We start from the raw sequence: 57671 nt of genomic DNA on the forward strand, positions 1-57671 counted from the left end.
GTTCGCTGTTTTTATTATGATGCGGTGACGGGGGAGTATACCGGCTGGTCAGATGAATATATCCATATCGGCGTGAGTATGCCTGGCAACGCCACCGATATTGCCCCAGGTGATGAAGTAGTGGGCGAGGTTGCTGTATTTAGCGATAATAACTGGAAATGGCTGACTGACCACCGTAATGAGATCGTTTATTCAACAATGGATGGTACTTTCAGCGCTGTTGATTATATCGGTGAAGTTAAAGAAGGCTTTACTACGTCAGCCCCCGCTACGCCACATGATGTGTGGGACGGGGAAAAATGGGTAACGGATAGCGAGGCTCAACATGTCGCTGAAGTTGCTGCTGCTGAAACTGAAAAACAGACTCACATTTACCAAACCAATACATACATCAACAGTAAGCAATGGCCCGGAAAGGCTGCAATGGGGCGACTCAAAGACACAGAGAAAGAGCAGTACAACCTCTGGCTGGATTATCTCGATGCGCTGGAAGCCGTGGACATCCTCAACGCACCGGATATTAACTGGCCTGTCACCCCGGAGGTGTAATATGTCGCACGAACATCTTGCTCCATTCGCAGGTTGGGTTAGGGCAGAAAACGGTCGCGAAAATTTTGCTCACACCTGTCTGGCCATGAAGCTATCAGGATTCCGCGGTGGATTTTTAATATCCCGCAAATCTCTGACAGAACCTCTGCGCTCGATTGCAGAGAAAGTGGATAGCGTTACTCAAAAACCTGAATTATGGTATCAGCTAATTCAAGAGCTTTTGGCATCGTGCGACTGGCTGCACTACGAAGCCGTACTCGTGTCTCCGGTCTTGAGGGACACAATAATCCTTGAACTAAGTAAGCTGCTCGCAAAGGAATAATTTCAGCCGGGAAAGCGTCTAACAGAAGACGAGATTCTTGAACTTGCAAAATCAAGTCTTCCTGCTTAGGAGCGTAGTCTGGAATCTCATTGAACCCTATTATTTCAACTATTCTTCAGACATTCATATGTAAAACTAAATTGGTAAGCATAGAAGCTGTCTGTATTAAATAGTCACTGGTCGGTAGTTGTGAATCAACAATGAATGCCGGCCAGCCTTCGATTAATAGAATCAGGTGGACAAGCTCACGACATAGAGTTGCCTAGCTGGTTTCCTTTTCTGGGATATGAAGTAAAGTCCAGCCTTTCTCAGTGGTAAACGACATGGAGCATCTTGCTAAAATGCGGTGCTCATGAGGCATGATTTCCAGCGAAATTGGTCCCAAGCGTTTTTCCACTTCTTCAAGTAAATATAACAATTGAACATCTGTAACAAGCTCTCTCATTCTTACTATCCATGTGAGTTGTGATTATATGCAGTAAAAATACTGCATTCCATTAAGGTGTACATCGATGAGTCCTCCGAGATAGAAAGGGAATTGATTTCCACTCCCTCCCAAAAAAATTGCACTAAGCGCTTCTCTCAATTGAACCTGTGATGGAATGGGCCGCGTACAGTCATATTGGTTGTATTAGCACAGCCCCTGATTTTTCACGCTCCCAACGGCACGAGTCACGACGTGCCATATAAATTCTTCAGCCAATATAATTTGGTTAGAGAGACAAAAGCGGGACACACAAAGCGTTGCATCGGTTTGTGGGGCTTTGTACTGCTCTCACTTAGTAGTTCGCATCCTTTGTTGCAAGACAATGTGAATCAATTTGAAACAGAGTGGTGCAATCACCACTTTTTTAGTGTTACCATCATTTTACCGGGTGAAGGACTGAGAATGTCAGTTTTTCATTTGTGTACCAGATTGTGTACCAATTTAGCGATTGTTGGTTAGATGGTTACATAACTTACTGTAAACAAACAAATTTTTTCTTTGTATGTGATCTTTCGTGTGGGTCACCACTGCAAATAAGGATATAACATGCCTGTTATTACTCTTCCTGATGGCAGCCAACGCCATTACGACCACGCTGTAAGCCCCATGGATGTTGCGCTGGACATTGGTCCAGGTCTGGCGAAAGCCTGTATCGCAGGGCGCGTTAATGGCGAACTGGTAGATGCGTGCGATTTGATTGAAAACGACGCTAAACTGGCGATCATTACCGCTAAAGACGAAGAAGGTCTGGAGATCATTCGTCACTCCTGCGCGCACCTGTTAGGGCACGCAATTAAACAACTTTGGCCGCATACCAAAATGGCAATCGGCCCGGTTATTGACAACGGTTTCTATTACGACGTTGATCTTGACCGCACGTTAACCCAGGAAGATGTCGAAGCACTCGAGAAGCGGATGCATGAGCTTGCTGAGAAAAACTACGACGTCATTAAGAAGAAAGTCAGCTGGCATGAAGCGCGTGAAACTTTCGTTAAACGCGGCGAGAGCTATAAAGTCTCCATCCTGGACGAAAACATCGCCCATGATGACCAGCCTGGCCTCTATTTCCACGAAGAATATGTCGATATGTGCCGCGGTCCGCACGTACCGAATATGCGTTTCTGCCACCATTTCAAACTGATGAAAACGGCAGGGGCCTACTGGCGCGGCGACAGCAACAATAAAATGTTGCAACGTATTTATGGTACTGCGTGGGCAGATAAAAAAGCTCTTAACGCGTACTTGCAGCGTCTGGAAGAAGCCGCTAAACGCGACCACCGTAAAATCGGTAAACAGCTCGACCTGTACCATATGCAGGAAGAAGCGCCGGGTATGGTGTTTTGGCACAATGACGGCTGGACCATCTTCCGTGAACTGGAAGTGTTCGTTCGTTCTAAACTGAAAGAGTACCAGTATCAGGAAGTTAAAGGTCCGTTCATGATGGACCGCGTCCTGTGGGAAAAAACCGGTCACTGGGAAAACTATAAAGATGCAATGTTCACCACCTCTTCTGAGAACCGTGAATACTGCATTAAGCCGATGAACTGTCCGGGCCACGTACAAATCTTTAACCAGGGGCTGAAGTCGTATCGCGATCTGCCGCTGCGTATGGCCGAGTTCGGCAGCTGCCATCGCAATGAGCCGTCTGGTTCTCTGCATGGCCTGATGCGTGTGCGTGGTTTTACCCAGGATGACGCACATATCTTCTGTACTGAAGAACAAATTCGCGATGAAGTTAACGGATGTATCCGTTTAGTCTATGATATGTACAGCACTTTTGGCTTCGAGAAGATCGTGGTCAAACTTTCCACTCGTCCTGAAAAACGTATTGGCAGTGACGAAATGTGGGATCGTGCTGAGGCGGACCTGGCAGTTGCGTTAGAAGAAAACAACATCCCGTTTGAGTATCAACTGGGTGAAGGCGCGTTCTACGGTCCGAAAATTGAATTTACCCTGTATGACTGCCTCGATCGTGCATGGCAGTGCGGTACAGTACAGCTGGACTTCTCCTTACCGTCTCGTCTGAGCGCCTCCTATGTAGGCGAAGACAACGAGCGTAAGGTTCCGGTAATGATTCACCGTGCAATTCTGGGGTCGATGGAACGTTTCATCGGTATCCTGACCGAAGAGTTCGCTGGTTTCTTCCCGACCTGGCTTGCGCCGGTTCAGGTTGTTATCATGAACATTACGGATTCACAGTCTGAATACGTTAACGAATTGACGCAAAAACTATCAAATGCGGGTATTCGTGTTAAAGCAGACTTGAGAAATGAGAAGATTGGCTTTAAAATCCGCGAGCACACTTTGCGTCGCGTCCCATATATGCTGGTCTGTGGTGATAAAGAGGTGGAATCTGGCAAAGTTGCCGTTCGCACCCGCCGTGGTAAAGACCTGGGAAGCATGGACGTAAATGAAGTGATCGAGAAGCTGCAACAAGAGATTCGCAGCCGCAGTCTTAAACAATTGGAGGAATAAGGTATTAAAGGCGGAAAACGAGTTCAAACGGCGCGTCCTAACCGTATCAATGGCGAAATTCGCGCCCAGGAAGTTCGCTTAACAGGTTTGGAAGGCGAGCAGCTTGGTATTGTGAGTCTGAGAGAAGCTCTGGAGAAAGCTGAAGAAGCCGGAGTAGACTTAGTCGAGATCAGCCCTAACGCCGAGCCGCCGGTTTGTCGTATAATGGATTACGGCAAATTCCTCTATGAAAAGAGCAAGTCTTCTAAGGAACAGAAGAAAAAGCAAAAAGTTATCCAGGTTAAGGAAATTAAATTCCGTCCTGGTACAGATGAAGGCGACTATCAGGTAAAACTCCGCAGCCTGATTCGCTTTCTCGAAGAGGGTGATAAAGCCAAAATCACGCTGCGTTTCCGCGGTCGTGAGATGGCGCACCAGCAAATCGGTATGGAAGTGCTTAATCGCGTGAAAGACGATTTGCAAGAACTGGCAGTGGTCGAATCCTTCCCAACGAAGATCGAAGGCCGCCAGATGATCATGGTGCTCGCTCCTAAGAAGAAACAGTAAGGCCTTCAAGTAGCACTGTCTGTGGAGCCTTCGGGCTTCGCAGGCTTTGTTCGCCTTTGTTTCTGTTTATTAACAATGCGAAGTGGAAGTTATTAAAATGCCAAAAATTAAGACCGTACGCGGTGCTGCTAAGCGCTTCAAAAAAACCGGTAAAGGTGGTTTTAAGCACAAGCACGCTAACCTGCGTCACATTCTGACCAAAAAAGCGACCAAACGTAAACGTCACCTGCGTCCGAAAGCCATGGTTTCCAAAGGCGATCTGGGCCTGGTAATCGCGTGCCTGCCGTACGCATAAGCCGTTAACGTTTTTTAACTTTTTAATTAGAATATAGATACAGGAGAGCACATATGGCTCGCGTAAAACGTGGTGTTATTGCACGCGCACGTCACAAGAAAATTTTGAAACAAGCTAAAGGCTACTACGGTGCGCGTTCTCGCGTATACCGCGTTGCCTTCCAGGCTGTTATCAAAGCTGGTCAGTATGCTTACCGTGACCGTCGTCAACGTAAGCGTCAGTTCCGTCAACTGTGGATTGCGCGTATCAACGCAGCAGCACGTCAGAACGGTATTTCTTACAGCAAATTCATCAATGGCCTGAAAAAAGCCTCTGTTGAAATCGACCGTAAGATCCTGGCTGATATCGCAGTATTCGACAAAGTAGCGTTCACCGCTCTGGTTGAAAAAGCGAAAGCAGCTCTGGCATAAGCCAGTTGAAAGAGGGAGCTAGTCTCCCTCTTTTCGTTTCAACACCATCAGAACATTGACTTTTATCGCTGTAGCCTTTTCAATAAAGGTCTTTTGAAAAGTACCAAAAGGTAACGCAAGCAATGAATGCTGCTATTTTCCGCTTCTTTTTTTACTTTAGCACCTGACTCCAGGAGGCTAGCGCGTGAGAAGAGAAACGGAAAACAGCGCCTGAAAGCCTCCCAGTGGAGGCTTTTTTTGTATGCGCGTTTTGAAAAATAAAAAGCCTGTCTCATCAGGCGTAATTGTCGCAGCCAGTCTGGACACGGCCAGCGCGGAGAAACCGGAGCGTACTTAAATACGTGAGGATTTCGAGCACTGCCCGGGACCAAAATGGCAAGTAAAATAGCCTGATGGGATAGGCTCTAAGTCCAACGAACCAGTGTCACCACTGACACAATGAGGAAAACCATGTCACATCTCGCAGAACTGGTTGCCAGTGCGAAGGCGGCCATTAGCCAGGCGTCAGATGTTGCCGCGTTAGACAATGTGCGCGTCGAATATTTGGGTAAAAAAGGGCACTTAACCCTTCAGATGACGACCCTGCGTGAGCTGCCGCCAGAAGAACGTCCTGCAGCTGGTGCGGTTATCAACGAAGCGAAAGAGCAAGTTCAGCAGGCGCTGAATGCGCGCAAAGCTGAACTGGAAAGCGCGGCGCTGAATGCGCGTCTGGCTGCGGAAACTATCGATGTTTCCCTGCCTGGTCGTCGTATCGAAAACGGTGGCCTGCATCCGGTTACCCGCACTATCGACCGTATCGAAAGTTTCTTCGGTGAGCTTGGCTTTACCGTGGCAACCGGGCCTGAAATCGAAGATGATTATCATAACTTCGATGCTCTGAATATTCCTGGCCACCACCCGGCGCGCGCTGATCACGACACTTTCTGGTTTGATGCTACTCGTCTGCTGCGTACCCAGACCTCTGGCGTACAGATCCGCACCATGAAAGCCCAGCAGCCGCCGATTCGTATCATCGCGCCTGGCCGCGTTTATCGTAACGACTACGACCAGACTCACACGCCGATGTTCCATCAGATGGAAGGTCTGATTGTTGATACCAACATCAGCTTTACCAATCTGAAAGGCACGCTGCACGATTTCCTGCGTAACTTCTTTGAAGAAGATTTGCAGATCCGCTTCCGTCCTTCCTACTTCCCGTTCACCGAGCCGTCTGCGGAAGTGGACGTCATGGGCAAAAACGGTAAATGGCTGGAAGTACTGGGCTGCGGGATGGTGCATCCGAACGTGCTGCGTAATGTTGGCATCGATCCGGAAGTTTACTCCGGTTTCGCCTTCGGAATGGGGATGGAGCGTCTGACCATGTTGCGTTATGGCGTTACCGACCTGCGTTCATTCTTCGAAAACGATCTGCGTTTCCTCAAACAGTTTAAATAAGGCAGGAATAGATTATGAAATTCAGTGAACTGTGGTTACGCGAATGGGTGAACCCGGCGATTGACAGCGATGCGCTGGCGAATCAAATCACGATGGCGGGCCTGGAAGTTGACGGTGTAGAACCGGTTGCCGGTAGCTTCCACGGCGTGGTCGTTGGTGAAGTGGTTGAATGTGCGCAGCATCCGAATGCCGACAAACTGCGAGTGACCAAAGTCAACGTCGGTGGCGATCGCCTGCTGGACATCGTCTGCGGCGCGCCAAACTGCCGTCAGGGCCTGCGTGTGGCGGTTGCAACTATTGGTGCTGTTCTGCCGGGCGATTTCAAAATTAAAGCGGCGAAACTGCGCGGTGAACCGTCCGAAGGGATGCTGTGCTCCTTCTCTGAACTGGGTATTTCTGACGATCATAACGGTATTATCGAACTGCCTGCGGATGCGCCAATTGGCACCGACATCCGTGAATACCTGAAACTTGATGACAACACCATCGAAATCAGTGTGACGCCAAACCGTGCAGACTGCTTAGGCATTATCGGCGTAGCGCGTGATGTTGCCGTGCTGAACCAGCTTCCGCTGGTTGAACCGGAAATTGTCCCGGTTGGTGCAACCATCGATGACACGCTGCCGATTGCGGTAGAAGCGCCGGAAGCCTGCCCGCGTTATCTTGGCCGTGTAGTAAAAGGCATTAATGTTAAAGCGCCAACCCCGCTGTGGATGAAAGAAAAACTGCGTCGTTGCGGGATTCGTTCTATCGATGCAGTGGTTGACGTAACCAACTATGTGCTGCTCGAACTGGGTCAGCCGATGCACGCTTTCGACAAAGATCGTATTGAAGGCGGCATTGTAGTGCGGATGGCGAAAGAGGGCGAAACGCTGGTACTGCTCGACGGTACTGAAGCGAAGCTGAATGCTGACACTCTGGTCATTGCCGACCACAACAAGGCGCTGGCGATGGGCGGTATCTTCGGTGGTGAACACTCTGGCGTGAATGAAGAAACGCAAAACGTCCTGCTGGAGTGTGCTTTCTTCAGCCCGCTTTCTATCACCGGTCGTGCTCGTCGTCATGGCCTGCATACCGATGCGTCTCACCGCTACGAGCGCGGCGTTGATCCGGCATTGCAGCACAAAGCGATGGAACGTGCGACCCGTCTGCTGATCGACATCTGCGGTGGTGAGGCTGGTCCGGTAATTGATATCACCAACGAAGCAACGCTGCCGAAGCGTGCAACCATCACTTTACGTCGTAGCAAACTGGATCGTCTGATCGGCCATCATATTGCTGATGCGCAGGTGACTGACATTCTGCGTCGTCTCGGCTGCGAAGTGACCGAAGGCAAGGACGAATGGCAGGCTGTTGCGCCGAGCTGGCGTTTCGACATGGAAATTGAAGAGGATCTGGTCGAAGAAGTTGCGCGTGTCTACGGCTATAACAATATTCCGGATGAGCCGGTACAGGCGAGCCTGATTATGGGGACTCACCGTGAAGCCGATTTGTCGCTCAAGCGTGTGAAAACGCTGCTTAACGATAAAGGCTATCAAGAAGTGATCACCTACAGTTTCGTTGATCCGAAAGTGCAGCAGATGATCCACCCGGGCGTAGAAGCCTTACTGCTGCCAAGCCCGATTTCCGTTGAAATGTCGGCAATGCGTCTTTCTCTGTGGACAGGTCTGCTGGCAACTGTAGTGTACAACCAGAACCGTCAGCAAAACCGTGTGCGCATTTTTGAAAGCGGTCTGCGTTTCGTGCCAGATACCCAGGCGCCATTGGGCATTCGTCAGGACCTGATGTTATCTGGTGTGATTTGCGGTAATCGTTACGAAGAGCACTGGAACCTGGCAAAAGAGACTGTTGATTTCTATGATTTGAAAGGCGATCTTGAATCCGTTCTCGACCTGACCGGTAAACTGGCTGAGGTTGAATTCCGTGCAGAAGCGAATCCGGCACTGCATCCGGGGCAATCCGCAGCGATTTATCTGAAAGGGGAACGTATTGGTTTTGTTGGGGTTGTTCATCCTGAACTGGAACGTAAACTGGATCTTAACGGTCGCACTCTGGTGTTTGAACTGGAGTGGAACAAGCTCGCAGACCGCGTGGTGCCTCAGGCGCGCGAGATTTCTCGCTTCCCGGCGAACCGTCGTGACATCGCGGTTGTGGTTGCAGAAAACGTTCCCGCAGCGGATATTTTATCCGAATGTAAGAAAGTTGGCGTAAATCAGGTAGTTGGCGTAAACTTATTTGACGTGTACCGCGGTAAGGGTGTTGCGGAGGGGTATAAAAGCCTCGCCATTAGCCTGATCCTGCAAGATACCAGCCGTACACTCGAAGAAGAGGAGATTGCCGCTACCGTCGCCAAATGTGTAGAGGCATTAAAAGAGCGATTCCAGGCATCATTGAGGGATTGAACCTATGGCGCTTACAAAAGCTGAAATGTCAGAATATCTGTTTGATAAGCTTGGGCTTAGCAAGCGGGATGCCAAAGAACTGGTTGAACTGTTTTTCGAAGAGATCCGTCGCGCTCTGGAAAACGGCGAGCAGGTAAAACTCTCTGGTTTTGGTAACTTCGATCTGCGTGATAAGAATCAACGCCCGGGACGTAACCCGAAAACGGGCGAAGATATTCCCATTACAGCACGGCGCGTGGTGACCTTCAGACCTGGGCAGAAGTTAAAAAGCCGGGTCGAAAACGCCACACCCAAAGACGAGTAATCTGATCTAACTAAAAAGGCCGCTCTGCGGCCTTTTTTCTTTTCACTGTAGAAGAGTCGCCGTAAAATCAGCGGAATGACACTTCAGCAGAACGGATACCATGCTGACACTTGCCCGCCAACAACAGCGACAGAATATTCGCTGGTTATTATGCCTGTCAGTTTTGATGCTGCTGGCGCTTCTCTTAAGCCTTTGCGCTGGTGAACAATGGATTTCTCCCGCCGACTGGTTTACTCCTCGTGGTGAACTGTTCGTCTGGCAAATTCGCCTACCACGTACCCTGGCTGTATTGCTGGTTGGCGCGGCGCTGGCGTTATCAGGCGCGGTCATGCAGGCGCTATTTGAAAACCCTCTTGCGGAGCCGGGGCTGCTTGGTGTCTCTAACGGCGCTGGAGTGGGGCTTATCGCCGCTGTATTGCTCGGGCAAGGGCAGTTACCTAACTGGGCTCTGGGGCTGTGTGCGATTGCTGGCGCGCTTATTATCACCTTAATTCTCTTGCGTTTTTCCCGCCGTCATCTTTCAACCAGCCGATTACTGCTGGCTGGTGTTGCGTTGGGTATCATCTGTAGCGCGTTAATGACGTGGGCCATCTACTTTTCCACGTCTGTTGATTTACGCCAACTGATGTACTGGATGATGGGCGGCTTTGGTGGTGTAGACTGGCGGCAAAGTTGGCTGATGGTGGCCTTGATTCCGGTGTTGTTGTGGATTTGCTGCCAGTCCAGTGCCATGAATATGTTAGCATTGGGTGAAATTTCGGCGCGGCAACTGGGGTTACCGCTGTGGTTCTGGCGCAATGTGCTGGTGGCGGCTACCGGTTGGATGGTCGGTGTCAGCGTGGCGTTGGCTGGCGCTATTGGGTTTATTGGCCTGGTTATCCCACATATTCTGCGGCTGTGCGGATTAACCGATCACCGGGTATTACTTCCCGGCTGCGCGCTGGCAGGTGCTACTGCGTTGCTGCTTGCCGATATTGTTGCTCGACTGGCGCTGGCTTCCGCAGAGTTACCGATTGGTGTGGTCACCGCCACCTTGGGCGCGCCGGTGTTTATCTGGTTATTGTTAAAAGCAGGACGTTAGCCGCATAAAGACGGTCTATGATTAAAAGCTAAGATTTTTACTGACCTTATCCAGGAGACACGATGCAAGATCCCATTCTGACCACCGTAGTGAAGACGATTGACGGGGAAGTGACCACGCTGGAGAAATATGCCGGTAATGTGCTGCTGATTGTCAATGTCGCTTCAAAGTGTGGCTTAACGCCGCAATATGAACAGTTGGAGAATATCCAGAAAGCCTGGGCCGATCGTGGTTTTGTCGTGCTGGGATTTCCGTGCAACCAGTTCCTTGAACAAGAACCTGGTAGTGATGAAGAAATTAAAACTTATTGCACCACCACCTGGGGCGTGACGTTCCCAATGTTCAGTAAGATTGAGGTCAATGGCGAAGGGCGTCATCCGCTATATCAAAAATTGATTGCCGCAGCGCCCACGGCGGTGGCACCGGAAGAGAGCGGTTTCTACGCGCGAATGGCCAGTAAAGGCCGCGCACCGCTGTATCCTGATGATATTTTGTGGAATTTTGAAAAGTTTCTGGTGGGTAGAGACGGAAAGGTCATCCAGCGCTTTTCCCCGGATATGACGCCGGAAGATCCTATCGTAATGGAAAGCATTAAACTGGCGTTGGCAAAATAATGTCTATTGTGATGCAGTTACAGGATGTAGCGGAATCAGCCCGCCTGGAGCCGCTTTCTGGCGAGATCCGGGCAGGGGAGATCCTGCATCTGGTGGGGCCGAACGGCGCGGGCAAGAGCACCTTGCTGGCGCGAATGGCGGGGATGACCAGTGGTCAAGGAAGCATTCAGTTTGCTGGTCAACCACTGGATACCTGGCCCGCAACAAAACTCGCCCTGCATCGCGCCTATCTTGCACAACAGCAGACGCCGCCGTTTGCTATGCCGGTCTGGCATTACCTGACCATGCATCAGCACGATAAAACGCGAACTGACCTGCTAAATGATGTCGCAGGGGCGTTGGCCCTTGATGACAAACTCGGCCGTAGCACCAATCAACTTTCCGGTGGTGAATGGCAACGTGTCCGTCTTGCTGCTGTGGTGCTACAAATCACGCCGCAAGCGAATCCGGCAGGTCAATTGCTTCTCCTTGATGAACCCATGAACAGCCTTGATGTTGCCCAGCAAAGCGCGTTAGATAAAATTTTGAGCGCGCTTTGTCAGCAAGGCGTGGCGATTGTGATGAGCAGTCACGATCTTAACCACACATTGCGTCACGCGCATCGGGCGTGGTTACTTAAACAAGGAAAACTGCTTGCCAGTGGGCGGAGAGATGAAGTACTAACGCCGCCGAATCTGGCCCAGGCTTATGGTATGAGCTTCCGTCGTCTGGACATTGAAGGTCACCGAATGCTGATTTCGACCACCTGATTTCATTAGCATCTTGAAAAACGGGTAATTTCGACGCTAAATTAATGCAAGAATAAAAAACAGAGGATTCGTACGGAATGCGTTTCTGCCTAATTTTAATTACAGCACTGTTTCTGGCTGGGTGTAGCCATCATAAAGCGCCGCCGCCAAACGCCAGGCTTTCTGACTCTATTACTGTCATTGCTGGTTTGAACGATCAACTGCAGAGCTGGCATGGTACGCCGTACCGTTATGGCGGTATGACTCGACGTGGTGTGGACTGTTCGGGGTTCGTGGTTGTGACGATGCGCGACCGTTTCGACTTGCAATTACCACGCGAAACAAAACAACAGGCCGCTATCGGTACCCAAATTGATAAAGAAGAATTGCTGCCAGGCGATCTGGTCTTTTTCAAAACAGGTTCCGGGCAAAATGGTTTACATGTGGGTATTTACGATACCAACAATCAATTCATTCACGCCTCTACCAGCAAGGGGGTGATGCGTTCTTCCCTCGATAATGTCTACTGGCAGAAAAATTTCTGGCAGGCGAGACGAATCTAGTATCTCAATAAATGGACGGTGATGATACCGCACCGTCTGTTAACTCCTGAATACAGTAGTATTTTGCAGACAAAAATACCGCAAATGGAATATTCGTTTATACTCAGGATAATCTAAAAAAAGGACCCCTGAAAAAGTGGTTAACATGGAACAAATGAAAGTTATTCCTTCTGTATTTGTTATGACTTATGGCCTCAAGCTTTTTATCTGGATGTTGAAAAAAATCCGTAGAGAGGGGCTGTTACCATGAAGGTCTTACTGGAGAATCTTTATCATTCTGATTACTATTTTCTGCCGATAAGAGACAGCCAACAAAATCTTGTTGGGGTTGAGTTAATAACCCATTTCTCCAGTGACGACGGTACTGTTCGCATCCCGACGACACGAGTTATTGCACAACTTTCAGAGGAGCAGCATTGGCAATTATTTGCTGAAAAGTTGGAATTACTAAAATCATGCCAACATTTTTTTATTCAACACAAACTCTTTGCCTGGATTAATTTAACGCCACAAGTAGCAAAGTTATTATTAGATGGGGATAATTACGCAAGCAAACTATTAAGAGTTCCCTTTGTTGAATTGATGATTAATGAAAATTATCCGCATCTTAATGAGGGAAAAGATAATTGCGAACTTTTGCACTTATCGCAAATTTTCCCTCTGGTTTTGGGAAATTTGGGCGCGGGCAACAGTACAATGAAGGCCGTTTTTGATGGGCTTTTTACTCGCGTTATGCTGGATAAAGGTTTTATTCAGCAACAAATAGTCCATAAATCTTTCGCTCCTTTTATTCGTGCTCTCCATGCGCAAATTTCACCTTGTTGCAATTGTATTATTGCCGCTGGTATTAATACACCGGAGATGTTGGCAAAGATGGCGCCGTTTGGTTTCCATTCTTTTCAGGGATGCTTGTGGCCCGCAGTTCCCGTAAGCCAGATAACAACGCTGGTTCAGCGATAACCCTCTTGTTTGCTGGTGTTTAAGACGAGAGTAACCGTCTACACTATCAAACAGGAGGATCTATGACCCTGTCTTTTATTACCCGCTGGCGTGATGAATTGCCGGCAACTTATACATCACTTTTCCCTACGCCTTTAAATAATGCCCGGTTGATTTGGTATAACGCCGAACTGGCTAATACGCTGGGTGTTCCATCGTCGCTGTTTGAAAGAGGCGCGGGTGTCTGGGGCGGCGAAACTTTACTGCCAGGCATGTCGCCACTGGCCCAGGTCTACAGTGGGCACCAGTTTGGTGTCTGGGCGGGGCAGCTTGGCGACGGGCGCGGCATTTTACTCGGCGAGCAACAGCTTGCCGACGGCACCACCATGGACTGGCATCTGAAAGGTGCGGGGCTGACGCCTTATTCGCGGATGGGAGATGGACGTGCAGTTTTACGTTCAACGATTCGCGAAAGTCTTGCCAGTGAGGCAATGCATCATCTGGGCATTCCGACGACGCGCGCCTTGAGCATAGTTACCAGCGATACGCCGGTTTACCGGGAGACGGTCGAATCAGGCGCGATGCTGATGCGCGTAGCGCAGAGTCATTTGCGATTTGGCCACTTTGAACACTTTTACTATCGTCGGGAACCGGAAAAAGTTCGCCAGCTGGCTGACTTCGCCATTCGCTATTACTGGCCGCATCTTCAGGATGAAGAGGATAAATACCGCCTCTGGTTTACCGATATCGTCGCACGTACGGCTTCGTTAATCGCCAGCTGGCAGACGGTCGGTTTTGCTCATGGGGTGATGAACACAGATAACATGTCGATTCTCGGGCTGACGCTGGATTATGGTCCATTTGCTTTCCTCGATGATTATGAACCGGGCTTTATTTGTAATCACTCTGATCACCAGGGACGTTACAGCTTTGATAATCAACCTGCCGTTGCGTTGTGGAATTTACAGCGTCTGGCGCAGACATTGTCGCCGTTTATCACAGTCGACGCGTTAAACGAGGCGCTGGAAAGCTATCAACAGGTTTTGTTGACGCAATATGGAAAACGTATGCGGCAGAAGTTGGGCTTTATGACGGAGCAAAAAGAGGATAACGCGTTACTGAATGAATTGTTCAGTCTGATGGCGCAAGAGCGCAGCGATTATACTCGCACATTTCGCATGATGAGTCTGACCGAGCAGCACAGTGCGGCTTCACCACTGCGCGATGAGTTTATTGACCGCGCGGCGTTTGATGATTGGTTTACGCGTTATCGGGCGCGTTTGCAGCAAGACGGAGTTGCCGATAGTGAACGTCAGCAACTGATGCAGAGTGTTAACCCTGCGCTGGTATTGCGAAACTGGCTGGCACAACGCGCCATTGAGGCGGCAGAAAAGGGCGATATGACAGAATTACAACGTCTGCATGAAGCGTTGCGAAATCCTTTCAGCGACAGGGGTGATGACTATGTCAGCCGACCGCCGGACTGGGGAAAACGGCTGGAAGTGAGCTGTTCAAGCTAAAACGTGGTTAAGTTGCCCATTCCTGGCAGAATGGGCAATGACTTAGAAGCGGGTATCTACCGCCGAGGCGAGTTTCTCCACCAGACATTCAGTATCTTCCCAACCTAAACAAGGATCGGTAATCGACTGACCGTAGGTGAGCGGCTGACCGCTGGCGATTTTTTGTGTACCTTCGCGCAGGAAGCTTTCTGCCATAATTCCGGCGATCGCCGTGGAACCATTGCGGATTTGCTGACAAATATCCTCACAAACTTCTAACTGGCGACGGTGCTGCTTCTGGCAGTTACCGTGGCTGAAATCCACCACCAGATGTTCAGGTAAATCAAACTCACGCAGCGTATCGCAGGCTGCGGCGATATCATCGGCATGGTAGTTCGGTTTTTTGCCGCCACGCATAATAATGTGGCCATACGGGTTGCCGCTGGTCTGATAGATGGTCATCTGACCGTTTTTGTCTGGCGAGAGGAACATATGGCTGGCACGGGCTGCGCGGATAGCATCCACGGCAATCCGCGTGTTGCCATCGGTACCATTTTTAAAACCTACCGGACAGGAGAGTGCTGACGCCATTTCACGGTGGATCTGGCTCTCGGTAGTCCGTGCGCCAATTGCGCCCCAGCTAATTAAGTCAGCAATAAACTGACCGGTCACCATATCGAGAAACTCGGTCGCGGTGGGAACGCCCAGTTCATTTACCTGCAACAGCAACTTACGTGCCATTTCAAGGCCGTGATTAACGCGATAGCTGCCGTTTAAATCCGGATCGGAGATGAGTCCTTTCCAGCCGACAACGGTACGCGGTTTTTCAAAATAGGTGCGCATTACAATTTCCAGCCGTGACTGGTACTGGTTGCGCAACGCCTGCAGACGGGTAGCATACTCCATGGCAGCGGTCAGATCGTGGATCGAGCAGGGTCCAATAATGACCAATAGCCGCTTGTCTTCACCGTTCAGTATTTTTTCAATTCTGCGGCGGGAATCAATGACATGGTTGGCGACGCCAGGCGTTACGGGATACCGTAGCGCGAGTTCGGCGGGCGTTACCAGGCTCTCAATACGCGCAGTACGGAGTTCGTCAGTTCTGTTCATTACAAGTCTCAGAAATTTGTTGCTTCAACGGCAGGGACGCCAAGAAGTGATGCGCATCACGATAAACCAATCGCTGCTGATTTCAAGTGCGAGATGTGTCACACCTCGCCGGGTGGTTAGCATGATAACAAAAAAATAAGCTAATGCACTAGTTCTCTAGTACATTCGACGACTAAGGCCCATGATATCGAGGATCTTGGTGGCAATCTCTTCTACCGAATAATTGGTACTGTTAATCCACGGGATCTGATTTTTACGGTACAACGCCTCCACTTCCGCGACTTCCATTCGGCACTGGCGAAGCGAGGCATAGCGGCTGTTCTCCCGCCGCTCTTCGCGAATCGCCGCCAGACGCTCCGGGTCGATAGTCAGGCCGAACAATTTATGCTGAAGCGGTTTAAGCGACGCGGGTAGCACCAGATTATCCATGTCATCGGCAATAAAGGGGTAGTTTGCCGCGCGGATACCAAACTGCATCGCCAGATACAGGCTGGTGGGGGTTTTACCGCAACGAGAGACTCCGAGCAGGATCACCTGAGCCTGATCCAGATTGCGCAACGAAATACCGTCATCATGGGCAAGGGTGTAATCAATTGCTGCAATACGCGCATCATATTTATTGAGATTATTAGGGTTCAGGCCGTGGGTTCGGTGAGCAATCGGCGTCGGGTCCAGTTTCATCTCTTGCTGGAGAGGGGCAACCAGCGCCTGCACAATATCCTGGCAAAAGCCTTCGCTTTGCAAAATGATGGCGCGGATTTCTGGTAGCACAATGGAGTAAAAAACCAGCGGACGCACACCCGTCTGGTGATAAATTGCGTCAATCTGATCCTTCACCGCCCGAGCACGGCTCTCATTTTCGACAAACGGCAGCGTGATGCTGCTGATAGTGACGGGAAATTGTGACATTACTGCGTGTCCTAATACCTCCGCAGTTATTGCCGTACCATCAGAAATATAAAAAACGTGGCGATCAACAGCATTATCCATTTTGTTCTTCCCGTGATGCAGACATAATTCTATGAAAGCATAAATTAAAAACGCACAGAAGCGTAGAACGTTATGTCTGGTTTATAAAATGAACCTTCAATTTTATTTTTTATGAAAACAGCATTTCATTTTTATGGTTTCTTTTATACCGATGGTTTATGTGGAAATTGTCGAAGAGAGCAGATTTGCGCAACGCTGGGATCTGTCTTAAAAAGTAAAAAAATATATTTGCTTGAACGATTCACCGTTTTTTTCATCCGGTTAAATATGCAAAGATAAATACGCAGAAATGTGTTTCTCAAACCGTTCATTTATCACAAAAGGATTGTTCGATGTCCAACAATGGCTCGTCACCGCTGGTGCTTTGGTATAACCAACTCGGCATGAATGATGTAGACAGGGTTGGGGGCAAAAATGCCTCCCTGGGTGAAATGATTACTAACCTTTCCGGAATGGGCGTTTCCGTTCCGAATGGTTTCGCCACAACCGCCGACGCGTTTAACCAGTTTCTGGACCAAAGCGGCGTAAACCAGCGCATTTATGAACTGCTGGATAAAACGGATATTGACGATGTTACCCAGCTTGCGAAAGCGGGCGCGCAAATCCGCCAGTGGATTATCGACACTCCCTTCCAGCCTGAACTGGAAAACGCCATCCGCGAAGCCTATGCACAGCTTTCCGCCGATGACGAAAACGCCTCTTTTGCGGTGCGCTCCTCCGCCACCGCAGAAGATATGCCGGACGCTTCCTTTGCCGGTCAGCAGGAAACCTTCCTCAACGTTCAGGGCTTTGACGCCGTTCTCGTGGCAGTGAAACATGTATTTGCTTCTCTGTTTAACGATCGCGCCATCTCTTATCGTGTGCACCAGGGTTACGATCACCGTGGCGTGGCGCTCTCCGCCGGTGTTCAGCGGATGGTGCGTTCCGACCTCGCATCTTCTGGCGTGATGTTCTCCATTGATACCGAATCCGGCTTTGACCAGGTGGTGTTTATCACTTCCGCTTGGGGCCTTGGTGAAATGGTGGTGCAGGGCGCGGTTAACCCGGATGAGTTTTACGTGCATAAACCGACACTGGCGGCGAATCGCCCGTCAATCGTGCGCCGCACTATGGGATCGAAAAAAATCCGCATGGTCTACGCACCGACCCAGGAACACGGCAAGCAGGTTAAAATTGAAGATGTACCTCAGGAACAGCGTGACATCTTCTCGCTGACCAACGAAGAAGTGCAGGAACTGGCAAAACAGGCCGTACAAATTGAGAAACACTACGGTCGCCCGATGGATATTGAGTGGGCGAAAGATGGCCACACCGGCAAACTGTTCATTGTGCAGGCGCGTCCGGAAACCGTGCGCTCACGCGGCCAGGTCATGGAGCGTTATACGCTGCATTCACAGGGTAAGATTATCGCCGAAGGCCGTGCTATCGGTCATCGCATCGGCGCGGGCCCGGTGAAAGTCATCCATGACATCAGCGAAATGAACCGCATCGAACCTGGCGACGTGCTGGTTACTGACATGACCGACCCGGACTGGGAACCGATCATGAAGAAAGCATCTGCCATCGTCACCAACCGTGGCGGTCGTACCTGTCACGCGGCAATTATCGCTCGTGAACTGGGTATTCCGGCGGTAGTGGGCTGTGGTGATGCGACCGAACGGATGAAAGACGGTGAGAACGTCACCGTTTCTTGTGCCGAAGGTGATACCGGTTATGTCTATGCGGAGTTGCTGGAATTTAGCGTGAAAAGCTCCAGCGTGGAAACGATGCCGGATCTGCCGTTGAAAGTGATGATGAACGTCGGTAACCCTGACCGTGCGTTTGACTTTGCCTGCCTGCCGAACGAAGGCGTAGGTCTGGCGCGTCTGGAATTTATCATCAACCGCATGATTGGCGTTCACCCCCGCGCACTGCTTGAGTTTGACGACCAGGAACCACAATTACAAAATGAAATTCGCGAGATGATGAAAGGCTTTGATTCTCCGCGTGAATTTTACGTTGGCCGCCTGACCGAAGGGATCGCGACGCTGGGTGCCGCGTTTTATCCGAAACGCGTGATTGTCCGTCTCTCTGACTTTAAATCGAACGAATACGCCAATCTGGTGGGTGGCGAGCGTTACGAGCCCCATGAAGAGAACCCGATGCTGGGCTTCCGTGGTGCGGGCCGCTACGTTTCTGACAGCTTCCGCGACTGTTTCGCGCTGGAGTGTGAAGCAGTAAAACGTGTGCGCAACGACATGGGGCTGACCAACGTTGAGATCATGATCCCGTTCGTGCGTACCGTAGATCAGGCGAAAGCGGTGGTTGAGGAACTGGCGCGTCAGGGGCTGAAGCGTGGTGAGAACGGGCTGAAAATCATCATGATGTGTGAAATCCCGTCCAACGCCTTGCTGGCCGAGCAGTTCCTCGAATATTTCGACGGCTTCTCAATTGGCTCAAACGATATGACGCAGCTGGCGCTCGGTCTGGACCGTGACTCCGGCGTGGTGTCTGAATTGTTCGATGAGCGCAACGACGCCGTGAAAGCATTGCTGTCGATGGCTATCCGTGCCGCGAAGAAACAGGGCAAATATGTCGGGATTTGCGGTCAGGGTCCGTCCGACCACGAAGACTTTGCCGCCTGGCTGATGGAAGAGGGGATCGATAGCTTGTCCCTGAACCCGGACACCGTGGTACAAACCTGGTTAAGTCTGGCTGAACTGAAGAAATAAAATAAATACCCGGCGGCGTTCAGTCGCCGGGTTTACGTGATTCCTGAAGATGAAACTTATTCAATTACTTCGCAGACATCCTGAGTTAATCGCCGCATAATATCTTTCCTTAACAAAAACTTTTGTATTTTACCTGATGCAGTGCGCGGTAGTTTTTCGATCACTACGATATGTTCAGGGTATTTATATTTCGCGACCCGTTTACGGCTAAAAAATGCCACTACATCTTCCAGCGATAATGAATGATGTGGCGCTTTCAGCACGACATAAGCGCATGAGCGTTCACCTAAACGATCATCGGGCATCGCAACCACACAGGCATCGTGAATTTTAGGATGCTGCAATAAAATATCTTCCACTTCACGGCTGCTAATATTTTCGCCGCCGCGGACAATAATATCTTTCTTGCGTCCGGTTATTTTTATATAGCCAGCCTCATCCATGCGACAGAGGTCGCCGCTGTAATACCAGCCTTCTCCATCCAGCGCACGGGCGGTTAATTCAGGTTCATCAAAATACCCCATAAACACATTGGGGCCACGCGAGGCTTCTTCACCTTCGCAACCCGGTGGTAATGTCTTGCGTTCGTCATCGACCACTTTAATCTCTACGCCCGCGGCAGCGTAACCATCTGTGTGCATAAAGCGCGACAAAGGGTCGTCGAGATTCACCACCGCATGCGGCGAGCTTTCTGTGGAACCATAAACGCTTAATAATTTAATGCTGCGCTGCTGGCATTCACGCGCCACTTTTTTGGGGATTGTGGTGCCACCGCAAAGAAAGAAGCGCAGCGCTGAAAGGTCTGCGGGCTGTTTCTCTAGCAAATTCAAAAGATCATAGACAAACGGCGTTGCGCCGAGCATACAGGTGCAACCTTGTTGCTCAAGTAACGAGAGACAGGCTTCAGGAGTGAAAATATCTAACAACACGCTGCGAGCGCCAATCAAAAACGGCGCCGTTACGCCATGCAGAAAACCCGTCGCGTGACCGAGTGGTGCAGGCATCATAAAGACATCCAGCCAGGTCAGGTTCAGCCGCGCGCAATAGGCCCGCTCACTGGCGAGAATATTGTTATGCGTTAGCATCACGCCCTTTGGCAGGCCCTCGGTTCCGGAGGTAAACAGCACCGCGGCTAATTCATCGCCGTGGGCTGATATTGCGGCGGCCAGTGGGGAATTGTCGGCAATAATCTGACTTAATGAGAGGGAAGAGGTGGCGGGAGCCAGTTTGTCAACGCCGACAATTTTTTGTAGTTGTGGAAGCTGATTTTGCAGCGGCAGGATTAAATCTACCGGACGCGTTTGTTTAAACAATGTCGGTGCAAAAAACATTTTTGCCTGACACTTATTGAGCACCCAGACCAGTTCAGCTTCTCGCCAGGAAGGCAACAACGGCACGGAAACCGCACCGGTTTTCAGGCAGGCAAGATAGATAACAGTAAATTCACACCAGCCAGGCAGCTGAAAAGCGATGCGATCGCCCGATTCAATACCGTTAGCCAGTAACCAGCTTGCCAGACAGTTCGCGGCGTGATCGAGTGCGCTATAGGTGTACGATGCACCATGATTATCGACCACGGCAATTTTGTCAGGCATCGCACGAGCGGTCTGCTGCCAGTAATCAGCCAGCGAAGCATCGCCCCATAACCCTTGCTGACGATACGCCGCACGACGTTGTTCGTTAAACGTTAATGTCACTTTCATTTTGGACTCTCGAAACAGAACGTCAGGCCCGATGTGCGGGCCTGTGGGATGCGTGATTAGCCGTAACGGAAATCAATACCGAAGGTGCCTGCGGGGTATTGCCATTGTTCGAGAATAGTGTTGCCACACAGCACCCGACAGGTGCCGCACTCCAGACAACCGGCGGAATCAAAATGAATGTTTCCTGCATCATCCTGCTTATACAGTCCGGCAGGGCAGGCTTTCATTAATTTTTGAAATTCTTTGATGTCGGGATTTGCCGCCAGAATGATATGCGGATGGCCCTCATCAACATGGAATTTATTGACGCCTAATTTGACGTCAACGTTGACCGTAGCGTTCTGGCTCATAGCGCGGTTGCTCCCTTAATGCCATCTTTCAGCAGATTGATCAGCCCGATTTTCTTCGCATGTCCAAGAATCATTTTTCGTACCGGCTGGTTTGGTTTGCCGTCAATGGTGAACATATCGTTCATGATGTCGGCGACCATGCGCGGATACTGACTAAACAGGCGCGGGTTTTCCATCAGCGCCGGGATCTTGCGAAAATGCTGCATATCGCGCATAACACAACTTTGTTCCAGCTCGTGTTTGTATTGCGCCAGACTGCTGGCGGAGAAATCCTCGCGTTCTTTGGCGGCGATCACCGTTGTGGCGGCAGCCTGAGCCGATGCAATGGCTAAATCCATGCCACGAACTGTAAAACCCAAATTCAGGCAGAAGCCTGCGGCGTCACCAACGATCATCACGCCATCGTTAACCAGCTGCGGCACCATTGCCAGACCGCCTTCTGGCACCATATGCGCGGAATATTCAAGCAACTTGCCGCCGCTAATCAGCGGGCGAATGGCGGGGTGTTGTTTAAAATCTTCCAGCATTTGCGGCACGCTTTTTTGCGCATGGGCGATATCACCCAATCCACAAACCAGCCCCAACGATACGGAATCCTTGTTGGTATAGAGAAATCCCCCGCCCATCAGGCCGTCAGAAGGGGAACCGGCAAACAGCCAGGCGGCACCTTCCTCGCCCGTAATATTAAAGCGATCGTTGATCTGTTCTGCTGTGAGGCCAATAACCTCTTTAACACCAACAGCGTAATGATGCGGATCGGAAGCGGGAACCATTCCCAGCGAGCGGCCAAGCATCGAGTTAACGCCATCAGCCAGAATCACCACATTCGCTTCGAGAATATCATCCCCAGCCTGCACGCCAGTGACCTTGTTTCCTTCACGAACCAGCGCATCGACGCGAACGCCTGGGATAAACTGCGCGCCCGCCTGCTCGGCTTGTTCCATCAACCACGGGTCCAGACGATTACGCAATACGGTATAAGATGCGTGTTGCGGAACATCTGGTTGCTCGCGGTGAAAATCGAGGGTAACGGCGCTCTCTTCGGTTAAGAAGGAGATTTTCTCGCGTGTGACCTTGCGTTCTACCGGCGCTGATACTGCAAAACCTGGAATGATTGCTTCAAGTGTGTGGGCATAAAGACGCCCGCCGGTCATGTTTTTACATCCGGCACTGTCGCCGCGTTCTATCACCAGGACATCCAGCCCGGCTCGCGCCATGACCAGTGCGGCAACGCTACCAGCAACGCCCGCACCGACCACAATGGCATCAAATTTGTCATCCGACATGCGTTATGCTCCCTTCCCGCTGCGTTTACAGCGGGAGATGTGGTTGAAAGGGAATTAGCGACTCAACTGGCTAATCAGGGCTGGGACGACTTTATAGATATCGCCCACCAGACCGTAGTCGGCATAGTTGAAGATTGGCGCATTTTTATCTTTATTGATGGCGACAATCACTTTTGCGCCGTTGCCGCCAACCATATGTTGGAGCTGCCCGGAGATCCCCAGCGTCAGGTAGAGATCGGATTTCAGCAATACGCCGGAGACGCCGATATAACGTTCACGCTCCATCCAGTTCTCGCCTTCAGCAATCGGGCGTGAACAACCGACCTCGGCATTGAGTGCCGCCGCCAGTTCGTGAACCATTTTCAGGTCATCCTGTGCCGCCAGACCACGACCGACGCCGACTACGCGTTTTGCTTTGCTCAGGTCCACGCTGCTTGCCGCTTTCGCACGGCGCTCACGACTAAGAATTTCATGACGCGGAGCAACGTAAGGCACAGTTTCAATCGGACACTGATGAGAGGCGTCACTGGTGCTCGGTTCCTGGACACCGGGTGCAAGGGTGATTATCGCCAGCGGGCTATTGATCTTTTCCTGGGCGAACGCTAGCCCGCCATACATACGGTGCTCGGCGCAAACGTGACCATCGACTACATCAACCGCAGTGGCATCGTTCACCAGCGCCGCATTCAGTTGCACACTTAACCGTGCTGCCAGAGCTTTACCGCGTTTTGTCGCGGCCAGCAGCAACATAGATGTGTGTTTATCTTTCAGCAGGGCAGCAATGCTTTCAGCATAATTTTCAGTGCGTTGCAGCGCATTGTTTTGCTCAAGCACATAAATACATTTTGGACCATAAGGCATAATTGCCTGTGCCTGGTCGGTATTTTGAACAATCGCAAATACCTGTTGGCCCCATTGCTGCGCGCCGCCAAATAGTTCAGCATAACGTTCAGGGTTATCGCTAAAGACCCAGACGTTGTTTAATTGACTCATCGTTTCTTCTCCGTTGGCTTTAGTTCAGGGCTTTCTTCAGATGTTCCGCAAGCTCGGCAATGGCTTCCGGCGAATCGTTATCGAGAATGATGTGTTTGCGTTCTGTTTGCGGCGGTACGCGAACACCGATCAGTTCGGCAAGAGGTGCGCCCTGACTCCAGCCGATATCACTCGCCTGCCACTGGTTTACCGTTTTTTTGCCCGCGCCGAGAATGGCTTTCATGGAAGGAATACGTGGCACGTTAATATCGGACGTGACGCACAGCACTGCTGGCAATGAAAGCTCAACGACTTCAACTTCCTCTTCCAGAGCGCGTTCGATAATCAGGCTGTTGCCCTGACGTTGAATGGCGCTGACAGCGTTAATTACCGGAAGCTGCAGAATTTCTCCTACCAGTAAACCAACCTGTTGGGCATAGAGATCGCCAGATCCTTCACCGAAGATCAGTAAATCGAAGCCGATCTTTTCTGCCGCGGCGGTCAGTGCCTTAGCCGTATCAAGGGGGAGTGCATGCTCAAGCTGGGCATCCTGCACCATATACAGACAATGCGGTCCGCGGGATAACACGTCTTTACGCACTTTTGAGTTCTGCAACAATGAACCACCAACGGTCAGCGCGGCTATCTCATCATCATCCGTTGCAAGCTGGCTTGCGGCTTCAATGGCATTGAGATCGAACTGGCTAATTTTGGCGTCGGCATTGTCGAAATTGAGGGTGTACTCGGGAGTGACAACAATGTCCTGTTCTTCAGGCACCAGCTTAAAGCAGGTTATTATTTTCATGATTTCTCCTGTGGGTCGCATACGGAACCATCTCCGATGGAAGGTAAAATTGCCTGAAAATAGTGTGCGATAGCAGGAAGGGGTTTTCGACGGAGCAATCTGTTTTCCTTGCAAACAATCTTGCAAAAAAAATGCGATCGTTAAAACAAAAGCACAATAAGCGGCAATATTATGTCGTCGTGGACGTACTATCTTGCATTCAGTGTAAATAATCTTGTTTAGCTCTCGCTAAACGCAGTTGTATAACCGTAGTACACACCGTATTTTATCCTGCATATATTGCTTTTGCTTGTTTATGGAATAGGGAGGTTGTCATGTATCAACGCTGTTTTGATAATGCCAGCGAAACGATGTTTGTCGCCGGTAAAACGCCACGACTTTCGCGCTTTGCCTTTAGTGACGATCCTAAATGGGAGTCGGGACATCACGTTCATGATAATGAAACCGAGCTGATTTATGTTAAGAAAGGTGTGGCAAGATTTACCATTGATTCTTCGTTATATGTGGCACATGCCGATGACATTGTGGTGATAGAACGTGGCAGACTGCACGCGGTGGCCTCAGATGCTAACGACCCGGCAACGACCTGTACCTGTGCGCTTTACGGTTTTCAGTTTCAGGGCGCAGAAGAAAATCAGTTACTGCAACCGCATTCCTGTCCGGTTATTGCTGCAGGGCAGGGAAAAGAGGTCATCAAAACGCTTTTTAATGAATTAAGTGTGATTTTACCGCAAAGTAAAAATGGCCACGCATCTTCAGTGTGGGATGCATTTTCCTATACGCTAGCGATTCTCTATTACGAAAACTTTAAAAATGCCTATCGTTCGGAGCAGGGATATATTAAAAAAGATGTGCTGATAAAAGATATCCTTTTTTATCTGAATAATAATTACCGCGAAAAAATCACTTTAGAACAGTTATCGAAAAAGTTTCGCGCCAGCGTCAGTTATATTTGCCACGAATTTACTAAAGAGTATCGTATTTCCCCCATCAACTATGTGATTCAACGGCGTATGACCGAAGCAAAATGGCTGCTGACCAATACCGATTTGTCGCAGGCTGAAATCTCATGGCGTGTGGGTTATGAAAATGTCGACCACTTTGCCAAACTGTTTTTGCGCCATGTCGGCTGTTCGCCAAGCGATTATCGCAGGCAATTTAAAAACTGTTTTGCGGAACAAGAAATCTTGTCTGAATTTTCTGAACCTGTAAGTCTTGCCGGGTAAATATGGCGGCGCAGTTTTTATTTGAAGCTGCGCCGCCTGAAGATTATTTATTCTGGTAATCTTTCAGGATCTGCCGACCTGCAACGTAAATCATAATTTCGTCAGTACCACCGCCAATCCGTTCACAGCGGACATCACGCCAGAAGCGGGAGACGCGCGCCTCATCGGTATAGCCCAGACCGCCCATAATTTGAATCGCATCGTCAATGACTTCCATCGCAGTACGCGCGCAGTACAGTTTTGCCAGCGCCGCGCTGGTGCGCAGTGACTGATGCTGGTCAGCTTGCCACGCCACTTTCAGCACCATATTGCGCATGTTGTCGATCTTAATCGCCATCAGCGCCAGTTTTTCCTGGATCATCTGGTTATGACCAATGGGCTTACCAAAAGCAATACGCTGGTTGGCATAACGGGCGGCATCTTCAAAGGCGCATTCGGCAAAGCCGGTGCTGCGTGCGGCGTTGATCAGGCGTTCCATCTCAAAGTTGTACATCACATTGAGGAACCCCATTCCTTCTTCACCCACCATGTCGCTCTCTTCAACTTCCACGTTGTCGAGATAAACTTCGCAGGTGCTAAGCATATGCCAGCCGATTTTATGCAGCGGATTGATCTTAATGCCGGGCTTACTGGACTCTACCCACCACAGGGTGAAGGCTTTTTTCGGATCTTTCGGTTCCGGATCGCGCGCCAGCACCAGCATATACGGGTACTCTTTCGCACCGGTAATGAAGGTTTTCTGGCCGTTGATGTAAACCTTGCTATTTTTACGTGTGTAAGTGGTGGTGGCGCTGTTGTTATCTGAGCCAGCGCCTGGTTCCGTCAACGCCAGGGCATAGGCCGGATCGCCAGTTTCCAGGGTGCTTTCTGCCGTTTTACGTAGCTGCTCTTCAGAACCGAAACGGCGCATGCTGTGAATACACTGACCGTTGGTAATCAAAAAAGCCGGAGCACCGCATTTTGACACTTCCATCAGCGCCAGCATCTGGGTGACGTAATCCGCGGGGATGCCGCCGAACTCTTCCGGCACCCCAAGCATGGAAATGCCGTTATCCGCCAGCGCCCGCATAAACTCACGCGGATATGTACCGTTTTGATCGCAGGTGCGGAAATACTCTTCCGGAAAGTTAGTCGTAATCAACTCGCGAATACTGGCCAGCAGCAGTTCTTGTTCTTCAGTTAAAGAAAAATCCATCGTGATACTCCTGTTAATGAGCCGCTTCAGGCAGGACAAAACCCATCGCCGCATCGATAAATAATCTTTCGTCCATCAGTTTCAGTTCTGGCGAAATAACTGGTGTGAAATCCATTTTGTCGAGAATATCTTTTTGCAAATCAACGCCAGGGGCAATTTCGATTAAATGCAGACCGTCTTCTTTCAGGGTGAATACTGCGCGTTCAGTGATGTAACGAACATCCAGCCCCCGTTCGAGCGCTATTTTTCCGCTAAAAGTAATTTCCGGTAGTTCACGGATGAATTTATTTACCCGTCCTTCCTGGACGATGTTTAATTTACCATCGGCAATTTCTGTTTTTAAACTGCCCGCAGTTAACGTGCCGCAGAAAATGATTTTCTTCGATGTAGCGCTGATATCAATAAATCCACCGGTGCCCATGATCTTGCCATTGAATTTATGCACGCCGACGTTACCGTGCTGGTCGACTTCGGCAAAGCTCAAATAACAGACATCCAGACCACCGCCGTGGTAAAAATCGAACTGGGAAGTCATATCCAGAACGGCGCGGGTATTCACGTTCGCGCCAAAGGCGATACCTTGCGAAGTAATACCACCAATTGGGCCAGTTTCTACCGTCAGAATAAAGTCATCAGCACAACCTTCTTCCCGGGCGACCAGGCCAATACCGTCGGCAATACCGACACCGACATTCCCCACTGCACCTTTGCGCATTTCAAACAATGCGCGCCGCGCAACTAATTTACGCTGATTAAGAGGCAAGCTAAGTTTGGTGCTGTCATCCAGTGTGAAGTCACCAGAAATAAAACGATTAACTGGCGCACCGCCATACAGTTGGGTTTGGTCCGGATCGACCACCACAATATCGATAAGATAACCAGGAATACGGACAGCTTTAGGATGCAGCGTGGCTTTCTTAACCATCTTCTGCACCTGCATCATCACGATACCGCCGTTATTGTGCACCGCCTGGGCAATAACCAATGCATCGAGATACATCACTTCATCTTCAAAGGTAGCGTAGCCTTCGCTGTCGCAGGTGGTGGCGCGAATAAAGGCAATATCTGGCGCGATCGCTTTGTAATAGAGATATTCTTTATTATCAAACTCGACAAGTTTAATCAGATCTTCTTTGGTCACTTCATTCAGTTTGCCGCCTTGTTGGCGAGGGTCGACAAACGTTCCGATACCAATATCACTAATAATTCCTGGCTGGTGGGCAGCGGCGGCACGCAATGTTTGAGTGAGCACACCTTGTGGATAGTTATAGGCAACAATTTTATTTTGTTCTGCAAGCTCGGAAATACGCGGTGATTGTCCCCAATGGCCGCATAATGCCCATTTCACCAGACCTTCTTGCGCCAGCGGGCTAATACCACGATCGGCGCGATCGCCAAGCCCTGTAGGGCTAATAATCGATAAATTACGTGGTGTCTGAGTTTGTTTATATTTATCAGCAAGAGCGGTAATTAATGTGGTGGCTTCCAGAATACCGCCACCTGCACCTAAAACACAAAGTGTTGCTTCGTCGGGAATATAACTTACCGCTTCCTGTGCCGACAGGACCGGCACTCGTCCATTAATACGAGGTGGTTTTACAGGTTTCATTATTTTTTCCTGATTCAGGTGTGAATTTTTCTGCGCAAGAATTAAAAATAGCGCACAGATATCCACAGAATATTTTTAGCAAATACTCTTAAAAAATGTTTTTAATACGGCGGGAAAGGTTATTCCCGCCGGTACGTTATTTATTACGCCTGGTGCAAAATAGTTAATACTGTGCGCAAATCATTCACCGATATTTGCCCAGGCGCAGAGGCTTTTTTTACTGCGCCAAACGTTGCGGCCGAACCAAATACTTCACCAGCCAGACGGGAAATTACGCCAGTTTTTGCCATCGACATCGTGATGATTGGACGATCGGCATACTGCTCCTGCATCTCCAGGGTAGCGGCAAGCAACGTCAGGACATCGCTGGTGCTTTGCGGCATCAACGCAATTTTAGGAATATCGGCGTCGAAGGATTGCATTTTGCGCAGACGGGCAATGATTTCTTCGGCTTCCGGCGTTTTATGGAAGTCATGGTTGGACATGACAACTTTCACTTCATGCGCGTGGGCGTAGGCGACGGTTTCTTTAACCTGATCATCGCCGGTAAATAACTCCAGATCGATCATATCAACCAGGCCGCTGTCGATGGCTGCACGATTGAGTGCAATATAAGCCTCGGTGGAAATCGCCTGCTCGCCGCCTTCTTTGGCACTGCGGAAGGTAAACAGCAGCGGTTTTTCTGGCATGGTTTCACGGAGAATTTTTGCTGCCGCCATGACAGACTCCACATTGGAGAGGTCGGCAAAGTGGTCCACACGCCATTCCAGAATATCAAAGTCCGCTTCACGATAGGCGAGAGCTTCGGATTTCACGCTGGCGATATCTTTCGCCATCAGCGAGACGATGATTTTAGGTGCGCCCGCACCAATGACGAGATCTTTTACAGTTACGGTTTTCATTTTTTACCCTTTCTGCACGCGGTCAGCCTGTCAGGCACCGAACCCCATGACCTGTTTAACATATTCCAGAGGGAAATCTTTGCCAGTCCATAATGTGAACTGTTCAGCCCCTTGCCACAACAACATGCCGTATCCATCAATCGTTTTGCAACCAGCTTGTTGCGCCTGCTGCAATAACTTCGTCATATGCGGGTTATACACACATTCAGTGACCAGCAGTCCTGGATGTAACAAACTGATATCATTAACTAATGATTCATTTTCAAGAGGCTTCATACCTACTTTGGTGCCATTGGTCAAAATGTCGGCAGAAGCCAGTGCGTCGGCAAAAGCCTGCTTATCGGCGAGATCCGTGACCGTGACGATGCAATCGGTGTTTTCGTTGACCCGTTGTGCGAAGGCGAGGGCTTTATCGAAAAACTCGTCCCGACGGTTGAAGAGTTTAATTTCTTTTAAACCTTCAATTGCCCCCTGTGCGCCAATCGCCGTTGATGCGCCACCAGCACCTAGCAGCACCATCGTTTTGCCTTTGATATCAAAACCACTCTCTTTAATGGCGCGAATATGGCCCGTGCCGTCGGTGTTATAGCCGCGCAGGTAACCGTCATCATTAACGATGGTATTGATAGCGCCAACCAGTTTGGCTGCTGGCGTTAATTCATCGACATATTCACACGCCAGTTGTTTGTTGGGCATCGAAACACCGGTTCCGCGCATTTTTAAAGCTTTTAATCCTTCAATTGCTCCGGGAAAGCTATCGTTATCCACTTCAAAGGCCATATAGGTAAATGGCAATCCCGCTTTTTCTAAGGCTTTATTCTGCATTTCAGGCGATAAACTGTGGCGGATAGGATAGGCCATTAGCCCAATCAATTCATATTTAGCTGTAACATCCATAATTAACTCCTTTAACCTCTATGCTTAATTGTGCTTAACTGGGGTGCTAAAATTGCGTTCTCCAAACCGCACATCATTCTCAGGAATAATGAAGACGCGGTAATAGCGGATGAAAACAATAATTGCGGTAATCAGGGCCAGAAGCGCGAATGTAAAATCGAGAACGATGATGTATTGCAGGCCGATATTCGACAGATAACCGGTAATCAACGGAATAACAAAGTTGGCCAGACCACCCATCATCATATAAATACTGGTGACTTTGGCTTTGCTTTTGGGGAAAAACTCAGACATGACTGAAACGCCAAGCTGTAAAATACCGCCAGCAGCAGAGAAACCGATAACAAAAGCCCCGGCATTACAGACCAGTGGAGAAGGGTACAGATAAATGATCGCGGCGGTTACCGTTGCCAGTGCAGAGTTAAAAACGTTAGCCCAGATGGGACGTACCATTTTTTTCAGTAGTGCGGCAAAAATAAAGACACAAACCAGCGACCCCATACTGTAATAAGAGATAGTTTTTAATGCCTCGGATTCCGACATACCGGCAAATGCCATTGCGTATTTAGGCATCCACACCACTATCACATAAAAGGTCGAGAACGCGGCAACACCGAACAGTACCGATGAAACACCTTCCAGCCAGACTAACGGTTTGCTGTTCATTTGCGGCAATTCACTGGCTACGCTGGCGTCTACCAACTGGCTGGGGAATTTGCTTCTCAACAGCATTAACGTAATGAGTACAAACAGAATTCCCGGGATAATCAGTCCATAGCCGTACCAGATATTATTCAGCAGCATATAGCTCACCAGCATTGGATAGAGCATTTGCCCGAATGACACCATCGCTTTAACCAATATTACTGCCGAACCAGACGCTTTCGGGAAGCATTCCATTAACGCAGGGTATCCGCCAGTATCCAGCGCTGAGTTAGCGATACCAACGCATACGGCAAGGCAGTAGGCGATAGCTAAACTCGGACAGGCGGGAATACCAAAGAAGAACAGCAGATACATCACAGCAGCCATGAGTATCACTGCCCGACGACCAAATTTATCGGAGATCACGCCAAAGAATAAAATACTGATCAGACGGCCCAGACCGATCCCAGAAATTAAATAGGCGATACCGGCGTTATCGGTCGAAAATTTTTCTGCCAGAGATGACATATTTTGAGCAAGCGTAATAACACTAATGCCGTGTAGAAAATAACTGAAGTAAATACAAAGAACAGCCAGGATAAATGGCGTGCTGAAAGCCTTATTTTGAGACATTTTCACAGCTCCTTGCTGAAAGATAATTTTGTTACCGTACGTGTTGTTCTCCGCCGGTTTTCATAATCACTATACTGAAGATGATATTCTATGGGTACATGACATAAAGTTTATATTTCCAGGAATATTGCATATGATAGTTTGTTTTTGATCGCGATTTTCCGTAATTAGTGCAGAAAGAATAATTTATCCGTAAGATCTTGCATGAGCTGAAAAGAATATTGCATTACGCACCAGTAGCGACATTTTCCCTTAATGATGGGTGTTGTGCTTCTTTACGGCTGCGTAAGCCAATAAATAGTGCCAGTAAAAAACCGACGGCGGCGATGGCGGTATCGAACCACATAATATCGGCAATACTTCTTTGGGAAAGATGTGCAGTAATCAACGGGATGGTAAAGGTCGCAATACTGCCCGCGCTGTAATAGATCCCCGTAGCTTTGCCTTTGGCGTGGGGAAAACGAGCGGCCATTAACGTCAGGCCAATTTGTACAACACCGCCTGCGGAGGTAAAACCGATGACGAAAGCAAATATTATCACCACATAAAATGTGGGATGCAGGCTAACGGTGAGCAGGGCAATAAATGAGATAAAAGTGTACAGCATCAACAATGTTGTTGAACGAACCGCTTTGCTAATGAGTGGCGCGGTGATAAATACACAAAGTAGCGACCCTACGGTGTAGATACTAAGTAATTTGATCGACATTGTGTAAGACATACCTGCGACAAATTGTCCGTACTGTGCCAGCCACTGACTCACCAGATAAAAGGTTGCCATTGAGATATAACCATATAAGGTATAGCTGGCTAAATCGATAATTGAGCAGCGATGCTTCGTGGCGGTGGTGGGTTTCTTTATGTCAGGTAAGCGACGACCCGGATGTGGTGGGAAGGTACAGCGGTACAAAAAAAGACTGTTAATAATCATAATACCTGCGGCAATGATAAAGGACCATCCAAACCACAGTTCAGCCCATACCAGTAGACTAATAACTAACGGTAATAAGAATTGCCCGCAGGAGACAAATGCTTTAATCAAAATATTGGCTGTACCAGGCGAACGAGGAAATGCTTCCATCAGGCTGGGGTAGGTACCAGCATCAAGAAAACTATTCGCCATACCGGCGAGAAAGCCAAATACATACGCGATGATAATGTTATTTGCATGCAGAATGCCAAAAAAGAACATCAGATAGCAGCATATTCCCAGGATGATAAAAGGGCGTCGGCCAAAACGATCGGATAGTAATCCTGCAAAAAATAAGACACTTAACCGACCAATGCCTAATGATGAGATGACAATTGAGACGCCGGCAGCATTGGTCTGCCAGAGCGTCTCCAGCGAGGCCATATTCAAAGTCATCAAAATGACACCCATACCATGCACCAGGTAATTGAGATACAGCCCAAGCGCGGTAGGGAGGTAGGGATTTTTCATGAGATCTACTTAGCAATATTGCTTAAAAAAATTAATGTTGTTTTGTCAGCATCCGTTCATTCTTTTTGTAATGACGACTGTTATATCCCGTTAAAATATCAACACAGACGCTCCAGATCGTGAGCATATAATTCAGCTGCGACCGACTGGTAAATCTTCCAGTCAATAAAATTACCTTCTGGGTAGATACGTTGAAATGCGGTTAAATTAGGGAAAAAACGCATGGTGTTATTGCCGATGCGGTTGTTTATTTTTTCTATGATGGCGTGAAGATGCCTTTTTCTTTGCTGGCGCATTGCCAGCATTTTTTCAACTATCTCGACAGGAATATCTGTTTTTCCTTTCTCCCATTGTTGCCAGCTTTCACTGTCGCCCGTCAGGGCAATCCAGGTCGCACATTCATCAATGGTCATAGCAAAAATATGGCGTAGTGCCTGGAGTTCATAAGCGTTCATCGGGTCATGGCTGCATGAAAAATAGAATAAAGTATAAATAACATTATCAGCCTGCTTACGGCTTGAAGAGAGTCACAGTATCTTGTGCAACATTATTGGAAAGAACGAGAGGCGGGGTAATTAAGCAAAAAATGTTAAAAAAAAGCCCATCGTGGGAGATGGGCAAAGACTACACACAGCAATTCGTTGTTTCACTCAGGGGATTTCCATGCTTATAAATCAATATGTTGATTTATAACCGTGAGCTAATAGTAGGCATACGGCCTTTTTGCGTCGATCAGATTCGTCTCATTAGTTTAAAAACTGTAAAGAATTTGCGACAGGTACTACCAGCTGAATGGCGGTAAGCAGGAAAATATGGGGAAGAGCAAGCAAATATCAATTAGCGGTGGTTAACAATCAGGCGGCAGAGCCGCCTGATGAGAAATTACTTATTCGGTTTCTCGATTTCGCCAAGTTCTTCGAGAATTTCTTCCGGTTGGTCCGTCGGCGGCGGGACTTCTTCCACCCACGCGGCAAACAGACGCCAGGAAACGGCTAACAGAACCGGACCAATAAACAGACCGATCATCCCGAAAGCAATCAAACCACCAATAACGCCAGAGAGGATCAGGATCAGCGGTAAATCGGCACCCATGCGAATTAACATTGGGCGGATGACGTTATCCAGCGTGCCAACCACACCGCTCCACACTAACAATACCGTTCCCCAGGTGGTATCGCCGGTCCAGTAGAGCCAGATAATCGCCGGAATGAGTACCGGCAACGGGCCAAGCTGGACAAGGCAGGAAAGGATCATTAACACCGTTAGCAAAGTTGCATAAGGTACGCCGGATACGGCGAGGCCGATACCGCCAAGCACTGCCTGTACTAACGCCGTCACCACCACACCCAGCGCCACCGCGCGGATAGCCTGTGCCGCCAGCAGTACGGCGGCATCTCCGCGAACGCCTGCCAAACGGGTCGCAAAATGGCGAATGCCTTGTGCCACCTGTTCACCGCGCCAGTACAGCAGGGCGCTGAAGAGCAGCATCAGGGTACAATGCACCATAAAGCGCCCGATATGCGCGGCTTGCCCGACGAACCATGTGGTAGTGGTGCCAATATAAGGACGGACTTTCGCCATGATCGCCGTGCCCCCCATATCCAGCAAATTGTGCCAGCCTGCATACAGCTTCGCGCCAATCACCGGAATGGTATTCAGCCACGCTAAATCCGGTAATGTCATGTCACCGCTGGAAATGGCTTTAATTAGCGGACCGCTGCCATCGACGATACTGTTAACCAATAAGGCAATAGGGATGATAAACACCATCACTAATAACAGCGTCATCACCAGAACGGCGAGAGAGCGACGGCCAAACATGATCTTTTGCAAACGTAGCAATACCGGCCAGGTGGCGATAACCACCGTACCGGCCCATGTAAAGCCGAGAATAAAGGGTTGAACAATCCACAGACATGCCACAATCATGATGGCTAAAAACAGCACCGAAAGCAGAATTTGTGCGACATCCCTGGGCTGACGAACATTTACCATAACTACTTTTCACCTTTTTTGTGCGTCAAATCGTCGACGCGACGTGAACACGCGAAACTCACCTGCATAATGATGAGCAATTTCAGCGGTTTTTAACAGGCCGATTCTGCCCTTAATTCTGATGGGCGTGTTAGAAAAAAATGTGGTACAACAACTCATGCAACACGCAAACGATTTACTCGTCGTATTTCAAGTTGCATATGCTGCGGCTACGTTCGTTCACCCCAGTCACTTACTTTTGTAAGCTCCTGGAGTTCACTCGCTTGCCGCCTTCCTGCAACTCGAAATCCATAGAGTAAATAAACATCACCTTTCTGTGCGCTATTGCAGCCGCCTGAAAGAACAGTGTATCGACCTACATCACAGACCGCAGGAAAGGGTCAATATAATGATTCCACAGATTTCCCAGGCACCCGGCGTCGTTCAACTGGTGCTTAATTTTTTGCAAGAGCTGGAGCAACAAGGTTTTACCGGCGATACGGCGACAAGTTATGCCGATCGTCTGACAATGTCGACCGACAACAGTATTTACCAACTTCTCCCCGATGCGGTGGTATTTCCGCGTTCAACCGCAGATGTGGCGCTGATCGCCCGTCTTGCCGCGCAGGAACGCTATTCATCGCTGATCTTTACCCCCCGCGGCGGCGGCACCGGCACTAACGGTCAGGCGCTCAACCAGGGCATTATTGTTGATATGTCCCGCCATATGAACCGCATCATCGAAATTAACCCTGAAGAGGGCTGGGTGCGCGTTGAGGCCGGGGTGATAAAAGACCAACTCAATCAGTACCTGAAACCGTTCGGCTACTTTTTTGCGCCGGAACTTTCGACCAGCAACCGGGCAACGCTCGGTGGGATGATCAATACCGATGCATCCGGTCAGGGGTCGCTGGTCTATGGGAAAACGTCAGATCACGTGCTTGGCGTGCGGGCAGTGTTGTTGGGGGGAGATATTCTCGATACGCAACCTTTACCCGTCGAATTGGCTGAAACGTTGGGTAAAACCAATACCGCTATCGGGCGGATCTACAACACGGTTTATCAACGCTGCCGCCAGCAACGCCAGTTAATCATCGACAAATTCCCCAAACTTAACCGCTTTCTTACCGGTTATGACCTACGCCATGTCTTTAACGATGAAATGACCGAGTTCGATTTGACTCGCATTCTTACCGGATCAGAAGGGACGCTGGCCTTTATTACCGAAGCGCGACTGGATATTACTCGTCTGCCTAAAGTGCGCCGTCTGGTGAACGTCAAATATGACTCTTTTGACTCCGCGCTACGTAATGCGCCGTTTATGGTTGAGGCGCGAGCGCTTTCGGTAGAGACGGTGGACTCAAAAGTGCTGAATCTGGCGCGGGAAGATATTGTCTGGCATTCCGTCAGCGAGTTGATTACCGATGTGCCTGACAAAGAGATGCTCGGGCTGAACATTGTGGAATTTGCTGGTGATGATGAGGCGCTGATTGATGAGCGGGTAAATGCACTCTGTGCGCGGTTGGATGAGCTGATCGCCAGTCATCAAGCAGGTGTCATCGGCTGGCAGGTGTGCAGTGAGCTGGCAGGTGTTGAGCGTATTTATGCAATGCGCAAAAAAGCCGTCGGCCTGCTCGGTAATGCCAAAGGTGCCGCTAAGCCAATTCCGTTTGCTGAGGATACCTGCGTACCGCCGGAACATCTGGCCGATTATATTGCTGAATTTCGCGCGCTGCTCGACAGCCACGGCTTAAGCTACGGTATGTTCGGTCACGTCGACGCAGGTGTCTTGCACGTCCGTCCAGCGCTGGATATGTGCGATCCGCAACAAGAGATTTTGATGAAGCAAATCTCTGATGACGTGGTGGCGCTGACTGCGAAATACGGTGGTTTGTTGTGGGGCGAGCACGGCAAAGGTTTTCGCGCTGAATACAGCCCGGCGTTTTTCGGTGAGGAACTTTTTGCAGAACTGCGCAAAGTGAAAGCGGCATTTGACCCGCATAACCGACTCAACCCAGGGAAGATTTGCCCGCCAGAAGGTCTCGATGCGCCGATGATGAAAGTGGACGCGGTGAAGCGCGGTACATTCGATCGGCAGATCCCCATTGCGGTACGCCAGCAGTGGCGCGGTGCGATGGAGTGTAACGGCAACGGTTTATGCTTCAACTTTGATGCCCGTAGTCCGATGTGTCCGTCGATGAAGATCACCCAGAACCGGATTCATTCACCGAAAGGGCGCGCAACGCTGGTGCGTGAATGGCTGCGTTTGTTGGCGGATCGCGGCGTTGATCCACTCAAACTGGAACAAGAACTACCTGAATCCGGCGTCAGCTTGCGCACGTTAATTGCCCGCACGCGCAATAGCTGGCATGCAAATAAAGGCGAATATGACTTCTCGCACGAAGTGAAAGAGGCGATGTCGGGCTGCCTGGCATGTAAAGCGTGTTCGACTCAGTGCCCGATCAAAATTGATGTGCCGGAGTTTCGCTCTCGTTTCCTGCAACTCTATCACACGCGTTATCTACGCCCATTGCGCGACCATCTGGTGGCAACGGTCGAAAGTTACGCGCCGCTGATGGCGCGTGCGCCAAAGACTTTTAACTTCTTCATTAACCAGCCGCTGGTGCGCAAACTCTCGGAAAAACACATCGGTATGGTCGACTTGCCGCTGCTTTCAGTGCCGTCGTTGCAACAACAAATGGTGGGGCATCGCTCGGCAAACATGACGCTGGAACAGCTTGAAGCGCTCAGTACAGAACAGAAAGCACGCACGGTGTTGGTGGTGCAGGATCCTTTCACCAGTTATTACGATGCGCAGGTAGTGGCGGATTTTGTCCGTCTGGTCGAAAAATTAGGTTTCCAGCCTGTGTTACTGCCATTTTCGCCAAATGGAAAAGCCCAGCATATCAAAGGTTTTCTCAATCGATTTGCGAAGACGGCGAAAAAGACGGCGGATTTCCTTAACCGCATGGCGAAACTGGGTATGCCAATGGTGGGTGTCGATCCGGCACTGGTGCTCTGTTATCGCGATGAATATAAACTGGTTCTGGGCGAGGAGCGTGGCGAGTTTAACGTCTTACTGGCGAATGAGTGGCTGGCAAGCGCACTTGAGCCACAGCCGATGGCTACAGTCAGCGGTGAATCATGGTATTTCTTTGGTCACTGTACCGAAGTTACCGCCTTGCCGGGTGCGCCAGCACAATGGGCCGCGATATTTGCCCGTTTTGGCGCGAAACTGGAAAATGTCAGCGTGGGTTGCTGCGGCATGGCAGGGACTTACGGACATGAAGCGAAAAACCATAAGAACTCGCTCGGGATCTATGAGTTATCCTGGCATCAGGCTATGCAGCGACTGCCGCGTAATCGCTGTCTGGCGACCGGGTATTCTTGCCGTAGTCAGGTAAAACGGGTTGAAGGCACAGGGGTACGCCATCCTGTGCAGGCTTTACTGGAGATTATTAAATGATATGGAAACGTAAAATCACTCTGGAAGCACTGAATGCCATGGGTGAAGGAAACATGGTGGGATTGCTGGATATTCGTTTTGAACATATTGGTGATGAAACGCTTGAAGCAACAATGCCGGTAGACTCGCGGACAAAGCAGCCTTTTGGGCTGCTACATGGCGGGGCGTCTGTGGTGCTGGCTGAAAGTATTGGTTCCGTTGCCGGGTATTTATGTACCGAAGGCGAGCAAAAAGTCGTTGGCCTGGAAATCAATGCTAACCATGTTCGCTCGGCACGAGAAGGGCGGGTACGCGGCGTTTGTAAACCGCTGCATCTCGGTTCACGTCATCAGGTATGGCAGATCGAAATCTTCGATGAGAAAGGGCGTTTGTGTTGTTCATCACGATTGACGACCGCCATTTTGTGACGTTGTCACCAGAAAAGTGTGATGCATATTGCTTTTGGTTATTATCTGCGCAGTAAACGGTGGTATACTGTGCAGGTCTTGTCTAAAGCGAGGATGCTATGTCTACTCAACTTAATCCCACCCAGCTGGCTATCGAATTTTTACGCCGTGACCAAAGCAATCTTTCACCCGCTCAATATCTCAAGCGTCTGAAACAACTCGAACTTGAATTTACTGACCTGCTTACCCTCTCTTCTACGGAACTGAAAGAAGAAATCTACTTCGCCTGGCGTCTGGGCGTGCATTAATCGCTACTGAACATAGTCTGAACGCCCATCGACCTGGATTAACATCTGTCCAGGTCTGACGATTGCTCTCTGACCGTCCTCCCGTTGTTACCTGCCTGATATTGCTCAAAAATAACACAAATCGCAGTTTGTGTTAAAACGGCGCCGCAGTCTTATGAGATTATTCTTATCGCCCCTTCAAGAGCTAAGCCACTTTGAGTGCCGGAGATAAGCGCCGGATGGGGTAGAAACCCTTAAGCCTGTGATGCACAGACTTAAGGGTTTTCTTATTTCAGAACTCGCCACTTTTTTACCTATCTCTTAAATAGTCATTTTCGATACAACTTTTTCTTTTCCATCACAGCCTTAACGCCACTTTGATAATAACCATTATCTAACAACGAGATACCTAATTCTTAGCATCCCTGTTAACCCTCTTATCAGGGTCTATGCTTATTAAATACAGGCAAAAAGCATGTTTTACGCTAAAGCCCCTGCGTTTGCTGGGTTGAACTGATAATCATTATCACTAACATGCTGTTATCCGCTGAAAGCGATGAAGTGAGGTAAATCGATGGACATGCATTCAGGAACGTTTAATCCAGAGGATTTCGCCTGGCAAGGCTTAACGTTAACACCCGCAGCCGCGGCGCATATCCGTGAGTTGGTCGAGAAGCAGTCGGGCATGGTCGGCGTGCGTTTAGGTGTCAAACAAACAGGCTGCGCGGGCTTTGGCTATGTGCTCGACAGCGTCAGCGAGCCAGAGAAAGACGATCTGCTGTTTGAACGTGACGGCGCGAAACTGTTCGTCCCGCTGCAAGCGATGCCATTTATTGATGGCACGGAAGTCGATTTCGTTCGCGAAGGACTTAATCAGATATTCAAATTTCACAACCCGAAAGCCCAGAATGAATGTGGCTGTGGCGAAAGCTTTGGGGTATAGGCGGTACTATGTCTCGTAATACTGAAGCAACTGACGATGTCAAAACCTGGACCGGCGGCCCGCTGAATTATAAAGAAGGATTCTTCACCCAGTTAGCCACTGATGAGCTGGCAAAGGGGATAAACGAAGAGGTGGTGCGCGCAATTTCGGCGAAGCGTAATGAGCCGGAGTGGATGCTGGAGTTTCGTCTCAACGCCTATCGCGCATGGCTGGAAATGGAAGAGCCGCACTGGCTGAAAGCGCACTACGACAAGCTGAATTATCAGGATTACAGCTATTACTCGGCGCCGTCGTGCGGTAATTGTGACGACACCTGTGCGTCGGAACCTGGCGCGGTACAGCAAACTGGCGCGAACGCGTATTTAAGTAAAGAGGTGGAGGCTGCGTTTGAGCAGCTAGGTGTTCCCGTGCGGGAAGGCAAAGAGGTGGCTGTAGATGCCATTTTCGACTCTGTTTCGGTTGCCACCACTTATCGCGAAAAACTGGCGGAGCAGGGAATTATTTTTTGTTCCTTTGGCGAGGCGATCCACGATCACCCGGAACTGGTGCGTAAATATCTCGGCACCGTGGTGCCGGGGAATGACAACTTCTTTGCCGCACTTAATGCGGCGGTCGCCTCTGACGGTACGTTTATTTATGTGCCTAAAGGCGTGCGCTGCCCGATGGAGCTTTCCACCTATTTCCGCATTAACGCGGAAAAAACCGGGCAGTTTGAGCGCACCATTCTGGTGGCCGACGAAAACAGCTACGTCAGCTACATTGAAGGCTGTTCCGCTCCGGTGCGTGACAGCTATCAACTACACGCTGCGGTGGTGGAAGTCATCATCCATAAAAACGCCGAGGTGAAATATTCCACGGTACAAAACTGGTTCCCTGGTGATAACAACACCGGCGGTATTCTCAACTTCGTCACCAAGCGAGCTTTGTGCGAAGGGGAAAACAGCAAAATGTCATGGACGCAATCGGAAACCGGTTCAGCCATTACGTGGAAATACCCCAGCTGCATTCTGCGCGGCGATAACTCCATTGGTGAGTTTTACTCAGTGGCACTGACCAGCGGTCATCAGCAGGCTGATACCGGCACCAAGATGATCCACATCGGCAAAAACACCAAATCAACCATTATCTCGAAAGGGATCTCCGCCGGACACAGCCAGAACAGCTATCGCGGATTAGTGAAAATCATGCCGACGGCGACCAACGCGCGCAACTTCACTCAGTGCGACTCAATGCTGATTGGCGCTAATTGTGGGGCGCATACCTTCCCGTATGTTGAGTGTCGTAACAACAGTGCGCAACTGGAGCACGAGGCAACGACATCACGTATTGGTGAAGATCAACTGTTTTACTGCCTGCAACGCGGGATTAGTGAAGAAGACGCCATCTCGATGATTGTTAACGGTTTCTGCAAAGACGTGTTCTCGGAGCTGCCGCTGGAATTTGCCGTTGAAGCACAAAAACTCCTCGCCATCAGTCTTGAACACAGCGTCGGATAAGGAATAAACATGTTAAGTATTAAAGATTTACACGTCAGCGTGGAAGATAAAACTATTCTGCGTGGATTAAGCCTCGATGTTCGTCCCGGCGAAGTTCACGCCATTATGGGGCCAAACGGTTCGGGCAAAAGTACCTTATCGGCAACGCTTGCCGGGCGAGAAGATTATGAAGTGACGGGCGGCACGGTTGAGTTTAAAGGCAAAGATTTGCTTGAGCTGTCGCCGGAAGATCGCGCGGGCGAAGGCATCTTTATGGCTTTCCAGTATCCGGTGGAAATCCCTGGCGTCAGCAACCAGTTTTTCCTGCAAACGGCACTTAATGCGGTGCGCAGCTATCGCGGTCAGGAATCTCTCGACCGCTTCGATTTTCAGGATTTGATGGAAGAGAAAATCGCGCTGTTGAAGATGCCGGAAGATTTATTGACCCGTTCGGTAAACGTTGGTTTTTCCGGTGGCGAGAAAAAGCGCAACGATATTTTGCAAATGGCGGTGCTGGAACCGGAGTTATGCATTCTTGATGAGTCGGACTCCGGGCTGGATATCGACGCATTAAAAGTGGTTGCTGATGGCGTGAACTCGCTGCGTGACGGCAAGCGTTCATTCATCATTGTTACGCACTACCAACGCATTCTTGACTACATCAAGCCTGATTACGTCCATGTGTTGTATCAGGGGCGAATCGTGAAATCCGGCGATTTCACGTTGGTCAAACAACTGGAGGAGCAGGGTTATGGCTGGCTTACCGAACAGCAGTAACGCGCTGCAACAGTGGCACCACTTGTTTGAAGCCGAAGGGGCGAAACGCTCCCCCGAAGCTCAGCAGCATTTACAACAATTGCTGCGTACCGGACTGCCGACACGTAAACACGAACACTGGAAATATACGCCACTGGAAGGGCTGACTAATAGCCAGTTTGTCAGCATTACCGGGGAGATATCTCCAGATCAGCGTGATGCCTTAGCGTTAACGTTAGACGCCGTGCGCCTGGTGTTCGTCGATGGACGTTACGTGTCAGCACTTAGCGATGCAACTGAAGGCAGCGGATATGAAGTGAGCATTAACGACGACCGTCAGGGATTGCCCGACGCTATTCAGGCGGAAGTGTTTCTCCATCTGACGGAAAGCCTGGCGCAAAGCGTTACGCATATTGCCGTGAAGCGCGGTCAACGACCTGCAAAGCCATTGCTGTTAATGCATATTACCCAGGGCGTGGCAGGTGAAGAGGTGAATACAGCCCATTACCGCCATCATCTGGAACTGGCGGAGGGTGCCGAAGCGACAGTGATTGAACATTTCGTCAGCCTGAATGACGCTCGTCATTTCACCGGCGCACGGTTTACTATCAACGTCGCAGCAAACGCCCACTTGCAGCATATCAAACTGGCGTTTGAAAACCCGGTCAGTCACCACTTTGCCCATAACGATTTGTTGCTGGCAGACGATGCCACCGCATTTAGCCACAGTTTCCTGCTTGGTGGCGCAGTGTTACGACACAACACCAGTTCGCAACTCAATGGCGAAAACAGCACGCTGCGGATCAATAGCCTGGCGATGCCGGTGAAAAATGAAGTGTGCGATACCCGCACCTGGCTGGAACACAATAAAGGTTTTTGTAATAGCCGCCAGTTGCACAAAACTATCGTCAGCGACAAAGGTCGCGCGGTGTTTAACGGTTTGATCAACGTGGCGCAGCACGCCATCAAAACTGACGGTCAGATGACCAACAATAATCTGCTGATGGGCAAACTGGCCGAAGTGGATACCAAACCACAGCTGGAAATCTATGCTGATGATGTGAAATGCAGCCACGGCGCGACGGTGGGGCGTATTGATGACGAACAGATGTTTTATCTGCGCTCGCGCGGGATCAATCAGCAGGATGCCCAGCAGATGATCATCTACGCCTTTGCTGCCGAACTGACGGAAGCATTGCGTGATGAGGGGCTTAAACAGCAGGTGCTGACCCGAATCGGTCAACGGCTGCCGGGAGGTACAAGATGACTTTTTCCGTCGACAAAGTGCGGGCCGATTTTCCAGTACTTACGCGAGAGGTTAACGGTCTGCCACTGGCTTATCTCGACAGCGCCGCCAGCGCGCAGAAACCGAGTCAGGTTATTGATGCAGAGGCCGAATTCTATCGCCACGGCTACGCGGCAGTGCATCGCGGCATTCATACGTTAAGCGCCCAGGCGACTGAGAAAATGGAGAACGTGCGCAAGCGTGCTTCGCTGTTTATCAATGCCCGTTCGGCGGAAGAGCTGGTGTTTGTGCGCGGCACGACGGAAGGCATTAATCTTGTCGCTAATAGCTGGGGCAACAGCAATGTGCGGGCAGGCGACAATATCATCATTAGCCAAATGGAACATCATGCCAATATTGTTCCCTGGCAAATGCTTTGCGCGCGCGTTGGTGCAGAGCTGCGTGTGCTCCCTCTTAACCCCGACGGTACGCTGCAACTGGAGATGCTACCTAATCTGTTTGATGAGAAAACTCGCCTGCTGGCAATTACCCATGTCTCCAACGTACTAGGCACGGAAAATCCGCTGGCGGAGATGATCACGCTTGCACACCAGCATGGCGCAAAAGTACTGGTAGATGGTGCTCAGGCGGTGATGCATCATCCGGTGGATGTTCAGACTCTGGATTGCGATTTCTACGTTTTCTCCGGGCATAAACTGTATGGCCCTACCGGCATTGGCGTGCTATATGTCAAAGAAGCCTTGTTGCAGGAGATGCCACCGTGGGAAGGCGGTGGCTCAATGATCGCCACCGTCAGCCTTAGTGAAGGCACTACATGGACCAAAGCGCCGTGGCGGTTTGAAGCAGGTACGCCTAATACGGGAGGTATTATTGGCCTTGGTGCGGCGCTGGAATATGTTTCGGCGCTGGGGCTTAACAACATTGCCGAGTATGAGCAAAATCTGATGCATTACGCATTGTCGCAGTTGGCTGCGGTGCCGGATCTCACTCTCTATGGTCCGCCAGACAGACTTGGCGTTATTGCCTTTAATCTCGGCAAACACCACGCCTATGACGTCGGCAGTTTTCTTGATAACTACGGTATTGCAGTGCGTACCGGACATCACTGTGCGATGCCCTTAATGGCCTTTTACAACGTCCCTGCGATGTGTCGGGCGTCGCTGGCAATGTACAACACCCATGAAGAAGTGGATCGTCTGGTGACTGGATTGCAACGTATCCATCGTTTGCTGGGATAACAGGGAGGCTCTATGGCTGTATTGCCGGATAAAGAAAAATTGCTGCGTAACTTTTTACGCTGCGCCAACTGGGAAGAGAAATATCTCTACATTATTGAACTGGGACAGCGTCTGCCAGAATTACACGACGAAGACAGAAGCCCGCAAAATAGCATTCAGGGCTGCCAGAGCCAGGTGTGGATTGTGATGCGTCAGAATGCGCAGGGAATTATTGAATTACAGGGCGACAGCGATGCGGCCATTGTGAAAGGACTTATTGCAGTCGTTTTTATTCTCTATGATCAAATGACGCCCCAGGATATTGTCAATTTCGATGTGCGTCCGTGGTTTGAAAAAATGGCGCTCACCCAACATCTCACTCCATCACGCTCACAAGGTCTGGAAGCGATGATTCGCGCAATTCGCGCCAAAGCCGCTGCACTTAGCTAAACTAAAGGAACAGCTTTCATCCGGCAGGCTCACTTTGCCGGATGGCCGATGTTTACACTGGCCTGCACAGGAGTGTTTCGGTTCAGGTAAACATAAGCGCCATCCGTCGTTTCAGCGTGAGTCTCCGGCAAATACAGGAGGTTTACAATGAAACGCGCGTCTTTGCTAACACTGACTCTTATCGGCGCTTTCAGCGCCATCCAGGCAGCCTGGGCGGTAGATTACCCGCTCCCACCAACCGGAAGCCGACTGGTTGGGCAAAATCAAACCTACACGGTGCAAGAGGGGGATAAAAACCTTCAGGCTATTGCCCGTCGTTTTGATACTGCGGCGATGTTGATCCTTGAAGCCAATAACACTATTGCCCCAGTGCCAAAACCAGGCACGACAATAACCATTCCTTCGCAACTGTTATTACCTGATGCACCGCGCCAGGGGATTATCGTGAACCTTGCGGAACTGCGCCTTTATTATTATCCGCCGGGAGAAAATATTGTGCAGGTCTACCCGATAGGTATTGGCTTGCAGGGGCTGGAAACACCAGTGATGGAAACACGGGTAGGGCAGAAAATCCCCAATCCTACCTGGACGCCCACGGCGGGTATTCGTCAGCGTTCACTGGAGCGAGGCATCAAATTACCGCCAGTTGTTCCAGCCGGGCCGAATAACCCTCTGGGACGCTACGCACTGCGCCTGGCGCACGGCAACGGCGAATACCTCATTCATGGTACCAGCGCGCCGGACAGCGTCGGTTTGCGCGTCAGTTCGGGCTGTATTCGTATGAATGCACCGGATATTAAAGCACTGTTCTCCAGCGTAAGAACGGGAACACCGGTGAAAGTGATCAATGAGCCGGTGAAATACTCCGTAGAACCGAACGGGATGCGTTATGTTGAAGTGCATCGACCGTTATCGGCAGAAGAGCAGCAGAACGTTCAGACAATGCCGTACGCACTGCCTGCAGGCTTCACGCAATTTAAAGACAATAAGGCTGTAGATCAGAAGTTAGTCGATAAAGCATTGTATCGTCGGGCAGGGTATCCGGTTGCGGTGAGCAGCGGAGCGGCACCCGTGGCCAGCAATGCACCAGCAGTAGACTCAGCGCAGAATGGTGAACCAGAGCAAGGGAATATGTTACGTGCGACGCAATAGGCGTAATTAGCAGGCAAAAAAAATGGCGCACAATGTGCGCCATTTTTCACTTCACAGGTACTATTACTTGCGGTATTTAGTAGCCATGTTGTCCAGACGCTGGTTAGCACGAGCTGCGTCATCTTTAGCAGCCTGAACGTCGGAACGCATTGCGTTCACGTCGTTGCTCAGCTGGTCAACTTTAGCGTTCAGAGTCTGAACGTCAGAAGACAGCTGATCGATTTTAGCGTTGCTGGAGCAACCTGCCAGCAGAGTAGAACCCAGGATTACCGCGCCCAGTACCAGTTTAGTAGCTTTCATTATTAATACCCTCTAGATTGAGTTAATCTCCATGTAGCGTTACAAGTATTACACAAAGTTTTTTATGTTGAGAATATTTTTTTGATGGGAAGGCACTTATTTTTGATCGTTCGCTCAAAGAAACATCGAACGCTTGGTTTTAGATAAAAAAATTGAGAGAAAACAGGATGGTTCCATCGGATTCATCTTAGATAAAGTGAGATTATATAGTGAAATCCGATTTGATTTTTTATTGCTTCTGGTTATCGATTAAATAAAAAAAGCGCCCATCAGGGCGCTTAGATATACAAATTAATTCACAAAAGCAATATTACAGGACGTGAACAGATGCGGTGTTAGTCGTGCCGCTCGGTACCAGCGCGCCAGAAACCATGACTACGACGTCGCCTTTGTGCGCCAGACCGCTCTGCAGCGCCAGTTCTTTACCCAGACGGTAGAAATCATCAGTAGAAGTGATTTCTTTAACCAGCTGCGGAACAACGCCTTTGCTCAGTACCAGCTGATGAGCCGTTTTTTCGTTGGTGGTCAGCGCCAGAATAGTTGCGTCCGGGAAGTATTTACGTACTGCGCGAGCAGATTTACCGCCCTGGGTAGCAACCACGATCAGCGGAGCATCCAGTTTTTCAGCAGTTTCAACAGCGCCACGGCAAACCGCTTCGGTAATACGCAGTTTACGGTTGTCGTTGTTGAACTCGAGACGGCTGTTCATCACGCGGTCTGTACGTTCACAAATGGTCGCCATGATAGAAACGGCTTCCAGCGGATATTTACCTTTTGCGGATTCACCAGACAGCATTACTGCGTCGGTACCGTCGAGGATGGCGTTGGCTACGTCACCGGCTTCTGCGCGAGTCGGACGTGGGTTTTTGATCATGGAATCCAGCATCTGGGTCGCAGTGATGACGACTTTACGTGCACGGATACATTTTTCGATCATCATCTTCTGGGCGAAGATAACTTCTTCAACTGGGATTTCTACACCCAGGTCGCCACGTGCAACCATGATGCCGTCAGATGCTTCGAGGATTTCGTCGAAGTTGTTCAGGCCTTCCTGGTTTTCGATTTTGGAGATAATTTGGATGTTTTCGCCGCCGTGCGCTTTCAGGTGCTCACGGATTTCGACAACGTCAGAACGTTTACGGATAAAGGAAGCAGCAACAAAGTCTACGCCTTGTTCGCAACCGAAGATCAGGTCCTGTTTGTCTTTTTCTGCCAGTGCCGGCAGGGCGATGGAAACACCTGGCAGGTTCACACCTTTGTTTTCGCCCAGGTCACCGTTGTTCAGCACTTTACAGATAACTTTGTTACCTTCGATAGCGGTAACTTCCATACCGATCAGACCATCGTCAACCAGTACGGTGTTGCCGACGGACAGGTCGGTGGTGAAACCTTCATAAGTTACCGCAACCATTTCGCTGTTGCCGATAACAGATTTGTCAGTGGTGAAAGTAAAGGTCTGGCCTGCTTTCAGAGAAACGTCGTTACCGCCCTCCAGTTTCATGGTGCGGATTTCCGGACCTTTGGTATCGAGCAGGATAGCGGCAGTTTTACCGGTTTTGCTCATCACGTTGCGCAGGTTCTGAATGCGCTGACCGTGTTCTGCATAGTCACCATGAGAGAAGTTCAGACGCATGACGTTCATGCCCGCGTCCAGCATTTTAGCTAACATCTCTTCAGATTCGGTTTTTGGGCCGATGGTGCAAACAATTTTGGTCTTTTTCATGACAGTCTTAGTCTTTAAGTTGAGAAGGATAGGAGAAACTTGCTTTCTGGGCGCACTGCCGGAAAGCGAATCCGGTATTACGAAAGTGATGGTGCCTCGCTCTAAGGATAGGTGACATCGAAAAAGCGTGCAGAGGAATGTGTGCTTGTGTCTCAGCCCAACGCGAGTGTCTGTTTTTGAGTCGTTGAGTTCTACAGTCCAAAGTGCTGAAACCATTCAAGAGTCAATTGACGCGGATTATACGCTGAAATTAATCAAAAAGGAAAACAAAAACAGCGTTTCAAAAACATTCATGCATATACACAATAAACTGTTATCAAAGATTTAACGTCCTCGGTAGCAGGTTACGCAAAATCATCGCTGTTTGCGCAACAGGAAAACGATGGCTGGAAGGTAGAGGATTGCTGGAGTAAAGACAGAGTGAATGCTCTCGTTATACAACAGATGCAATTATAATAATTTATCGAGTTATTTGTTTGATTTTGTTTGTTTTTTGTTTAAATGATGAGATTGATATATGCTGATAACTGGCATGATAAATGGGTGTGAATAATGGGCAACCGGACAAAAGATGATGAGCTGTACCGCGAAATGTGCAGAGTGGTAGGTAAAGTGGTGTTGGAGATGCGTGACCTGGGTCAGGAGCCAAAACACATCGTCATCGCTGGTGTGCTGCGCACAGCATTAGCAAATAAACGTATCCAACGCAGCGAATTGGAAAAGCAGGCGATGGAAACAGTCATTAATGCACTGGTGAAATAATTGTTCGGGGATAGCGTACAATGCCTTATCCCCTCTGTTTTATTATATCGCCACATGTGAGTTTATTTTTATAAATGGATGCAAGGCAATCATATTAATTACGATATGTATTGAAATTTATAGCGAATTAACTATTTCTTTATTCTGGAATGTATATCACAAATTATTGTAGGGTAAATGAAATCTATTTCAAATGATAATAAATATCACTCCGCTTTTAATATCCTGCTTTCCGTTTTTAATTGATGACGATCAATGTTAAGCACTAAGAATAATCACATTATTTTTTCTCCTAACCATAAAGGATTAGTTTGTTTGCGTTAAATCAAGTCTCATACGCTATCGGGTTAGGACAAAATATCTGGTGTTGGAGGCATAGTCAGCAGCGTATTAGTTGAGTGCTTAATATCAGGCTGTTGAATTGTCAGCACTGTGTTTGCGAAGAGGATGCGAAATAAATGAACCCGATTGAACGTCCACTATTAGATATTGGCTTAACGCGATTAGAGTTCTTGCGTATATCAGGAAAAGGTCTTGCTGGTTTAACTATAGCCCCTGCGTTATTGTCGCTTTTTGGCTGTAAACAGGAAGATGTCGATAGCGGCACGGTGGGGCTTATAAATACGCCCAAAGGGGTGTTAGTTACCCAGCGTGCGCGTTGCACCGGCTGCCATCGCTGTGAAATCTCCTGTACCAACTATAACGATGGCGCCGTTGGTACTTTTTTCTCCCGCATCAAAATCCATCGTAATTATTTCTTTGGCGACAAGGGCGTAGGTTCCGGTGGCGGCTTATACGGCGATCTGAATTATACCGCCGACACCTGCCGCCAGTGTAAAGATCCGCAATGCCTGAAGGTTTGCCCGATTGGCGCGATTACCTGGCAGCAGGAAGAGGGATGTATAACCGTCGATCACAAACGTTGCATTGGTTGTAGCGCCTGTACCACTGCGTGTCCGTGGATGATGGCTACCGTAAATACTGAAACTAAAAAATCCTCGAAATGTGTGTTGTGCGGTGAATGCGCAAACGCCTGCCCGACAGGGGCGTTAAAAATTATCGAGTGGAAAGATATTACTGTGTGAATCTTGCAAAGGAAAAAATCATGGCTAACGGTTGGACTGGTAATATATTAAGAGTCAATCTTACGACAGGAAATATTACCCTCGAAGATTCCAGTAAGTTTAAAAATTTTGTCGGTGGTATGGGCTTTGGCTACAAAATTATGTACGACGAAGTACCTCCAGGCACTAAACCTTTCGATGAAGCAAATAAATTAGTCTTTGCTACGGGGCCATTGACAGGGTCTGGTGCGCCCTGTAGTTCACGCGTAAATATCACCTCACTCTCCACATTTACCAAAGGAAATTTAGTCGTCGACGCCCATATGGGCGGCTTTTTTGCTGCGCAGATGAAATTCGCCGGATACGACGTCATTATTATCGAAGGTAAAGCGAAATCACCGGTCTGGCTAAATATAAAAGATGACAAAGTTAGCCTGGAGAAAGCCGATTTCTTGTGGGGGAAAGGGACGCGTGCAACCACGGAAGAAATTTGCCGTTTAACCAGTCCTGAAACCTGTGTTGCGGCTATCGGTCAGGCGGGGGAAAATCTTGTGCCGCTCTCTGGCATGCTGAATAGTCGTAACCACAGTGGCGGCGCGGGAACTGGCGCAATAATGGGCTCTAAAAACCTGAAAGCGATTGCGGTTGAAGGGACAAAAGGGGTCAACATTGCCGATCGTCAGGAGATGAAACGGCTCAATGACTATATGATGACCGAACTTATTGGCGCTAATAACAACCATGTCGTGCCAAGTACGCCGCAATCGTGGGCAGAGTACTCTGATCCCAAGTCACGCTGGACGGCACGTAAAGGGCTGTTTTGGGGGGCAGCGGAAGGCGGCCCGATTGAAACAGGAGAAATTCCGCCTGGCAATCAGAACACGGTCGGTTTCCGCACCTATAAATCCGTCTTTGACTTAGGTCCGGCAGCAGAAAAATACACCGTCAAAATGAGTGGCTGCCACTCATGCCCAATTCGTTGTATGACCCAGATGAACATTCCTCGGGTTAAAGAGTTTGGTGTACCCAGTACAGGTGGTAACACCTGTGTCGCTAACTTCGTCCATACCACCATCTTCCCGAATGGGCCGAAAGATTTTGAAGATAAAGATGATGGGCGGGTGATTGGTAATCTGGTTGGTCTGAATCTGTTCGATGACTACGGGCTGTGGTGTAACTACGGGCAGTTGCATCGCGATTTTACCTATTGTTACAGCAAAGGCGTGTTTAAGCGAGTTCTACCTGCTGAAGAGTATGCGGAAATTCGTTGGGATCAACTGGAAGCTGGTGACGTTAATTTCATTAAAGATTTTTACTACCGTCTGGCGCACCGTGTGGGTGAGTTGAGTCATCTGGCTGATGGCTCGTATGCCATTGCTGAACGCTGGAATTTGGGTGAAGAGTACTGGGGCTACGCAAAAAATAAACTCTGGTCACCGTTTGGTTATCCGGTTCACCATGCCAATGAAGCGTCGGCGCAGGTCGGTTCTATTGTCAACTGCATGTTCAACCGCGACTGTATGACGCATACGCACATCAACTTTATCGGCTCCGGTTTGCCGTTGAAACTGCAGCGTGAAGTGGCAAAAGAACTTTTTGGCTCTGAAGATGCTTACGATGAAACCAAAAACTACACGCCGATCAATGACGCAAAAATTAAATATGCTAAATGGTCGCTGTTGCGGGTTTGTTTGCATAACGCCGTCACCCTGTGCAACTGGGTCTGGCCAATGACCGTTTCGCCACTGAAAAGCCGCAATTATCGCGGCGACCTTGCGCTAGAAGCCAAATTCTTTAAAGCAATCACTGGCGAAGATATGACGCAGGAAAAATTAGATTTAGCTGCAGAACGTATCTTTACGTTGCACCGTGCTTACACGGTAAAACTGATGCAAACCAAAGATATGCGTAATGAGCATGATCTGATCTGTTCCTGGGTATTTGATAAAGATCCGCAGATTCCGGTCTTTAGCGAAGGTACTGACAAAATGGACCGCGATGATATGCACCAGTCACTCACGCTGTTCTACAAGGAAATGGGGTGGGACCCACAGCTTGGTTGTCCAACGCGAGAAACGCTTCATCGGCTCGGGCTGGAAGATATTGCTGCCGATCTGGCGACACATAACCTGCTACCAGCATAAGGAACGGGAGCAATGAGCCAGCAGGAGGAAATGACACAACTGGAAGCGCCTGATATTGACGTGACTAAGCGTCAATGGCTGCACAGTATGCGTCAGCCCGATGACACTGCGAAAGATGAAGTCACAGAGCCTGAACCGGCCGAAATACTGGCGGAGTTTATCCGCCAGCATTCGGCGGCGGGTCAACTGGTTGCTCGCGCCGTGTTCCTGTCGCCGCCATATTCGGTTGCTGAAGAGGATCTTTCTGCACTACTGGAAAGCATACGGCAGAGTTCAGACTTCGCAGATATCGCCTGTATGACGGGCAGTAAAGATGATTATTACTACTCAACGCAAACCATGAGCGAAAACTATGCCGCTATGTCCTTGCAAGTTGTTGAGCAGGACATCTGTCGGGCCATTGCACACGCCGTTCGCTTCGAATGCCAGACGTATCCCCGGCCTTATAAGGTCGCCATGCTGACGCAAGCGCCATATTACTTCCAGGAAGCGCAGATTGAAGCCGCGCTCGCCGCGATGGATATCGCTCCTGAATATGCCGATATACGCCAGGTGACGTCATCGACGGCTGTGTTGTACCTGTTTAGCGAGCGTTTTATGAGCTATGGCAAAGCTTATGGCTTATGTGAATGGTTCGAGGTTGAGCAGTTTCAGAATCCCTGAATTTTCAGGGAGATATCATGGATAGGGTGGACAGTCGCAGCCACAGCATTAGAGGATAATCAGATGTCCTTCACTCGACGCAAATTTGTTCTGGGGATGGGAACGGTAATCTTTTTTACCGGTTCAGCACCTTCTTTGTTAGCGAACACCAGACAAGAAAAGGAAGTTCGATATGCCATGATTCACGATGAATCACGGTGCAATGGCTGTAATATTTGTGCCAGAGCATGCCGTAAAACTAACCATGTGCCAGCGCAGGGAAGTCGTTTGTCTATCGCGCATATCCCGGTCACCGATAACAATAACGAAACGCTGTATCACTTCTTTCGCCAGTCATGCCAGCACTGTGAAGATGCTCCTTGCATCGACGTTTGCCCAACAGGGGCATCGTGGCGTGATGAGCAGGGGATCGTGCGGGTAGAAAAATCGCAATGCATTGGCTGTAGCTACTGCATTGGCGCGTGCCCGTATCAGGTGCGCTACCTTAATCCGCTGACCAAGGTGGCGGATAAATGTGATTTCTGTGCTGAGTCACGGTTGGCAAAAGGTTTTCCGCCCATCTGCGTTAGCGCCTGTCCGGAACATGCGTTGATCTTTGGTCGCGAAGATAGCCCAGAAATTCAGGCATGGTTACAGGAAAATAAATACTATCAATATCAGCTGCCTGGTGCCGGGAAACCGCATCTGTATCGCCGGTTCGGCCAACATTTGATTAAAAAGGAAAATGTATGAACCCGTCGCAAAATGCTGAACAATTTCAAAACCAGTTGGCAAACTATGTACCGCAGTTTTCTCCCGAATTCTGGCCGGTGTGGTTGGTCATTGCCGGGCTGCTGCTGGTCGGGATGTGGTTAGTGTTGGGGCTTCACGCCTTGCTTCGCGCTCGCGGTATAAAGAAATCCTCCACCGGTCATGGCGAGAAGGTTTATCTCTACAGCAAGGCGGTGAGATTATGGCACTGGTCGAATGCGATACTCTTTGTCTTGTTGCTGGCAAGTGGGCTAATCAATCACTTTGCGCTAGTGGGCGTTGCTGCCGTCAAAAGTCTGGTTGCCGTACATGAAGTTTGTGGATTCCTGTTACTGGCATGCTGGCTTGGCTTTGTTCTGATTAATGCCGTTGGGGGTAATGGTTATCACTACATTATTCATCGCCAGGGCTGGCTGGGGCGAGCGGCTAAACAAACGCGTTTTTATCTGTTTGGAATTATGCAAGGGGAGGATCATCCTTTTCCTGCAACAACACAGTCTAAATTCAACCCATTGCAGCAGGTAGTCTATGTTGGTGTGATGTATGGATTGCTGCCGCTGTTACTGTTAACGGGGCTGCTATGCCTTTACCCGCAAGTCGTGGGGGACGTGTTCCCTGGCGTAAGATACTGGTTATTGCAGGCGCATTTTGCTCTGGCAGTTATAAGCCTCTTTTTTATCTTCGGCCATCTCTATCTTTGCACCACGGGGCGTACTCCCCACGAAACCTTTAAATGTATGGTCGATGGCTATCACCGGCATTAACGAATGATCATTACACGAGCTGACCTGCGAGAGTGGCGTGTAGGCGCGGTTATGTACCGCTGGTTTCTGCGCCGTTTTCCGCAAGGTGGAGTTTATGCCGATATACACCACGCCCTGATTGGCGAAGGGTTTACTGACTGGGCGGAAAGTCTGGTTGAGTACGCCTGGAAAAAATGGCTGGCGGATGAAAACTTCGCCCGTCAGGAAGTTTCCTCAATGCAAAAACTGGCCAAAGACCCCGTAGAGATACCCTTTTGCAGTCAGTTTGCCTGGGCCGACGACCACGCACGCGTCGGCTGTTGTGAGGATAACGCCAGAATCGCCACCGTGGGGTATGCTGCGCAAATTGCCAGCATGGGGTATAGCGTGCGGATTGGCAGTGTTGGCTTTAACAGCCATATCGGTAGCTCAGGTGAACGTGCTCGTGTTGCTGTAAGCGGTAATTCCTCGCGGATAAGCAGCGCCGGAGACAGCAGTCGTATTGCGAATAGCGGAATGCGAGTACGCGTTTGTACATTGGGCGAACGGTGTCATGTCGCCAGTAATGGCGATCTGGTGCAAATCGCCAGCTTTGGTGCAAATGCCAAAATTGCCAATAGCGGCGATAACGTTCATATCATCGCCAGCGGTGAAAATTCAACGGTAGTAAGTACGGGGGTGGTGGACTCAATTATTCTCGGGCCAGGGGGCAGCGCCGCGCTGGCGTATCATGACGGCGAAAGAGTGCGCTTCGCCGTAGCCGTTGAAGGTGAAAATAATATTCGCGCTGGAGTTCGCTATCGTCTGAATGAGCAGCATCAATTTGTGGAGTGCTGACGCCTTTACCCTTAATCAAACGCCAGGCGCCGACGTGCACGGGAGGCTGGCTTCATGATGGCCTGCGCCATAGCCTCGCCAATTTCAGCACAAGCCGTAAGCCCCTGAACGAAAGGCCGATCGTGCATTAGCCAGGGCAACGCGCCGAACGCCACGCGACCACGAACTTCTTCCGGTTGCTGTAGCGTATAGTCTTCTCCGACATCAGGGATTTCATCGCCTGCTTTCTGTAGCTGTACACGTAGTCCAGGGAAAGGAATATCTTTCACTTTGAGCGGGCGCTGCCCACGCGCATCAATAAAAACGTCAAACGAGTAGCTGTTGTCTGCTGTTTTCAGGGTTGTGCGCGTTTTGTCGATTTCCATATCGTAGTCCTCACCGAGGGCGAGAATATGAATAATTCCCGCCTCGCGCAAAGCCAGTAATCGCTTTATAGATTCAGAAGGGATAGCTGCATAATTGTCGATAAATACTCTGGCAAGGCCTTTACTGAACCGTTTATGGTCGTGCTCGTTCAGATGCGGAACAATTTCCTGAACGACTTCATGCAGTCGAAGAATGACATAGCGCCAGGGAACGGTATGTTTTTCACGTTTATTTCGCTCGACTTCTGCTAAGTTTTTTTCTGCCCAGGCAAATGGGTCATGCTGTTTACGCTCGGCAAACCAGGCTTGCGCGAAGGTATCGACATTTAGGTCCTCTATCGCAATATGCCGGCTCCAGTCAGGATCAGCCGAAGTAATCTCTTTCACTATAAGTTTAAATACCCGATCCAGAAGACCCTGTGTACCTTTTTCAATTTCCGCGTTCAGGGAATGTTCAGTGACAATGCGCAGAGGTTCGTAGGGAATAGGGCAATAGAAATCGGCTTCTGGCAAAATGCCTGTGCGTGACATCAATGTAATACTGAGTTTTTCACTGTCGCTATCGCGCTGAAACAGAATGCGTTGATTATCTTTTTCGATAAAGGAACCATGCTGGATAGCAACCGCCATCGCGGCATCCAGTCCGCTCAATGATGTTCCCATAATGCCCACGCTACAGGCTTCAATTTTCGCTTCCATTAACCCTGACCACGGGCTGGGGAAATATGTTCGGCTTGCTTTTTCTTCGTCAGGCCAGACGTGACCGGTGGCTATCACGGCTAAATTAAACGTCTCAACTGGCAAATCCCGATTTGAGAAGATAAGCACGCCAGAGTCTGTGACTTGCAGATCAGTCACCTTGCATGATTCATGAACGTTGATTTCAAATTGCTGCTGCCGTGCTTGCTCTACCAACCGTAAAAAACAATCACGGAAATATTCGCCTAGCAGAATCCTCGGTAAAAACTGACGATCGTGCAAGCTTTCCTTTTTAACGCCATAACGTTGCAGATGGCTGGCCTCTTGCTTTTGCAACCATTCCAGATAAGTACAATAAATCGGCGGTATTTCAATACTGGCAATATTTGCCAGCATCATTTTCAAGTTTTCTTCATCACTGTACGGCATACCGACACCAGCTTCGTCGGCTTGCTCGAAGATAGAAATGGAAAGTGGCGTTTGTTGCTGCAACAACGAGAGGAAAGTGTAGATCCCTGTTGGTCCGGCACCCACAATGGCAATTTTTTTCATTGTTACTTACCTGTATGCATTCTTTCGAATTTAGTGTAATCAGATAAGTTTGGTTGAGATTTTTAAAATTTGAGAAATTTCAGACAGGGATGAAAAGGGCGCTACCCGCCCTTGATTAAAATCTGTCAGGAGAGTTTTGCCTGATTGATTTGACTCAGTGGCTCATTGACATCGAAAACTTTGGCGATAACTTCATCAACGCCGAGATTTTTCAGTCGGGCAGTATGTTTTTCCAGATAGGCAAGGGCGCTTTTTTCATCAGTGAAGAGGTAGATCCCACCGGCTTCGTGGTTCTTTTCACTTTCGGTCCACACCTTCCACAGAAAACCAGGTTCCTGATTAATCGACTCGGCAAGCGGTTTAAGTTGCGCAGCCATCTTGTCGCCAAAGGGACCATTAAAAGCAAAATGAAGTTGTAATAAAGTTGCCATAGCTATTCTCCTTCTGATAACGCATACGGGGATAGTGTAAATCTTTTAACGTATTGGATACAGAGAAGAAGCAGGAGAAACAAAAGGGAAGAGAAGACCAGATTAAGAAAATCTGGTGCGTCCGAGTGGACTCGAACCACCGACCCCCACCATGTCAAGGTGG

55 protein-coding genes, 1 tRNA gene, 1 other RNA gene, 1 pseudogene and 1 other annotated feature (1 of these 59 running past the window's edge) are annotated in these 57671 nt (G+C 49.5%); of the genes and pseudogenes, 35 read left to right on the plus strand and 23 right to left on the minus strand.

Annotation, left to right across the window (positions count from 1 at the left end):
* Both D9742_RS12475 and D9742_RS12480 read left to right on the plus strand, forming a co-directional pair.
* The coding region (locus tag D9742_RS12475; protein WP_130237094.1) for a tail fiber assembly protein at nt 1-549 on the plus strand (549 nt) is incomplete at its 5' end.
* Nucleotide 550: 1 nt separating this feature from the next.
* Nucleotides 551-871, plus strand: a complete 321-nt coding sequence (locus D9742_RS12480) for a hypothetical protein (RefSeq protein WP_130237095.1) — start codon at nt 551-553, stop codon at nt 869-871.
* 262 nt (nt 872-1133) lie between these two features.
* Here D9742_RS12480 and D9742_RS12485 read toward each other — a convergent pair whose 3' ends face one another.
* On the minus strand, nt 1134-1316 hold the full coding sequence (locus tag D9742_RS12485) for a hypothetical protein (protein WP_130237096.1): 183 nt from the start codon (nt 1314-1316) through the stop codon (nt 1134-1136).
* A gap of 588 nt (nt 1317-1904) precedes the next feature.
* Here D9742_RS12485 and thrS point away from each other — a divergent pair.
* The 14 genes from thrS to selO all read left to right on the plus strand — a co-directional run bounded on the left by thrS (nt 1905) and on the right by selO (nt 14669).
* Nucleotides 1905-3833: a threonine--tRNA ligase gene (thrS, locus tag D9742_RS12495; protein WP_130208286.1), complete on the plus strand. Its 1929-nt coding sequence runs from the start codon at nt 1905-1907 to the stop codon at nt 3831-3833.
* Between the two features lie 3 nt (nt 3834-3836).
* A complete protein-coding gene (infC, locus tag D9742_RS12500; RefSeq protein ID WP_001700733.1) occupies nt 3837-4379 on the plus strand; it encodes a translation initiation factor IF-3 in 543 nt (180 codons plus the stop codon).
* Nucleotides 4380-4476: 97 nt separating this feature from the next.
* A complete protein-coding gene (rpmI, locus tag D9742_RS12505) occupies nt 4477-4674 on the plus strand; it encodes a 50S ribosomal protein L35 (protein WP_001124225.1) in 198 nt (65 codons plus the stop codon).
* Nucleotides 4675-4727: 53 nt separating this feature from the next.
* Entirely contained in the window at nt 4728-5084 is a 357-nt protein-coding gene (gene rplT, locus D9742_RS12510) for a 50S ribosomal protein L20 (protein WP_000124850.1), read from the plus strand.
* 116 nt (nt 5085-5200) lie between these two features.
* Nucleotides 5201-5325, plus strand: a sequence feature (Phe leader region).
* Nucleotides 5207-5251 carry a pheST operon leader peptide PheM gene (gene pheM, locus D9742_RS23170; protein WP_001386830.1) on the plus strand — a complete coding sequence of 15 codons (45 nt, stop codon included), beginning with the start codon at nt 5207-5209 and terminating at the stop codon, nt 5249-5251. Its footprint overlaps the feature before it by 45 nt.
* Before the next feature lie 209 nt (nt 5326-5534).
* Nucleotides 5535-6518: a phenylalanine--tRNA ligase subunit alpha gene (gene pheS, locus D9742_RS12520; RefSeq protein ID WP_000018588.1), complete on the plus strand. Its 984-nt coding sequence runs from the start codon at nt 5535-5537 to the stop codon at nt 6516-6518.
* Nucleotides 6519-6532: 14 nt separating this feature from the next.
* Nucleotides 6533-8920 (plus strand): phenylalanine--tRNA ligase subunit beta, encoded by a 2388-nt coding sequence (gene pheT, locus D9742_RS12525; protein WP_130237098.1) that lies wholly within the window; start codon nt 6533-6535, stop codon nt 8918-8920.
* A gap of 4 nt (nt 8921-8924) precedes the next feature.
* Nucleotides 8925-9224, plus strand: coding sequence for an integration host factor subunit alpha (gene ihfA / locus D9742_RS12530; protein WP_002440155.1), 300 nt, complete (start codon nt 8925-8927; stop codon nt 9222-9224).
* Nucleotides 9225-9324: 100 nt separating this feature from the next.
* Complete coding sequence (btuC, locus tag D9742_RS12535; protein ID WP_130237099.1) at nt 9325-10305, plus strand: vitamin B12 ABC transporter permease BtuC; 981 nt, start codon at nt 9325-9327, stop codon at nt 10303-10305.
* 62 nt (nt 10306-10367) lie between these two features.
* Nucleotides 10368-10919 carry a bifunctional thioredoxin/glutathione peroxidase gene (gene btuE, locus D9742_RS12540; protein ID WP_130208280.1) on the plus strand — a complete coding sequence of 184 codons (552 nt, stop codon included), beginning with the start codon at nt 10368-10370 and terminating at the stop codon, nt 10917-10919.
* Entirely contained in the window at nt 10919-11668 is a 750-nt protein-coding gene (gene btuD / locus D9742_RS12545; RefSeq protein ID WP_130237100.1) for a vitamin B12 ABC transporter ATP-binding protein BtuD, read from the plus strand. The genes btuE and btuD overlap by 1 nt, the downstream gene beginning before the upstream one ends.
* 77 nt (nt 11669-11745) lie before the next feature.
* On the plus strand, nt 11746-12210 hold the full coding sequence (locus D9742_RS12550) for an NlpC/P60 family protein (protein WP_130208276.1): 465 nt from the start codon (nt 11746-11748) through the stop codon (nt 12208-12210).
* A 246-nt stretch (nt 12211-12456) separates the two neighbouring features.
* A complete protein-coding gene (locus tag D9742_RS12555; protein WP_130237101.1) occupies nt 12457-13170 on the plus strand; it encodes an EAL domain-containing protein in 714 nt (237 codons plus the stop codon).
* Nucleotides 13171-13232: 62 nt separating this feature from the next.
* Complete coding sequence (gene selO / locus D9742_RS12560) at nt 13233-14669, plus strand: protein adenylyltransferase SelO (RefSeq protein ID WP_130237102.1); 1437 nt, start codon at nt 13233-13235, stop codon at nt 14667-14669.
* A 42-nt stretch (nt 14670-14711) separates the two neighbouring features.
* Here selO and aroH read toward each other — a convergent pair whose 3' ends face one another.
* Together aroH and ppsR are read right to left on the minus strand one after the other, a co-directional pair.
* Nucleotides 14712-15758, minus strand: a complete 1047-nt coding sequence (aroH, locus tag D9742_RS12565) for a 3-deoxy-7-phosphoheptulonate synthase AroH (protein WP_130237103.1) — start codon at nt 15756-15758, stop codon at nt 14712-14714.
* 156 nt (nt 15759-15914) lie between these two features.
* Nucleotides 15915-16748 (minus strand): posphoenolpyruvate synthetase regulatory kinase/phosphorylase PpsR, encoded by an 834-nt coding sequence (ppsR, locus tag D9742_RS12570; protein ID WP_000368046.1) that lies wholly within the window; start codon nt 16746-16748, stop codon nt 15915-15917.
* Nucleotides 16749-17080: 332 nt separating this feature from the next.
* Here ppsR and ppsA point away from each other — a divergent pair, with 332 nt between their 5' ends.
* Nucleotides 17081-19459: a phosphoenolpyruvate synthase gene (ppsA, locus tag D9742_RS12575; RefSeq protein WP_130237104.1), complete on the plus strand. Its 2379-nt coding sequence runs from the start codon at nt 17081-17083 to the stop codon at nt 19457-19459.
* 56 nt (nt 19460-19515) lie between these two features.
* Here ppsA and fadK read toward each other — a convergent pair whose 3' ends face one another.
* From fadK to D9742_RS12600, 5 genes are read right to left on the minus strand one after another with little or no spacing between them, the layout of a single operon-like run.
* A complete protein-coding gene (gene fadK / locus D9742_RS12580) occupies nt 19516-21162 on the minus strand; it encodes a medium-chain fatty-acid--CoA ligase (protein ID WP_130237105.1) in 1647 nt (548 codons plus the stop codon).
* Between the two features lie 56 nt (nt 21163-21218).
* Nucleotides 21219-21512, minus strand: a complete 294-nt coding sequence (locus D9742_RS12585; protein ID WP_021556861.1) for a ferredoxin family protein — start codon at nt 21510-21512, stop codon at nt 21219-21221.
* A complete protein-coding gene (locus D9742_RS12590) occupies nt 21509-22798 on the minus strand; it encodes an FAD-dependent oxidoreductase (protein WP_130237106.1) in 1290 nt (429 codons plus the stop codon). Before D9742_RS12590 ends, D9742_RS12585 begins: the two co-directional genes overlap by 4 nt.
* A gap of 54 nt (nt 22799-22852) precedes the next feature.
* Entirely contained in the window at nt 22853-23791 is a 939-nt protein-coding gene (locus tag D9742_RS12595) for an electron transfer flavoprotein subunit alpha (RefSeq protein WP_130237107.1), read from the minus strand.
* 19 nt (nt 23792-23810) lie between these two features.
* Complete coding sequence (locus D9742_RS12600; protein WP_130237108.1) at nt 23811-24575, minus strand: electron transfer flavoprotein; 765 nt, start codon at nt 24573-24575, stop codon at nt 23811-23813.
* Nucleotides 24576-24889: 314 nt separating this feature from the next.
* Between D9742_RS12600 and D9742_RS12605 the strand changes: the two genes are divergently transcribed.
* A complete protein-coding gene (locus D9742_RS12605) occupies nt 24890-25801 on the plus strand; it encodes an AraC family transcriptional regulator (RefSeq protein WP_130237109.1) in 912 nt (303 codons plus the stop codon).
* Between the two features lie 43 nt (nt 25802-25844).
* On the opposite strand, the gene D9742_RS12610 is transcribed toward D9742_RS12605, so the two are convergent.
* From D9742_RS12610 to ydiK, 9 genes and pseudogenes are all read right to left on the minus strand, one after another.
* A complete protein-coding gene (locus D9742_RS12610) occupies nt 25845-26996 on the minus strand; it encodes an acyl-CoA dehydrogenase (protein WP_130237110.1) in 1152 nt (383 codons plus the stop codon).
* Between the two features lie 13 nt (nt 26997-27009).
* A complete protein-coding gene (locus tag D9742_RS12615) occupies nt 27010-28605 on the minus strand; it encodes an acyl CoA:acetate/3-ketoacid CoA transferase (RefSeq protein ID WP_130237111.1) in 1596 nt (531 codons plus the stop codon).
* 143 nt (nt 28606-28748) lie between these two features.
* Complete coding sequence (gene aroD / locus D9742_RS12620) at nt 28749-29507, minus strand: type I 3-dehydroquinate dehydratase (protein ID WP_130237112.1); 759 nt, start codon at nt 29505-29507, stop codon at nt 28749-28751.
* Nucleotides 29508-29537: 30 nt separating this feature from the next.
* Entirely contained in the window at nt 29538-30404 is an 867-nt protein-coding gene (ydiB, locus tag D9742_RS12625; protein WP_130237113.1) for a quinate/shikimate dehydrogenase, read from the minus strand.
* Between the two features lie 11 nt (nt 30405-30415).
* A pseudogene (locus D9742_RS12630) lies at nt 30416-31682 on the minus strand (MFS transporter).
* A gap of 226 nt (nt 31683-31908) precedes the next feature.
* A complete protein-coding gene (locus tag D9742_RS12635) occupies nt 31909-33123 on the minus strand; it encodes an MFS transporter (RefSeq protein ID WP_130237115.1) in 1215 nt (404 codons plus the stop codon).
* A gap of 98 nt (nt 33124-33221) precedes the next feature.
* Nucleotides 33222-33578, minus strand: coding sequence for a YdiL family protein (locus D9742_RS12640; protein WP_130237116.1), 357 nt, complete (start codon nt 33576-33578; stop codon nt 33222-33224).
* Between the two features lie 134 nt (nt 33579-33712).
* Nucleotides 33713-33820: antisense sRNA RprA (gene rprA, locus D9742_RS12645), an RNA gene on the minus strand.
* Between the two features lie 185 nt (nt 33821-34005).
* A complete protein-coding gene (gene ydiK, locus D9742_RS12650; protein WP_130237117.1) occupies nt 34006-35118 on the minus strand; it encodes an AI-2E family transporter YdiK in 1113 nt (370 codons plus the stop codon).
* Nucleotides 35119-35506: 388 nt separating this feature from the next.
* Between ydiK and D9742_RS12655 the strand changes: the two genes are divergently transcribed.
* From D9742_RS12655 to ldtE, 10 genes are all read left to right on the plus strand, one after another.
* A complete protein-coding gene (locus D9742_RS12655) occupies nt 35507-38563 on the plus strand; it encodes an FAD-binding and (Fe-S)-binding domain-containing protein (protein WP_130237118.1) in 3057 nt (1018 codons plus the stop codon).
* Entirely contained in the window at nt 38560-38970 is a 411-nt protein-coding gene (menI, locus tag D9742_RS12660; RefSeq protein ID WP_088376203.1) for a 1,4-dihydroxy-2-naphthoyl-CoA hydrolase, read from the plus strand. The genes D9742_RS12655 and menI overlap by 4 nt, the downstream gene beginning before the upstream one ends.
* A gap of 98 nt (nt 38971-39068) precedes the next feature.
* On the plus strand, nt 39069-39257 hold the full coding sequence (locus D9742_RS12665; protein ID WP_130237119.1) for a YdiH family protein: 189 nt from the start codon (nt 39069-39071) through the stop codon (nt 39255-39257).
* A 553-nt stretch (nt 39258-39810) separates the two neighbouring features.
* A complete protein-coding gene (sufA, locus tag D9742_RS12670) occupies nt 39811-40179 on the plus strand; it encodes a Fe-S cluster assembly scaffold SufA (RefSeq protein WP_064530064.1) in 369 nt (122 codons plus the stop codon).
* A gap of 8 nt (nt 40180-40187) precedes the next feature.
* Nucleotides 40188-41675, plus strand: coding sequence for a Fe-S cluster assembly protein SufB (gene sufB / locus D9742_RS12675; RefSeq protein WP_130237120.1), 1488 nt, complete (start codon nt 40188-40190; stop codon nt 41673-41675).
* 9 nt (nt 41676-41684) lie between these two features.
* Nucleotides 41685-42431, plus strand: coding sequence for a Fe-S cluster assembly ATPase SufC (gene sufC / locus D9742_RS12680; protein ID WP_130237121.1), 747 nt, complete (start codon nt 41685-41687; stop codon nt 42429-42431).
* Entirely contained in the window at nt 42406-43677 is a 1272-nt protein-coding gene (sufD, locus tag D9742_RS12685; RefSeq protein ID WP_130237122.1) for a Fe-S cluster assembly protein SufD, read from the plus strand. Before sufC ends, sufD begins: the two co-directional genes overlap by 26 nt.
* Nucleotides 43674-44894, plus strand: a complete 1221-nt coding sequence (gene sufS, locus D9742_RS12690; protein ID WP_130237123.1) for a cysteine desulfurase SufS — start codon at nt 43674-43676, stop codon at nt 44892-44894. Before sufD ends, sufS begins: the two co-directional genes overlap by 4 nt.
* 12 nt (nt 44895-44906) lie before the next feature.
* Nucleotides 44907-45323 (plus strand): cysteine desulfuration protein SufE, encoded by a 417-nt coding sequence (sufE, locus tag D9742_RS12695; protein WP_000279727.1) that lies wholly within the window; start codon nt 44907-44909, stop codon nt 45321-45323.
* A gap of 147 nt (nt 45324-45470) precedes the next feature.
* Nucleotides 45471-46475 carry a L,D-transpeptidase LdtE gene (gene ldtE, locus D9742_RS12700; RefSeq protein WP_130237124.1) on the plus strand — a complete coding sequence of 335 codons (1005 nt, stop codon included), beginning with the start codon at nt 45471-45473 and terminating at the stop codon, nt 46473-46475.
* 63 nt (nt 46476-46538) lie between these two features.
* Here ldtE and lpp read toward each other — a convergent pair whose 3' ends face one another.
* The 3 genes from lpp to D9742_RS23680 all read right to left on the minus strand — a co-directional run bounded on the left by lpp (nt 46539) and on the right by D9742_RS23680 (nt 48700).
* Entirely contained in the window at nt 46539-46775 is a 237-nt protein-coding gene (lpp, locus tag D9742_RS12705; protein ID WP_000648420.1) for a murein lipoprotein Lpp, read from the minus strand.
* A 310-nt stretch (nt 46776-47085) separates the two neighbouring features.
* A complete protein-coding gene (gene pykF / locus D9742_RS12710; protein ID WP_064530058.1) occupies nt 47086-48498 on the minus strand; it encodes a pyruvate kinase PykF in 1413 nt (470 codons plus the stop codon).
* Nucleotides 48499-48505: 7 nt separating this feature from the next.
* Nucleotides 48506-48700, minus strand: a complete 195-nt coding sequence (locus tag D9742_RS23680; RefSeq protein WP_242664678.1) for a hypothetical protein — start codon at nt 48698-48700, stop codon at nt 48506-48508.
* Between the two features lie 350 nt (nt 48701-49050).
* Here D9742_RS23680 and fumD point away from each other — a divergent pair, with 350 nt between their 5' ends.
* The 7 genes from fumD (at nt 49051) to ydhT (ending at nt 55461) form a co-directional block, all read left to right on the plus strand.
* On the plus strand, nt 49051-49260 hold the full coding sequence (gene fumD, locus D9742_RS12715; protein WP_000528337.1) for a fumarate hydratase FumD: 210 nt from the start codon (nt 49051-49053) through the stop codon (nt 49258-49260).
* Between the two features lie 458 nt (nt 49261-49718).
* Nucleotides 49719-50345 (plus strand): ferredoxin-like protein, encoded by a 627-nt coding sequence (locus D9742_RS12720; protein WP_130237125.1) that lies wholly within the window; start codon nt 49719-49721, stop codon nt 50343-50345.
* A gap of 20 nt (nt 50346-50365) precedes the next feature.
* On the plus strand, nt 50366-52468 hold the full coding sequence (locus D9742_RS12725) for an aldehyde ferredoxin oxidoreductase (protein WP_130237126.1): 2103 nt from the start codon (nt 50366-50368) through the stop codon (nt 52466-52468).
* Between the two features lie 12 nt (nt 52469-52480).
* Nucleotides 52481-53131 carry a YdhW family putative oxidoreductase system protein gene (locus D9742_RS12730; protein ID WP_130237127.1) on the plus strand — a complete coding sequence of 217 codons (651 nt, stop codon included), beginning with the start codon at nt 52481-52483 and terminating at the stop codon, nt 53129-53131.
* Nucleotides 53132-53194: 63 nt separating this feature from the next.
* Nucleotides 53195-53863 carry a 4Fe-4S dicluster domain-containing protein gene (locus D9742_RS12735; RefSeq protein WP_130237128.1) on the plus strand — a complete coding sequence of 223 codons (669 nt, stop codon included), beginning with the start codon at nt 53195-53197 and terminating at the stop codon, nt 53861-53863.
* Complete coding sequence (phsC, locus tag D9742_RS12740) at nt 53860-54645, plus strand: thiosulfate reductase cytochrome B subunit (RefSeq protein ID WP_130237129.1); 786 nt, start codon at nt 53860-53862, stop codon at nt 54643-54645. Before D9742_RS12735 ends, phsC begins: the two co-directional genes overlap by 4 nt.
* A gap of 3 nt (nt 54646-54648) precedes the next feature.
* Entirely contained in the window at nt 54649-55461 is an 813-nt protein-coding gene (ydhT, locus tag D9742_RS12745; RefSeq protein ID WP_130237130.1) for a protein YdhT, read from the plus strand.
* A gap of 11 nt (nt 55462-55472) precedes the next feature.
* On the opposite strand, the gene D9742_RS12750 is transcribed toward ydhT, so the two are convergent.
* From D9742_RS12750 to D9742_RS12760, 3 genes are all read right to left on the minus strand, one after another.
* On the minus strand, nt 55473-57077 hold the full coding sequence (locus D9742_RS12750; RefSeq protein ID WP_130237131.1) for an FAD-NAD(P)-binding protein: 1605 nt from the start codon (nt 57075-57077) through the stop codon (nt 55473-55475).
* Between the two features lie 125 nt (nt 57078-57202).
* The gene (locus tag D9742_RS12755) at nt 57203-57508 is read right to left on the minus strand and encodes a monooxygenase (RefSeq protein WP_130237132.1); all 306 of its coding nucleotides are present in this window, start codon (nt 57506-57508) and stop codon (nt 57203-57205) included.
* Between the two features lie 113 nt (nt 57509-57621).
* Nucleotides 57622-57671 (minus strand) — tRNA-Val (locus D9742_RS12760) (it continues 27 nt past the right edge of the window).

Source organism: Escherichia sp. E1V33 (genome assembly GCF_004211955.1).
In the GTDB taxonomy this organism is placed as follows: Bacteria; Pseudomonadota; Gammaproteobacteria; order Enterobacterales; family Enterobacteriaceae; genus Escherichia.

Bases quoted from the DNA above. Each gene is read 5' to 3' on its own strand.
- sufS (WP_130237123.1), top strand. From the start codon at position 43,674: ATGACTTTTTCCGTCGACAAAGTGCGGGCCGATTTTCCAGTACTTACG.
- btuC (WP_130237099.1), top strand. From the start codon at position 9,325: ATGCTGACACTTGCCCGCCAACAACAGCGACAGAATATTCGCTGGTTA.
- ydiK (WP_130237117.1), bottom strand. From the start codon at position 35,118: ATGGTAAATGTTCGTCAGCCCAGGGATGTCGCACAAATTCTGCTTTCG.
- ihfA (WP_002440155.1), top strand. From the start codon at position 8,925: ATGGCGCTTACAAAAGCTGAAATGTCAGAATATCTGTTTGATAAGCTT.
- ldtE (WP_130237124.1), top strand. From the start codon at position 45,471: ATGAAACGCGCGTCTTTGCTAACACTGACTCTTATCGGCGCTTTCAGC.
- D9742_RS12640 (WP_130237116.1), bottom strand. From the start codon at position 33,578: ATGAACGCTTATGAACTCCAGGCACTACGCCATATTTTTGCTATGACC.
- D9742_RS12605 (WP_130237109.1), top strand. From the start codon at position 24,890: ATGTATCAACGCTGTTTTGATAATGCCAGCGAAACGATGTTTGTCGCC.
- lpp (WP_000648420.1), bottom strand. From the start codon at position 46,775: ATGAAAGCTACTAAACTGGTACTGGGCGCGGTAATCCTGGGTTCTACT.
- rplT (WP_000124850.1), top strand. From the start codon at position 4,728: ATGGCTCGCGTAAAACGTGGTGTTATTGCACGCGCACGTCACAAGAAA.
- D9742_RS12485 (WP_130237096.1), bottom strand. From the start codon at position 1,316: ATGAGAGAGCTTGTTACAGATGTTCAATTGTTATATTTACTTGAAGAA.
- rpmI (WP_001124225.1), top strand. From the start codon at position 4,477: ATGCCAAAAATTAAGACCGTACGCGGTGCTGCTAAGCGCTTCAAAAAA.
- D9742_RS12595 (WP_130237107.1), bottom strand. From the start codon at position 23,791: ATGAGTCAATTAAACAACGTCTGGGTCTTTAGCGATAACCCTGAACGT.
- D9742_RS12725 (WP_130237126.1), top strand. From the start codon at position 50,366: ATGGCTAACGGTTGGACTGGTAATATATTAAGAGTCAATCTTACGACA.
- D9742_RS12585 (WP_021556861.1), bottom strand. From the start codon at position 21,512: ATGAGCCAGAACGCTACGGTCAACGTTGACGTCAAATTAGGCGTCAAT.
- D9742_RS12655 (WP_130237118.1), top strand. From the start codon at position 35,507: ATGATTCCACAGATTTCCCAGGCACCCGGCGTCGTTCAACTGGTGCTT.
- pheT (WP_130237098.1), top strand. From the start codon at position 6,533: ATGAAATTCAGTGAACTGTGGTTACGCGAATGGGTGAACCCGGCGATT.
- ppsR (WP_000368046.1), bottom strand. From the start codon at position 16,748: ATGGATAATGCTGTTGATCGCCACGTTTTTTATATTTCTGATGGTACG.
- D9742_RS12550 (WP_130208276.1), top strand. From the start codon at position 11,746: ATGCGTTTCTGCCTAATTTTAATTACAGCACTGTTTCTGGCTGGGTGT.
- pykF (WP_064530058.1), bottom strand. From the start codon at position 48,498: ATGAAAAAGACCAAAATTGTTTGCACCATCGGCCCAAAAACCGAATCT.
- D9742_RS12755 (WP_130237132.1), bottom strand. From the start codon at position 57,508: ATGGCAACTTTATTACAACTTCATTTTGCTTTTAATGGTCCCTTTGGC.
- menI (WP_088376203.1), top strand. From the start codon at position 38,560: ATGATATGGAAACGTAAAATCACTCTGGAAGCACTGAATGCCATGGGT.
- sufE (WP_000279727.1), top strand. From the start codon at position 44,907: ATGGCTGTATTGCCGGATAAAGAAAAATTGCTGCGTAACTTTTTACGC.
- pheS (WP_000018588.1), top strand. From the start codon at position 5,535: ATGTCACATCTCGCAGAACTGGTTGCCAGTGCGAAGGCGGCCATTAGC.
- D9742_RS12720 (WP_130237125.1), top strand. From the start codon at position 49,719: ATGAACCCGATTGAACGTCCACTATTAGATATTGGCTTAACGCGATTA.
- D9742_RS12590 (WP_130237106.1), bottom strand. From the start codon at position 22,798: ATGTCGGATGACAAATTTGATGCCATTGTGGTCGGTGCGGGCGTTGCT.
- fumD (WP_000528337.1), top strand. From the start codon at position 49,051: ATGGGCAACCGGACAAAAGATGATGAGCTGTACCGCGAAATGTGCAGA.
- sufD (WP_130237122.1), top strand. From the start codon at position 42,406: ATGGCTGGCTTACCGAACAGCAGTAACGCGCTGCAACAGTGGCACCAC.
- D9742_RS12750 (WP_130237131.1), bottom strand. From the start codon at position 57,077: ATGAAAAAAATTGCCATTGTGGGTGCCGGACCAACAGGGATCTACACT.
- fadK (WP_130237105.1), bottom strand. From the start codon at position 21,162: ATGAAAGTGACATTAACGTTTAACGAACAACGTCGTGCGGCGTATCGT.
- ydhT (WP_130237130.1), top strand. From the start codon at position 54,649: ATGATCATTACACGAGCTGACCTGCGAGAGTGGCGTGTAGGCGCGGTT.
- sufB (WP_130237120.1), top strand. From the start codon at position 40,188: ATGTCTCGTAATACTGAAGCAACTGACGATGTCAAAACCTGGACCGGC.
- sufA (WP_064530064.1), top strand. From the start codon at position 39,811: ATGGACATGCATTCAGGAACGTTTAATCCAGAGGATTTCGCCTGGCAA.
- D9742_RS12600 (WP_130237108.1), bottom strand. From the start codon at position 24,575: ATGAAAATAATAACCTGCTTTAAGCTGGTGCCTGAAGAACAGGACATT.
- D9742_RS12665 (WP_130237119.1), top strand. From the start codon at position 39,069: ATGTCTACTCAACTTAATCCCACCCAGCTGGCTATCGAATTTTTACGC.
- D9742_RS12735 (WP_130237128.1), top strand. From the start codon at position 53,195: ATGTCCTTCACTCGACGCAAATTTGTTCTGGGGATGGGAACGGTAATC.
- D9742_RS12555 (WP_130237101.1), top strand. From the start codon at position 12,457: ATGAAGGTCTTACTGGAGAATCTTTATCATTCTGATTACTATTTTCTG.
- aroH (WP_130237103.1), bottom strand. From the start codon at position 15,758: ATGAACAGAACTGACGAACTCCGTACTGCGCGTATTGAGAGCCTGGTA.
- sufC (WP_130237121.1), top strand. From the start codon at position 41,685: ATGTTAAGTATTAAAGATTTACACGTCAGCGTGGAAGATAAAACTATT.
- D9742_RS12730 (WP_130237127.1), top strand. From the start codon at position 52,481: ATGAGCCAGCAGGAGGAAATGACACAACTGGAAGCGCCTGATATTGAC.
- D9742_RS12615 (WP_130237111.1), bottom strand. From the start codon at position 28,605: ATGAAACCTGTAAAACCACCTCGTATTAATGGACGAGTGCCGGTCCTG.
- D9742_RS12610 (WP_130237110.1), bottom strand. From the start codon at position 26,996: ATGGATTTTTCTTTAACTGAAGAACAAGAACTGCTGCTGGCCAGTATT.
- ydiB (WP_130237113.1), bottom strand. From the start codon at position 30,404: ATGGATGTTACAGCTAAATATGAATTGATTGGGCTAATGGCCTATCCT.
- thrS (WP_130208286.1), top strand. From the start codon at position 1,905: ATGCCTGTTATTACTCTTCCTGATGGCAGCCAACGCCATTACGACCAC.
- aroD (WP_130237112.1), bottom strand. From the start codon at position 29,507: ATGAAAACCGTAACTGTAAAAGATCTCGTCATTGGTGCGGGCGCACCT.
- ppsA (WP_130237104.1), top strand. From the start codon at position 17,081: ATGTCCAACAATGGCTCGTCACCGCTGGTGCTTTGGTATAACCAACTC.
- D9742_RS12480 (WP_130237095.1), top strand. From the start codon at position 551: ATGTCGCACGAACATCTTGCTCCATTCGCAGGTTGGGTTAGGGCAGAA.
- btuD (WP_130237100.1), top strand. From the start codon at position 10,919: ATGTCTATTGTGATGCAGTTACAGGATGTAGCGGAATCAGCCCGCCTG.
- D9742_RS12635 (WP_130237115.1), bottom strand. From the start codon at position 33,123: ATGAAAAATCCCTACCTCCCTACCGCGCTTGGGCTGTATCTCAATTAC.
- phsC (WP_130237129.1), top strand. From the start codon at position 53,860: ATGAACCCGTCGCAAAATGCTGAACAATTTCAAAACCAGTTGGCAAAC.
- btuE (WP_130208280.1), top strand. From the start codon at position 10,368: ATGCAAGATCCCATTCTGACCACCGTAGTGAAGACGATTGACGGGGAA.
- selO (WP_130237102.1), top strand. From the start codon at position 13,233: ATGACCCTGTCTTTTATTACCCGCTGGCGTGATGAATTGCCGGCAACT.